Origin of the sequence: Furfurilactobacillus siliginis (assembly GCF_001437435.1) — a bacterium.
Lineage (GTDB): Bacteria > Bacillota > Bacilli > Lactobacillales > Lactobacillaceae > Furfurilactobacillus > Furfurilactobacillus siliginis.
Map to the genome: position 1 here is coordinate 1 of NZ_JQCB01000010.1, position 56,085 is coordinate 56,085.

Annotated in this window: 49 protein-coding genes and 1 tRNA gene; 14 read left to right on the plus strand and 36 right to left on the minus strand. The window is 41.5% G+C overall.

Annotated elements, in window-relative coordinates; genetic code table 11:
- Nucleotides 1-394: 394 nt before the first annotated feature.
- The 10 genes from IV55_RS07430 to IV55_RS07475 all read right to left on the minus strand — a co-directional run bounded on the left by IV55_RS07430 (nt 395) and on the right by IV55_RS07475 (nt 12,797).
- Entirely contained in the window at nt 395-2,473 is a 2,079-nt protein-coding gene (locus IV55_RS07430; RefSeq protein ID WP_057810889.1) for an LTA synthase family protein, read from the minus strand.
- A gap of 448 nt (nt 2,474-2,921) precedes the next feature.
- The gene (locus IV55_RS07435; protein WP_057810891.1) at nt 2,922-3,179 is read right to left on the minus strand and encodes a DUF1797 family protein; all 258 of its coding nucleotides are present in this window, start codon (nt 3,177-3,179) and stop codon (nt 2,922-2,924) included.
- The gene (locus tag IV55_RS07440; protein WP_057810893.1) at nt 3,176-4,237 is read right to left on the minus strand and encodes a lysylphosphatidylglycerol synthase transmembrane domain-containing protein; all 1,062 of its coding nucleotides are present in this window, start codon (nt 4,235-4,237) and stop codon (nt 3,176-3,178) included. The genes IV55_RS07435 and IV55_RS07440 overlap by 4 nt, the downstream gene beginning before the upstream one ends.
- Nucleotides 4,238-4,239: 2 nt before the next feature.
- On the minus strand, nt 4,240-5,262 hold the full coding sequence (locus IV55_RS07445) for a glycosyltransferase family 4 protein (RefSeq protein WP_057810895.1): 1,023 nt from the start codon (nt 5,260-5,262) through the stop codon (nt 4,240-4,242).
- A 74-nt stretch (nt 5,263-5,336) separates the two neighbouring features.
- Complete coding sequence (locus IV55_RS07450; RefSeq protein ID WP_057810896.1) at nt 5,337-6,515, minus strand: glycosyltransferase family 4 protein; 1,179 nt, start codon at nt 6,513-6,515, stop codon at nt 5,337-5,339.
- 272 nt (nt 6,516-6,787) lie between these two features.
- Nucleotides 6,788-8,518 carry a phosphoenolpyruvate--protein phosphotransferase gene (gene ptsP / locus IV55_RS07455; protein ID WP_057810898.1) on the minus strand — a complete coding sequence of 577 codons (1,731 nt, stop codon included), beginning with the start codon at nt 8,516-8,518 and terminating at the stop codon, nt 6,788-6,790.
- Nucleotides 8,518-8,784 (minus strand): phosphocarrier protein HPr, encoded by a 267-nt coding sequence (locus IV55_RS07460; protein WP_057810900.1) that lies wholly within the window; start codon nt 8,782-8,784, stop codon nt 8,518-8,520. Before IV55_RS07460 ends, ptsP begins: the two co-directional genes overlap by 1 nt.
- Nucleotides 8,785-9,197: 413 nt before the next feature.
- A complete protein-coding gene (locus tag IV55_RS07465; RefSeq protein WP_057810902.1) occupies nt 9,198-9,380 on the minus strand; it encodes a hypothetical protein in 183 nt (60 codons plus the stop codon).
- A 4-nt stretch (nt 9,381-9,384) separates the two neighbouring features.
- Entirely contained in the window at nt 9,385-12,273 is a 2,889-nt protein-coding gene (locus tag IV55_RS07470; RefSeq protein ID WP_057810904.1) for a YfhO family protein, read from the minus strand.
- Between the two features lie 68 nt (nt 12,274-12,341).
- Complete coding sequence (locus tag IV55_RS07475; RefSeq protein WP_057810906.1) at nt 12,342-12,797, minus strand: GtrA family protein; 456 nt, start codon at nt 12,795-12,797, stop codon at nt 12,342-12,344.
- Nucleotides 12,798-13,091: 294 nt separating this feature from the next.
- Between IV55_RS07475 and IV55_RS07480 the strand changes: the two genes are divergently transcribed.
- Entirely contained in the window at nt 13,092-15,356 is a 2,265-nt protein-coding gene (locus IV55_RS07480; RefSeq protein WP_057810908.1) for an ATP-dependent Clp protease ATP-binding subunit, read from the plus strand.
- Between the two features lie 175 nt (nt 15,357-15,531).
- Nucleotides 15,532-16,263, plus strand: a complete 732-nt coding sequence (locus tag IV55_RS07485) for a MucBP domain-containing protein (protein ID WP_057810910.1) — start codon at nt 15,532-15,534, stop codon at nt 16,261-16,263.
- Nucleotides 16,264-16,507: 244 nt separating this feature from the next.
- Here IV55_RS07485 and IV55_RS07490 read toward each other — a convergent pair whose 3' ends face one another.
- Complete coding sequence (locus IV55_RS07490) at nt 16,508-17,101, minus strand: GNAT family N-acetyltransferase (RefSeq protein ID WP_057810979.1); 594 nt, start codon at nt 17,099-17,101, stop codon at nt 16,508-16,510.
- A gap of 222 nt (nt 17,102-17,323) precedes the next feature.
- Here IV55_RS07490 and IV55_RS07495 point away from each other — a divergent pair, with 222 nt between their 5' ends.
- The 3 genes from IV55_RS07495 to htpX all read left to right on the plus strand — a co-directional run bounded on the left by IV55_RS07495 (nt 17,324) and on the right by htpX (nt 20,082).
- The gene (locus IV55_RS07495; RefSeq protein ID WP_057810912.1) at nt 17,324-18,349 is read left to right on the plus strand and encodes an acyltransferase; all 1,026 of its coding nucleotides are present in this window, start codon (nt 17,324-17,326) and stop codon (nt 18,347-18,349) included.
- Between the two features lie 252 nt (nt 18,350-18,601).
- Nucleotides 18,602-19,165 (plus strand): LemA family protein, encoded by a 564-nt coding sequence (locus IV55_RS07500; protein ID WP_057810914.1) that lies wholly within the window; start codon nt 18,602-18,604, stop codon nt 19,163-19,165.
- 17 nt (nt 19,166-19,182) lie between these two features.
- Nucleotides 19,183-20,082 (plus strand): zinc metalloprotease HtpX, encoded by a 900-nt coding sequence (gene htpX, locus IV55_RS07505; protein WP_057810916.1) that lies wholly within the window; start codon nt 19,183-19,185, stop codon nt 20,080-20,082.
- Nucleotides 20,083-20,120: 38 nt separating this feature from the next.
- Here htpX and IV55_RS07510 read toward each other — a convergent pair whose 3' ends face one another.
- The 14 genes from IV55_RS07510 to IV55_RS07575 form a co-directional block, all read right to left on the minus strand.
- The gene (locus IV55_RS07510) at nt 20,121-21,689 is read right to left on the minus strand and encodes a peptide chain release factor 3 (RefSeq protein ID WP_057810918.1); all 1,569 of its coding nucleotides are present in this window, start codon (nt 21,687-21,689) and stop codon (nt 20,121-20,123) included.
- Between the two features lie 96 nt (nt 21,690-21,785).
- On the minus strand, nt 21,786-24,443 hold the full coding sequence (locus tag IV55_RS07515; RefSeq protein WP_083483974.1) for a YfhO family protein: 2,658 nt from the start codon (nt 24,441-24,443) through the stop codon (nt 21,786-21,788).
- A 79-nt stretch (nt 24,444-24,522) separates the two neighbouring features.
- Nucleotides 24,523-25,917, minus strand: a complete 1,395-nt coding sequence (locus IV55_RS07520; protein WP_057810923.1) for a hypothetical protein — start codon at nt 25,915-25,917, stop codon at nt 24,523-24,525.
- A 17-nt stretch (nt 25,918-25,934) separates the two neighbouring features.
- Nucleotides 25,935-26,555 carry a YveK family protein gene (locus tag IV55_RS07525; RefSeq protein WP_057810925.1) on the minus strand — a complete coding sequence of 207 codons (621 nt, stop codon included), beginning with the start codon at nt 26,553-26,555 and terminating at the stop codon, nt 25,935-25,937.
- An 18-nt stretch (nt 26,556-26,573) separates the two neighbouring features.
- Nucleotides 26,574-27,368: a LicD family protein gene (locus IV55_RS07530; protein WP_057810927.1), complete on the minus strand. Its 795-nt coding sequence runs from the start codon at nt 27,366-27,368 to the stop codon at nt 26,574-26,576.
- Nucleotides 27,368-28,276: a glycosyltransferase family 2 protein gene (locus IV55_RS07535; protein ID WP_057810929.1), complete on the minus strand. Its 909-nt coding sequence runs from the start codon at nt 28,274-28,276 to the stop codon at nt 27,368-27,370. The genes IV55_RS07530 and IV55_RS07535 overlap by 1 nt, the downstream gene beginning before the upstream one ends.
- A gap of 621 nt (nt 28,277-28,897) precedes the next feature.
- Nucleotides 28,898-30,916 (minus strand): glucosaminidase domain-containing protein, encoded by a 2,019-nt coding sequence (locus IV55_RS07540; RefSeq protein ID WP_057810931.1) that lies wholly within the window; start codon nt 30,914-30,916, stop codon nt 28,898-28,900.
- A gap of 91 nt (nt 30,917-31,007) precedes the next feature.
- Complete coding sequence (locus IV55_RS07545; RefSeq protein WP_057810933.1) at nt 31,008-32,114, minus strand: AI-2E family transporter; 1,107 nt, start codon at nt 32,112-32,114, stop codon at nt 31,008-31,010.
- A 44-nt stretch (nt 32,115-32,158) separates the two neighbouring features.
- Nucleotides 32,159-32,701: a DUF402 domain-containing protein gene (locus IV55_RS07550; RefSeq protein WP_057810934.1), complete on the minus strand. Its 543-nt coding sequence runs from the start codon at nt 32,699-32,701 to the stop codon at nt 32,159-32,161.
- A gap of 156 nt (nt 32,702-32,857) precedes the next feature.
- Nucleotides 32,858-33,979, minus strand: a complete 1,122-nt coding sequence (glf, locus tag IV55_RS07555; RefSeq protein ID WP_057810936.1) for a UDP-galactopyranose mutase — start codon at nt 33,977-33,979, stop codon at nt 32,858-32,860.
- A gap of 7 nt (nt 33,980-33,986) precedes the next feature.
- Complete coding sequence (locus IV55_RS07560; protein ID WP_057810938.1) at nt 33,987-35,042, minus strand: glycosyltransferase; 1,056 nt, start codon at nt 35,040-35,042, stop codon at nt 33,987-33,989.
- A 9-nt stretch (nt 35,043-35,051) separates the two neighbouring features.
- A complete protein-coding gene (locus tag IV55_RS07565; protein WP_057810940.1) occupies nt 35,052-35,819 on the minus strand; it encodes a DUF4422 domain-containing protein in 768 nt (255 codons plus the stop codon).
- 24 nt (nt 35,820-35,843) lie between these two features.
- Entirely contained in the window at nt 35,844-36,488 is a 645-nt protein-coding gene (locus IV55_RS07570) for a sugar transferase (RefSeq protein WP_057810981.1), read from the minus strand.
- Between the two features lie 74 nt (nt 36,489-36,562).
- Nucleotides 36,563-37,987 carry an oligosaccharide flippase family protein gene (locus tag IV55_RS07575; RefSeq protein ID WP_057810941.1) on the minus strand — a complete coding sequence of 475 codons (1,425 nt, stop codon included), beginning with the start codon at nt 37,985-37,987 and terminating at the stop codon, nt 36,563-36,565.
- Between the two features lie 192 nt (nt 37,988-38,179).
- Here IV55_RS07575 and IV55_RS07580 point away from each other — a divergent pair, with 192 nt between their 5' ends.
- Genes IV55_RS07580 through IV55_RS07595 form a run of 4 tightly spaced genes read left to right on the plus strand, consistent with a single transcriptional unit; the run spans nt 38,180 to nt 42,192 of the window.
- Nucleotides 38,180-40,057, plus strand: coding sequence for an NTP transferase domain-containing protein (locus tag IV55_RS07580; protein ID WP_057810943.1), 1,878 nt, complete (start codon nt 38,180-38,182; stop codon nt 40,055-40,057).
- Nucleotides 40,050-41,021, plus strand: a complete 972-nt coding sequence (locus IV55_RS07585; protein ID WP_057810944.1) for a DMT family transporter — start codon at nt 40,050-40,052, stop codon at nt 41,019-41,021. Before IV55_RS07580 ends, IV55_RS07585 begins: the two co-directional genes overlap by 8 nt.
- A gap of 16 nt (nt 41,022-41,037) precedes the next feature.
- Nucleotides 41,038-41,739 carry an NTP transferase domain-containing protein gene (locus IV55_RS07590; protein WP_057810946.1) on the plus strand — a complete coding sequence of 234 codons (702 nt, stop codon included), beginning with the start codon at nt 41,038-41,040 and terminating at the stop codon, nt 41,737-41,739.
- Between the two features lie 3 nt (nt 41,740-41,742).
- Nucleotides 41,743-42,192, plus strand: coding sequence for a flavodoxin (locus IV55_RS07595; protein ID WP_057810949.1), 450 nt, complete (start codon nt 41,743-41,745; stop codon nt 42,190-42,192).
- A gap of 57 nt (nt 42,193-42,249) precedes the next feature.
- Here the strand turns inward: IV55_RS07595 and IV55_RS07600 are convergent, their stop codons facing one another.
- On the minus strand, nt 42,250-43,773 hold the full coding sequence (locus IV55_RS07600; RefSeq protein ID WP_057810951.1) for a CHAP domain-containing protein: 1,524 nt from the start codon (nt 43,771-43,773) through the stop codon (nt 42,250-42,252).
- 275 nt (nt 43,774-44,048) lie between these two features.
- On the opposite strand from IV55_RS07600, the gene IV55_RS07605 reads away from it, so the two are divergent.
- Nucleotides 44,049-44,456, plus strand: a complete 408-nt coding sequence (locus tag IV55_RS07605; RefSeq protein ID WP_057810953.1) for a GtrA family protein — start codon at nt 44,049-44,051, stop codon at nt 44,454-44,456.
- A gap of 31 nt (nt 44,457-44,487) precedes the next feature.
- On the opposite strand, the gene IV55_RS07610 is transcribed toward IV55_RS07605, so the two are convergent.
- Both IV55_RS07610 and IV55_RS07615 read right to left on the minus strand, forming a co-directional pair.
- Nucleotides 44,488-45,369, minus strand: coding sequence for a YihY/virulence factor BrkB family protein (locus tag IV55_RS07610; RefSeq protein WP_057810955.1), 882 nt, complete (start codon nt 45,367-45,369; stop codon nt 44,488-44,490).
- Between the two features lie 84 nt (nt 45,370-45,453).
- On the minus strand, nt 45,454-46,080 hold the full coding sequence (locus IV55_RS07615) for a DNA-3-methyladenine glycosylase (RefSeq protein WP_057810957.1): 627 nt from the start codon (nt 46,078-46,080) through the stop codon (nt 45,454-45,456).
- A 138-nt stretch (nt 46,081-46,218) separates the two neighbouring features.
- Between IV55_RS07615 and IV55_RS07620 the strand changes: the two genes are divergently transcribed.
- A complete protein-coding gene (locus tag IV55_RS07620; protein WP_057810959.1) occupies nt 46,219-46,416 on the plus strand; it encodes a hypothetical protein in 198 nt (65 codons plus the stop codon).
- A gap of 158 nt (nt 46,417-46,574) precedes the next feature.
- Nucleotides 46,575-47,381 (plus strand): bifunctional hydroxymethylpyrimidine kinase/phosphomethylpyrimidine kinase, encoded by an 807-nt coding sequence (gene thiD / locus IV55_RS07625; protein ID WP_057810961.1) that lies wholly within the window; start codon nt 46,575-46,577, stop codon nt 47,379-47,381.
- Between the two features lie 314 nt (nt 47,382-47,695).
- Here the strand turns inward: thiD and IV55_RS10165 are convergent, their stop codons facing one another.
- The 5 genes from IV55_RS10165 to IV55_RS07645 form a co-directional block, all read right to left on the minus strand.
- Complete coding sequence (locus IV55_RS10165) at nt 47,696-47,995, minus strand: hypothetical protein (RefSeq protein ID WP_146993605.1); 300 nt, start codon at nt 47,993-47,995, stop codon at nt 47,696-47,698.
- 26 nt (nt 47,996-48,021) lie between these two features.
- Nucleotides 48,022-48,094: transfer RNA gene (locus IV55_RS07630), tRNA-Arg, on the minus strand.
- Nucleotides 48,095-48,131: 37 nt separating this feature from the next.
- Nucleotides 48,132-48,515: a tautomerase family protein gene (locus IV55_RS07635; RefSeq protein WP_057810963.1), complete on the minus strand. Its 384-nt coding sequence runs from the start codon at nt 48,513-48,515 to the stop codon at nt 48,132-48,134.
- Nucleotides 48,516-48,517: 2 nt separating this feature from the next.
- Nucleotides 48,518-49,912 carry a DEAD/DEAH box helicase gene (locus IV55_RS07640; RefSeq protein ID WP_057810965.1) on the minus strand — a complete coding sequence of 465 codons (1,395 nt, stop codon included), beginning with the start codon at nt 49,910-49,912 and terminating at the stop codon, nt 48,518-48,520.
- A 17-nt stretch (nt 49,913-49,929) separates the two neighbouring features.
- Nucleotides 49,930-50,925, minus strand: a complete 996-nt coding sequence (locus IV55_RS07645) for a Gfo/Idh/MocA family protein (protein ID WP_057810967.1) — start codon at nt 50,923-50,925, stop codon at nt 49,930-49,932.
- Nucleotides 50,926-51,174: 249 nt separating this feature from the next.
- Here IV55_RS07645 and IV55_RS07650 point away from each other — a divergent pair, with 249 nt between their 5' ends.
- Nucleotides 51,175-51,576 carry a DUF4828 domain-containing protein gene (locus IV55_RS07650; protein ID WP_057810969.1) on the plus strand — a complete coding sequence of 134 codons (402 nt, stop codon included), beginning with the start codon at nt 51,175-51,177 and terminating at the stop codon, nt 51,574-51,576.
- Nucleotides 51,577-51,825: 249 nt separating this feature from the next.
- Here the strand turns inward: IV55_RS07650 and IV55_RS07655 are convergent, their stop codons facing one another.
- The 3 genes from IV55_RS07655 to IV55_RS07665 all read right to left on the minus strand — a co-directional run bounded on the left by IV55_RS07655 (nt 51,826) and on the right by IV55_RS07665 (nt 53,978).
- Nucleotides 51,826-52,248, minus strand: coding sequence for a hypothetical protein (locus IV55_RS07655; protein WP_057810971.1), 423 nt, complete (start codon nt 52,246-52,248; stop codon nt 51,826-51,828).
- An 18-nt stretch (nt 52,249-52,266) separates the two neighbouring features.
- Nucleotides 52,267-53,028 carry a GH25 family lysozyme gene (locus IV55_RS07660; protein WP_057810973.1) on the minus strand — a complete coding sequence of 254 codons (762 nt, stop codon included), beginning with the start codon at nt 53,026-53,028 and terminating at the stop codon, nt 52,267-52,269.
- A gap of 71 nt (nt 53,029-53,099) precedes the next feature.
- The gene (locus IV55_RS07665; RefSeq protein WP_338043097.1) at nt 53,100-53,978 is read right to left on the minus strand and encodes a MurR/RpiR family transcriptional regulator; all 879 of its coding nucleotides are present in this window, start codon (nt 53,976-53,978) and stop codon (nt 53,100-53,102) included.
- Nucleotides 53,979-54,150: 172 nt separating this feature from the next.
- Between IV55_RS07665 and gntK the strand changes: the two genes are divergently transcribed.
- Nucleotides 54,151-55,695, plus strand: coding sequence for a gluconokinase (gntK, locus tag IV55_RS07670; RefSeq protein WP_057810977.1), 1,545 nt, complete (start codon nt 54,151-54,153; stop codon nt 55,693-55,695).
- Nucleotides 55,696-56,085 lie beyond the last annotated feature (390 nt).

The following is a 56,085-nucleotide window of genomic DNA, read 5'->3' on the forward strand; positions in this document are numbered from 1 at the left end:
GTTTCGTCTTAACATTGTTCAGTTTTCAAAGATCTACTTCGTTGCCTCAAGACAACTTTTATACTATATCATTTGACCATTTCTTGGTCAAGGATAATTATCAGGAAATATTTACTGCAACGCTTGTTGCTCAAGCACTCCCTGACAACATAAGTTATCTTAGCAAAGCACTATAAGCCGGTCAAGCTAAAATATACCAACTATGACTTGTAACTGGTGATGCAAAACTGGGATTCTCAAATAAAACACACGGTTCGTTCACTAATAGTTCGGAAAAACACCGACACTGCTTCTTCAACGCATCGTCGTGTCGTTAAAACCCCCGACAATTCCACTACTCGATTTTAGAAATCACGAACAAAAAAAGATTCCACAAAATGTGGAATCTTTTTGATTACTTCTCTTTAGCTAGTTCTGGTGCATCTGTCTGGAAGTCTTTAACAGTAGATTTACCATTGTTTTTACTCTGAACACTCGTTGGATTTTCCTCTTGTTCACGCTTCAAACGTGCCTTCGTTGCTTTCACTGAGTAGTCATAGTCACCAACGTCGACCTTTTTAAACCCAGTTGGCGTATAGAAACGTAGTAAGTCCTTGGTCATAATCTTGTCGGAAAGACTCAAGACCTTGTTTACGTGGTCTTGATCATCCCCAACCCGTTCCTTCTGGTTAGCCGATAGATTCATTAGCTTACCTGTAGCTGTGTCATAGACTTGTCCACCGACCTTCGTGAATTGTGGTGTGACAAAGTTACCATCTCTAAACGGCACAATTTGGTTCCGTTGAGTCGATAACAGGTCTTGACCTAACATCATGTAATTACCTGTCGTCCGAATACCAAGTAGATCCATCATGGTTGGTAAGGCATCAATTTCACCACCGTAAGTATGGTTAATTCCCCCTTGTACACCAGGGGCATGAATCATAAACGGTACCTTTTGGAACATTGCTAGATCATAATTGGTCACTTTCTTCTTACCTAGTAACTTAGCAATCGCAGGACGATGGTTATTTGAAATACCATAGTGATCTCCATAGACAACAATCATTGAGTTGTCATACAGATTCGTCTTCTTAAGGTAGTTAATAAACTGACCAAAAGCTTGATCAAGGTAATGTGCGGTGACAACATAACCATCCACGGTATTGTCACCCGTGTTGGTTTGTGGGAAATCTGCATCCTTCTTACCTAGTAAGTATGGATAATGGTTAGTGACCGTGATCACTTTGGCATAAAACGGCTGTGGCAACTTCTGTAAATAGTTCACAGAATCGCGTAGGAAGATCTTATCCTTTAGCCCATACCCGACATTGTAACTTGGTTTATCGGCATTAGGATAAAACGACTTACTGAAGAAGTTCTCATAGCCCCATGACTTATACGTATTTCCACGGTTCCAAAAACTTGGTACATCCCCATGCATGGCCGCAGTGGTGTATCCGTGTTGCGCCATAATCGCCGGTGCTGCCTGGAAAGTATTCCCAGTTCCGTAACTAATCATAGCTGAACCTGTTGGTAAACCGTAAAGCGAATTTTCTAACATGGTTTCGGCATCTGAAGTCTTCCCTTGCGCAACCTGATGGAAGAAGTTATCAAAACCAATGGTATTTTGATCATGATAGAACGCATTAATGTTAGGGGTAACTTCTTGCCCCTTCCATTTATAGTCAACTAAGAATTGCTGGAAACTCTCCAAATGGAAAACAAAAACGTTCTTTCCTTGCTCCTTACCAAAATACTGGAAGTTCTCCCCAGCCGGGTTTTCCTTCAGATACTGTTGGACGGACTTTAGATCTGCCTTAGACGCATGGCTACGACCACTTGCCTGTTGATGCGTTTGGTAAGCATTAAAAGCAGCATACTCGTTTAATCCTAAGTATTTAACAATATAGTTATTATCAAACGTTCTCGTCAGTAAACCAGAACGATCTTTTACAGACATTCCATAGTCGACCATCATCAGTGCAACTGAGAAAATCGTCATCGTCGCAGCAAAACGCTTTTTAATGGGACGCTTATCAACCTTAATGACTTTGACTAACAATAAGATAATCAAAACAAGGATATCTAAAAACACTAGTAAGTCAGTCCCGTGCAAAATACCGGCTAACGACTTACCTAAATTATTATCAACTGAACCTGATCCCTTAACGATACCCACAGATAGGAAGTCAGAGAATTCCCGATAGTACAAAATATTAGCGAATAACCAAATACTCTGTAAGGCATCAATAATCAGCATCAACCAGTAAGCTAATTTCCCGCGGAAATACAACGCAATTCCGAAGAGTAAAAGTGCTGTCGGTAATGGGTTTAACGCTAGAATAAATTGTTGAATTGGTGTTTCAACGCCCAACGTAAACTTTGTTCGGTATGCAATGTAGGTTTTCAACCAAAATAACGCGGTCACCAATACAAAGAAGCCTAATGTCGTGTTTAGTTTGGCATAAAGGCCCTTGAAGAAATTCGCCATGTGTTTTTCCTCCACTCTTTAGGGCTCATCAGCACCTAAAGATGTCATCATCTATTGAATCAGCCACGCAGTCTTTAAAACTATTTTAACCGTGTGCTCAACAAGTCAATATTATAAACAAGCCATGCGCAATTTCAAACACTCATGCTGGTTCTTCATAAATTCTTAGTTGTCCTTGTAATTCATAAGTAAATAAAAATGGGTTCGAGGCAAACATAACTTTTGCCTCGAACCCTATTGTGTTTTACAGATTTATACGACAAATCATAGGTCAACCCCATACGGTCGTTTTAGGTCTTGCGCATGGCTTCCCGATTAGAATCCGCAAACGCGAAACATAAATCAAGCCACTGTACAGACTACAAACCACCTACCGGGTTACAAACCAACCCGTACGGTCGTTTTAGGTCTTGCTCGCGGCTTCCCGATTTATATTCCGCTCTCTTCTTTAAAAAACAGCGGTAAATTCACTCAGTGCATCATACACGGCCACTGCGACCATATCAATGTTGTCGTAACTAAAAGCAGGTTCTGTACGTGCATCTTGCACCGTCCAATCACCAGTTCCATGATCGAACGTCACTTTGCAAACAGCGACGCCAAATTGTTCAAAGTAACGCGTCTGAACAGTCTGGCGATCGTCTACCTGCATCGCTCGCAGCCGTCTTAAAATCGTTTCAAGCTGTGTTTCTGTTTCTTTACTCATGATTTATTCCTTAATCTGTGCAAAATTCGATGATTCTCACGAGGCTCTTCGCTTACCTTATCCGGTTTCAAAGCAATTGCCCACATACCAGCAAATAATCCTAGATAATACGTGATTACCCGCCATAAAATCATCGCCAACACTAGCTTTGATCGTGTTGTCACATAGCTAGCAAACAACGCCTCAAAACTAAACTCGGCGCCACCCGCCCCACCAGGAATGGGAAACAGTGAAATAACCATCACAATCAAGATGTGCAACGCCGTCACCATCAAAACGTTCACATGGTGATATCCAAGGGACAGCATAATGAAATATGGAATCAAATAGTAAATTGCCAACTGTCCTAGTGTCAGTAAAGTAACGTGTAGCATTAGCCGCCACTGCGATTTAATCCGCACACTTTCATGATAGAAAGAATCGATTTTTTCATCTAGCGTAATCCGCCAGTTTTCATAACGTTCCGGCTTTACAAACCACCGCGCTGGCTTTAAACATAAATTGACCAAGCGCTTAGTGAAGGAGTGCCAGAACATGATCATTAATAGACCGACAATCACAACTAAGTGAATCAAAAAACCGAAGACCACAAACAGCGCAAAGTAATGTAACTTTGCTGCTAGGAACTGGAACCCAATCGCCAAGGCAATCAAAAAGTTGATCACAATCATGGCTTGATACACCACAAACTTCATTAACAATACGGAACTGGCACGGCCCCCATCGACACCTGTTTGAATCATTGCGACAAGTTGTGCCGGTTGTCCACCACTAGAAAATGGCGTTATTCCGTTAAATAGTTGTTCTATTAGTGGAATTCGTAGCGCGTCTTTAAAAGTGAATCCAGATAACCGGTCATTCACGAACACTTGCACAATCCGTGCTTCAATCAGTAGATAGCCGACCATACAACCAATGGCAACTAATAGCCACCACACATTAATATGCACTAAATCATGTAACAGTTGGGTTAATGCAACATTTCTCAAGGAGTAGGCAAAAATCCCCATCCCAATCAGTACCATAATCACTAATACAATTCGATTTCGTCGGGACATAGCTACCCCTTTCTGGCCTGTTGATGGTAGAAATGGCGCCATATCTGAGCAAGATGCTCCGCTGAGTATTTATCAGCGGCCAATAAGGACTGATCATGCAGATACTTCATACCTGCCGGATTTTGTTGTAAAGCTAATAACTTATGCTGCATATCATCAACATCTTCGGCACCTTCGTAGTAACCGTCAATGATTGCATGATATAAATCTAAGTCACGTAACAACACTGGTGTACCACAACTGAATGCTTCCAAAACAGACATCGGAAACAACTCATTATAAGACGGCAGTAGGAATAAATCCGCCATATTATAGTAATCAACCAGCTGTTCACGAGGAACGATGCCAGGGAATGAAAGGTTTGCAGGTGGATTGTCCACGACTTTTTTCAATTCATCGTAGCCATCTGTCATCCGTCCAAAGGAAAATCCACCAGCCCAAATAAATTGGATTTCAGGATTAGCCTTGGCCAGTTTAATGAAGTCAGGCACCCCTTTACGTTCTTGAATCTGTCCAATCCCCAGAACTGTAAAGCGTTGCAGCTCATAATGGTGCTGCTTCCGCAATACATCGCGCTGATCACGCGTAACCTCATGAAATTCCTTTTCTGAAACAAAATTAGGAATGTAGCTTATCTTACCGCGAGCAATCCCATAAGCCTCGAGTTTCGCAATAAATGTCGGGTTGACCACTACTAAGTGATCCATTCGCTTGTAAAAAGCAATCAGGTACCGATTAAAGACTTGACGGGCAATTGGTGGCAAACGCAAACTTCCCTCCAACGTTTCCGGTAGAAAGTGAACATACCCCACTTTTGTACCGCGACCTGGAAAGAATGTTGATAAGAAGTAAGAAAAGTTAACCGTGTGATAATGTGAAATGTCCGCCCTTGACCATTTATTAATGCGCACATCGAACTCATCGGTCAAATGATCCTGCAATAATTTCGTTAGTTCCATGTATGCACTGCCCACCCCTTGTCCAGGTACAGAGGTCGCCGCAGAAAACATATTAATTCGTAACATAATGTCCCCTTACATTTAATGGTAAACATGAAAACACGCATCCCCGACAGCCGGACATGCGTGTTTTACGTGGTTTAATCGCTCAACTTGGCTGATTTTTCACTATCATCCTGATAAAGTAGCTGTGCATCTGCATAAAATTGAATAATCCGTTTACCAAATGCATCTGCAGAAATTTCGTAAAGAATCCGTTGGCGCGTCGTTTCATCCGTCACGTCAACATTCCCCGCTAGATAATTCGCAACTGCACTGACAAATTCGCCTTGCTTGTGGAATGTTTGACCCACGGCTGGTGAGCTTAATAACTCATCCGCGTAAGGACTACTCATAACCACAATTGGTAAATGCGCCGCGATTGCTTCAATGTACGTCAATCCTTGTGATTCAGAATCACTGGCCGACACAAACACATCTGCCATTTGATAATACTGCCCAACACGCTCGTTGACCACTTCTCCAGTGAAAGTCACGTGATCCGTTAATTTCATTGTCGTGACCTGACGCTCCAAATCGGCTCGTGCAGGTCCGTCACCAACGATAACTAATTGTGCAGTTGGTTGCTGACTCAAGATATCTGGCAATGCCATAATAACTTCATGAATGTTTTTTTCGAATGCTAACCGTGATAATGACAACATGACTGGCGTGTCATCGGCAAAGCCCAGTTCCTGGCGCAAATGCCCTGCTTGCGATTGCTCAAACTGCGGTAAATTAACACCTGTCGGGATAACTCGAATCGGTGTCTTAATGCCATACTCAGTCAATGTATCCAATACACGATCTGATGGTGCAACGACACCTTCCACACCATGTAGATATGCACGCGTCATCGACCGAACTTGCTTTGGCCGCAGCAGTTTACCGTTCGCCACATAATGTAGATAATCTTCATACATCGTGTGGTAGGTATGTACGACAGGAATTTTAAGTGAATGGGCAATAAACTTTCCCATCAAGCCCATTGAAAACTCTGTTTGTGTATGAATAATGTCTAAATGAAGATCCTTCGCAATTTGCAACGCATGAAAGACACCGCGCACTGCAATACGACGATCAGTGAATGATACAAACGGCACCGATGGGAATCGAAAAATATTCCGTTCATACACATCTTTATCAACCTTAGGATCCGTTGACGTAAAGATATAAACTGAATGCCCGTTTTGTTCTAACTGGTCCCGAAGGGTTTTGATCGAAGTGGCTACACCACTTACCTGCGGAAAATATGTATCAGTAAATATGCCAATATTCACGCTGGCGCCCCCTTCTGCCGAGTGTTCACAAATAATCAAGGTTCATTATACGGACTGCTTGCAAGTTGTGCAAATCATGTCAATGTCACAATGGTAACATTTTAACCCAGTATGCGTCTGCAAGCCAATCTCTGTAAGAACTTCTCCTGAATACAATAAAAAATTAACAATCTGCGCATAGGCCAAATAGACATCAATTTTTCCAAATAAAGAGGATCAACAGACGACATCACATCGTCTGTTGATCCTCTTAAGTCGTCATTTTACAAAAATTAGTCGTTCAGTTGATCCATGTAAGTCTTAACTAAGTCAGCAACTTCTTCGTTAGTTTCAACATCCAAAGCTTGTTCAACCAATTTTGCCGTTGACTTGGTATCCAATCGCTTCATTAATGAACGCGTCTGTAGCATCGACGTTGCACTCATTGAGTATTCGTCGAGCCCCATCCCCATCAATAATGGTACAGCAACCTGATCACCAGCCATTTCACCACACATACCAGCCCACTTACCTTCTGCATGAGCAGCATCAATAACGCGTTTGATCAAGCGTAATAATGATGGGTTATATGGTTGGTATAAGTAGGAAACATGTTCGTTACCTCGATCAGCAGCAAACGTATACTGGATTAAGTCGTTGGTACCGATACTAAAGAAGTCAGCATACTTCGCCAATTTATCAGCAATCAATACAGCGGCAGGAACTTCCATCATCATTCCGACGTCGATGTGATCGGCAACTTTAACACCATCGTTAATTAAGTTCTGCCGTTCTTCATCATAGACAGCCCGTGCGCGTTTGAATTCGTCAACAGTCCCAATCATTGGGAACATAATGGCGATATTACCAAATGCTGAAGCACGTAGTAACGCACGCAATTGGGGACGGAATAAATCAGGCTGTTTCAAACTAATCCGGATGGCCCGGTAGCCCAAGAAGGGATTCATTTCTTCAGGTAATGGCATGTAATCAAGATGCTTGTCACCACCGATATCCATGGTCCGCACAACAACCTGCTTACCATGCATATCTTCAACGGCTTTTTTGTAAGCCTTGAATTGAGTTTCTTCATCAGGCAGTACTGAGCTGTCCATGTACAAGAATTCAGAACGGAATAACCCAACCGCTTCGCCACCGTCATCATTTACAGCAGCAACGTCATCTGGGGTTCCAATATTAGCGGCAATGGTAAATGACTTGCCATCTTTAGAAACAGATGGTTCATCCCTTAACTTGTCCCATTCAGCCTTTTGCGCGGCAAAGTCCGCACCCTTTTTGGTGTAACTTGCGACGTCATCATCAGATGGGTCAACCACCCCAATACCATCAAGTCCGTCGACAATCACCTTGTCGCCTTGCTTGATACTTGTAGTAGCTGTCTCAGCGCCAACAACGGCTGGAATTTCAAGGGTCCGACTCATGATGGCAGAATGTGATGTCCGACCACCTAAATCAGTGATAAACCCTTTTACATATTTGCGATCTAATTGCGCTGTGTCACTTGGCGTTAAATCATGCGCCACGATAACCACTTCAGAATTAATCAAAGCAGGATTAGGTAAATTCTTACCTAGCAAGTGACTCATTACCCGTTTCGTAACGTCACGTACGTCAGCGGCCCGTTCTTGCATATAAACATTGTCGGTCATGCCCTCAAAGATTGCGATGAATCCATCGGTAACTTCCTTCAGTGCTTCTTCTGCATTAACTTTATCAGACTCGATCTTGCTTTCCATTTGGCCGACCATTTCTGGATCTTCCAAAATAGTGATATGTGCTTCAAAGACTTCGGCTTCATCTGCGCCTAAGTTCTTTTCAGCAACTGCTTTGATCTGTTGTAATTCTGCTACTGATGCATCAAGAGCAGCGTGTAAACGTTGCTTTTCAGCATCTGTATCAGTCACTGTCTTCTTTTCAAACGTTAAATCCGGATCAACTAACATATAGGCCGAAGCAATGGCAACCCCATTACTTGCGGCGATCCCACTTAGCTTCTGAGTCATTAGTCAGACAAACCTTCTTTTGTCATGGTGTCATTGATAGCTGCAATAGCGTCTTTTTCATCGGCACCGTCAGCAGAAATAGTTACATCTGCATCTTTACCAACACCCAATGACATAACACCCATGATGGATTTCAAGTTAACGGACTTGCCATCATAAGCCAAGTTGATTTCTGAAGAAAACTTGGATGCGGTTTGGACAAGCAACGTTGCTGGACGTGCGTGTAAACCTGTGTCTGCGATAATGTGAAAGTCTTTTGATTCCATAATGAATGATCTCCTTATTGTACAAAAATTTGTAAGGGATTTCTTTGCCGTAAAAACGGCGATTTTTGAATCACCTTCCGTATCATAGTAGCATATGTTTTTTACAAAATACAACCATCTGCAAATGAAATTAGTAAGTTTCCGAAAGCGGTACCAAGGTTAATCCACCGCAGATGTGGTCTAGACCAAGGATTGTGTTACCTTCACCAATCCAAGATTTTTTTGAAATCGTTTTCTAAAAAAAACAACAAATACAGAATACATGTAACGAACGCCTAGCGTTTGCCGTCACAGCTAGTTAACCTTTGCTTCACACGCCGCTATTCAACTACCGGAAACAAAAAGTACCTGCAGACATAATTACTTACGTCCACAGGCACCCTTCACCTTTAATAAATTAGCTCAAAATCATTCTAATCTTGTTCATAGTGATACGTGATCACACCACCGCGGTCAGCCATACCGACGATCCGTTGACGATAGGTTACTTTAATCAATGCCTGTTGAAACGCCATAAATTGATCCGGCTTCACTGTCAGTTCCGCCAGCTTACCATCATGCATATCCTGTAATTTTTGTCCGTAATCTTCATTCATTGGTTTAATCCTTTCGCCGTTTCATTATCACTGTTATACCAACAACCAGAAAACTTGCAAGCACCGTCCAAAAACTCACGAGCAGCCCTGTGTGTAATCCTGGTGTTTGGTACGTTAACTTAATTTGCTGCCGTCCAGTGTGCATTAGTTTGAGCCCGACAAACGCTTGGTTCGTTTTGATAATTGGTACTTGCTTACCGTTCACTGTCGCATGCCAACCCTGACTGTACGGCACAGAGGAAGCTAAGACCCCTGCCTGTTTTATCGTTACGTAGCCGGTGATTTCGTTATGCCCTAAGCCTAACTGACGCAAGCCATTATCTTGTATTCGCTGAACCTGCTTATCATATTGTGCCGTCATCGGTAGACCCACCAATTGTAAATCAAATGAATACTGCCCCACTTGTCCTAGCTGAAGTGTTAAACCATTTGGCATTTGATCAACCCAGCCAAGGTTCAACACACCAGCAGTCGTACGCTCATACTCACTCAAGTTAGTTTCAGGCATCTGACTCAATGAATTAGTGACAGATCCGTTAGTTAAACTAATTCGCCAAGCTTGACTGGGTGAGCCACTGCTGACGTCACGTTTAAGTGCATCCCAGACACCATGCTGTGACGTCTGATTGCTGGCCGATGACAGCTGACCGTTAATTCCTGGAGAATTCAGTTGATCAATCTGCAGCCGATCATGCAAGCTAGGTTCACCGTAATGCACATTTGTAATCAAAGCACGTACTTCCATGTTTCGATACTGCTTGGCTTGTGGAATATACAACGTGTATGTTGCCTGTTTATTCGTATTGGCAATGGCACTAGTTGTCACCTTTTGCTGATTTTCATCAAACAACTGATACGGGATAACCGTGTCGTCAGGGATTAGTGCTGTCGCCTGCAGCCCCTTCGGATTCTTAATGGCGGTCACATTTGCTAAGTTTACTTCCCGTTGCGTTGCCGTCATTTCATGATAGGTTTTATTACTAATAACTTTATTTTGGAAATAAAGTAACGGAAAGTTGTCCTTCGTTTGGAATGCTTGCACATCTCCATTAGGTCCATAGAAGCGTTGATTTAACGTTTCTGTGGGGCCAAATGCAGGTGCATAGTTATGGGGCACATTAGCCGTGGCCGGTAATGGTGCATTCCCATAGACATCACGCACACCAAGGAAGTTAAGTACCCGTGCACGATCATCGAATTGTTGAACTGGTAAATTCAACTGGCGCTGATTATTTAACAATGCCCGACTAAATTGAATGGCTGCTCCATTTTGAATCGAATAAAAGGAACTTGTATTTGGGTCATTTAATAGGAAGTTATTAGGTAATATACCACCGCCAGAAACCGTAAAATCACTGAGGTTACTGGTACGGGCAAACGTTGGCGCTGTCACTCGCAGTGGTTGTCCATTTTGTTCCGCATACGTTTTTTGGTTACGAAGCGCTTGTGGGCCACTACCGTACGGCTGCTTAATCAGTTCTTTTGCCGACGTCTGTGGTAGAAACTGGTGAATATCGTAGGCCGCATTCTCAAAGTTAAAGGCAATAAAGATGTTTAACAAAACCACGCTTAACAAGACACGCGGGCGTAACAGTTGTGGCTGCAGTGTTCCAGCCGTAAAAATGGCGGCGTATAAACAGAAAAAGCCCAACTGCGGCAATAAGGTTGCCGCATTATCTGCCATAACCAGCGCACTGATGATGACACCGACTAAAACGACTGCTGACCATTTAAAAATTGGCAACCAATCGCTAAGGGACATGTCAGCTACCTGTTGGAAAAAGGCAGCTGACATGATAGCTAGCGGTAAACTCAGTAAAAAAAGCCAGCGATTCGATGGTGACGTAAACCCATTCAAAGTCGCCGCAAATAGTGGTAATAAACTTAACAACGCGGCAAGAAGCATCGTCCGTGTTGCTAAGTTAAACTGACGATGATGTAAAACTGTCCATACAATCACTAACAATAGTACATTTACCGACAACGTATTCAGCCAAAAAGGATCGACATTAACATTGCCAAGCAAAGCACTGGGTAAACTCAAGTAATACTGTAATGAATAAACGTGTTCACCGCTGGCAAACGGGACATCAAACCGTGGTGATGCTTGTAGTGCCTTAATCTCTGGTAGCGTAATCCATAACGTACTAAGTAAGCCGAGACCACCACTCACAACGAGCCTGCCAAAATTCAACCAGCGTATTTTGCCAAATGGCTTTGGTAGTAGCGACCATCGTAATATCAAATACACGACGCCACCACAGGCTAGCATAAAGGCTAAATAGAAATTAGCGACCACTGAAAGGTAAACCACAATGCCGAAACCAATTGCTGATTTGCCTTGTAACACAGCCTCAATACTCGTAATTAACAGTGGCAACAAGATCAGTGCATTGATAAAAAATGGTTGAAACAAGCTGGCATAGATCGCAAAGCCGCTGCTCAAATACACCAATGCGCCAGCCCAAATCGTCCAACGTTTCAACGAATAGTGGCTCGCAAAGTAGGTAAAGCTCAGTCCCGCGCAAAACATGCGAAGTATGCCAATCAGTTGAAAGCCCGTAATCAAATGGGCTTTATTAAAGGCCAGACTGAGATAAGCGAATGGATCACCAATTATATAGTAAGAAAACGTTTGAAAACTATCGGCACCCAGACCAATGTGCCACGACCACTGTGTCGGTCCGGCACTTAAATGATGTAGCCAATCAATCAGCAGCTGCCGATATTCAATCATAATCGGCACATGTTGATGCAATACATCATGCGTCGAAATCAATGAGTAGCCGAATGCCAAATAAACACCATAGGTAACCAGGCAAAAGAGCACAAAAAAAAGCACGTAACCACCATAAAGTTTTCCGCGTGCTTGTCGTTTAAATGAAAACTTCATGATGATCGTGCTCCTTTAGTTCATGATTTAATTTCTTTATTATCGCTAAAAAATCATTCTGGTGCAAATTAGTCTTTGTGATCCAAACTGGTCGCTGCGTCACTCATTTGCTTTTCGTTACGAAAAACAAACCACTTACTGAAAAAGTAATTTACAACAACAACCACTAATTGATCAATAATTTTGACGATTAAGACATTTCCACGCAGTAATGAAATCCCAACATACAAAATCAATGCATCAATCGCCAACGTCAGAATGCGGAAGAAGAAGAAAGAACCCATTTCCCGAAAAAAAGCACCGACAGTCGAATACTTCGAACCAAACACCCACACTTTATTTGTCAGATACGCGACTAGAACTGATAAAAACCATGCAATCACATTACTAACCTGATAGTTAACGTGTAGCGGAATGGTTAATAGAAAGAACACACCAATATTGATAACTGTGGTTAACCCACCGAAAAACAAATATGCGATAACTGATTGATACTGTTGCCAAAGTTTCTTTAGTGCTGTCATTTAGAATATCCTCAATTTCACTCAATGAGCAATTAATGTACATTTACACTACCGCACTCCCACGCAGAACAAAACAATCACCGTTAAACTTTTCCTTTTTTATAATCCACTTGCCACATTTGTCCAGTTAGCACTCTAAAACATCTTCTGCTAAAAATCAGGGCAAATCCCTTGCACAGATAAAACGTGCGTGTATAATACTGGTTAAAGGTCAACGTTGGTCAAACAAAACAACGACCCTTTCTATCGTATGGTTCATGCCAACGACAACTACTCAACACAAGGAGCGATAACATGCTTTGTCAGAACTGTCAGAAAAACGAAGCCACAATTCACCTTGGGCTAACACTGAATGGACAACAAATGCAGGTTAACCTTTGTCAGGATTGTTATCAACTTCTACAACAAGCAAGTAATAATTTAACGAACGGAAACGGAGGCACAAACATGGCACAAGATCCATTTGGTTTTGGTAACTTAGACGACCTGTTTGCTGCAATGCAAAGCGGTAACGGAAACGCAAGTAACTTTCAACAAGCACAAGAAGGTCCACAAACACAGGCCGGTCGCGGTGGTAATAACAATGGTGGCGGCAACAATAAAAACTCCAAGCATCCCCTGCTAGATCAATATGGGTTGAACTTAACTGACCAAGCTAAGGCTGGCAAAGTTGACCCTGTTATCGGACGTGATACAGAAATTGACCGTGTGATTGAAATCTTAAATCGGCGGACGAAGAACAACCCAGTCTTAATTGGTGAAGCTGGGGTTGGTAAGACGGCGGTTGTTGAAGGACTCGCCCAAGCAATTGTTAACGGTAATGTTCCGGAGAAACTACTAAACAAGCAGATAATCCGTTTGGATGTTGTATCGCTTGTTCAAGGCACCGGGATTCGTGGTCAATTTGAACAACGCATGCAACAATTAATGAGTGAAGTTTCGAAGAATGAGGATATCATCTTATTCATCGATGAAATTCACGAAGTTGTTGGTGCCGGAAACGCCGAAGGTGGCATGGATGCCGGAAACGTTTTGAAGCCCGCATTAGCTCGCGGTGAATTCCAGCTGGTCGGTGCAACGACCCAAAAGGAATATCGTGATATCGAAAAAGACGCTGCGCTTGCACGGCGGTTCCAACCAATTCAGGTTGAAGAGCCTTCGATTGAAGACACCGTATCCATCCTAAAAGGGATTCAAAAACGTTATGAAGATTATCACCACGTTCACTACACAGATGGCGCAATCGAAGCGGCTGCGAAACTGTCAGCTCGTTACATTCAGGATCGTTTCTTACCTGATAAGGCCATCGATTTGATCGATGAATCTGGCTCAAAGAAGAACTTAACGCTACGTAACGTTGACCCTACTTCTTACCAAGACAAGATTCATACAGCCGAAGCGCACAAACAGTCTGCGTTGGATAAGGAAGATTATGAAAAAGCAGCCTACTACCGTGATCAAGTTAACCAACTTGAACGCGCCAAGAAGGATGCTGAGGACAATCCACAGCCTGACGATGCAGCAACTGTTACGCAAAAAGATATTGAGCGTATCATTGAAACCAAGACTGATATTCCAGTAAGTGATTTGCAAGCACAAGAAAAGTCACAATTGAAAGACTTAGACAAGCGTTTGGAAACACATGTTATTGGTCAAAATCAGGCAGTCGACAAAGTGGCTCGTGCCATCCGTCGTAACCGAATCGGATTAAACCAAACTGGACGGCCAATTGGCTCATTCTTGTTTGTCGGCCCTACTGGAGTCGGTAAAACTGAAACTGCTAAACAATTAGCTCAAGAATTATTTGGCTCTAAAGATGCCATGATTCGCTTTGATATGAGTGAATACATGGAACAGTACAGTGTTTCTAAATTAATCGGATCTGCACCTGGTTACGTTGGTTATGAAGAAGCTGGACAGCTAACTGAACAAGTCCGTCGTCACCCTTACTCACTCATCTTATTGGATGAAGTCGAAAAGGCGCACCCAGACGTTATGCACATGTTCTTGCAAATTCTTGATGATGGTCGTTTGACCGATTCTCAAGGACGGACTGTCTCCTTCAAGGACACAATCATTATCATGACCTCTAATGCCGGTTCTGGCGATTCAGGTGAGAACAGCGTCGGATTTGGCGCTGCCAAAGACGAACATGCTAGTCTAATGGCAAAACTGGGCAATTACTTTAAGCCTGAATTCTTAAACCGCTTCGATGACATCGTTGAATTCAACGCCTTAAGCAAGGCAAACCTTGGTCAAATCGTTGAATTGATGCTGACAGATGTAAACAGCCAATTAGCTAACCGTAACTTGCACATTCGCGTTACGAAACCTGTCGAAGATAAGTTGGTCGATTTAGGCTACAACCCAACCATGGGTGCCCGTCCCCTACGTCGTGTTATTCAAGAACAGCTGGAAGATCGCATCGCCGACTTCTTCTTGGATCACCCTGAAGTGCATAACTTAATGGCAAAAATCGAAAATGACGAAATCATCGTTCAAGCAGATGATGCCACAAAGTCAGCCTCAGTTGAATCAGCAAAAACAAATCAGAAGTAGTTCCACCTAAAGAAGCCGTCAAACGTAATTGCAAAATTACGTTTGACGGCTTCTTTTTACGTGCCTTAAAAAAATATTAATAAAGGAATCGCAAAGTCCTTTGATTCCGCCACCCAAATAGTTAATGAATGCGCTATACTTAACGTATTAACTAATTTCAATGGGGTTTTAAATTATGAGTGAACAATTAACAGAGGGTGTACCCGTTTGGGTTTATTATACAGACGTTGATTCTGGCAAGACGCTGGCAGATCCCAAAGTGCTTCGTGGCACAATTGGAAATCGCTATGAAGTCAAAGTGCCAGAATTTGAGAATTATCGTTTGTTGCATCATACAGGATCTTTAAATGGTACCTTTACCGATCAACAACAAGAAGCACGTCTATACTTCCGTGAGGCTGACTGGGCCGAAGTTGAAACTGTCCAAATGTATGCAACAATTCAAGAGGACTTGCCAACTTACGATCGTCCAGACGGCGAGCTTCAGGCTTTAGAAATGCCAATCGGTTCCGTTTGGCGGGTCTTTTCTCGAGTCGCCACTAATAACGGTGAATTTTGGTATAACATGGGCACCAATCAATGGGTTATGTATAAGCCAAACTCATTCAACCTGACATCAAAACCAGTAAAGCCTACCTCTCATCAGGATGTTGTCCCCGAGCATAACTGGGACATTCAACCAATTACCGCACGCGGTAAGATTGATTTCGTCGATGGTCAGTCGGTCTCCTACTATGCTGAACCATACGGTCGCCCTGCTGGCTCCATTCCTAACAGCAGCGTCGTTGTCATCAACGGTGAAATGAGCGACCCTTCTGGTGTTGTTTGGTTCCAACTACAAGGACTTGGGTTTATTAACTCAATGTACGTTAAGTTATCCGGTCCGATTGATATTCCAACTAACTAATTTTTATTGTGAGTGTAGTGGGACAAAAGTCGGGAAGTCGTGAGCAAGACCTAGAACGGCTGTACGGATTGGTCTTCAATCTAGGTTGTTCATCCTCTGCACAGCGACTTGACTTTTATCTCACGTTTCCGCTATTGAAACTAAAAAAACAACAAAGGGTCTAGGAGATAGCTAGTTATATCCTAGACCCTTTGTTGCTGCAAAAAACAGGCAGACAACCGATTGGCTGTCTGCCTGTTACTAATTAGGCTTCAATTTTATCTAGCACATTAATTGCACGCTGCATGTGATTATACCAATGGTCACCAATCTTTTTTAAGCCAACCGTCTTAAAGCCATGACGATCGTATAAAGCTTTGGCACCTGGGTTTTCAAAATCAACATTTAATCCAACGACGTCTTTGTCATCTTCAGCAGCTAAATCAGGAATTGCTTCTAGTAACTTACCGCCAATCCCCATTCCCTGATAATCAGGGTCCACAACAATGGAATCGAGGTACCATTCGTTTTTGAATGCCTCATAATCTGATCCAAAAGGATCTTCCGCGAACACATCACTAAAACTGGTAGCATCCTCTAACACTTGATCCACAACTTGCTCATTTTCATCGGGGTACCCGAAAGCAACCCCTACTACTTGACCGTTGGCCTCGGCCACCACCGTTGTTGCTGCACCAGAGAGATATGCTTTGCTCTGGTATGCTGCGGTGATGGCCTTCAGGACGGCAGGGTCAGGAACGTCTTCTAATTCCTCGAGTTCCATTTCCTTGAAAATGATGTTGATGAGAGGGGCTATCTGGCCGGCGTCATCTTTTTGTGCTTCTCGTATGGTTATGATAAAAATTCCTCCATTTCTGTATGTAGGTATCATACATGAAACATGTCATGAAAGCAAAAATGACGCCGCTTTAGGTTAAGCAATCTTAAGAATTAACAGTCTCCTAAGCTCGGATAAAATTCATCTATACTTTTTTAAAGCAAATTACGTGCTAAAATGTATAAGCTTGTATATTTCATACACACATATAGGTATCAACACATAACTTTACGGAGGGCCTTCATGGCACAGTCAAAAAGATTATCATTTATGGATTTCTCTGCAATAATTTCTTCTTTCGCAGTTGTGACATTACACAGTGCCGCAGGAAATTTTAGTTTTACAAACCCATCACCCTCAGCGACGCTTACAATTATTATTCAAATTATTTTTTCCTTTGGTGTACCAATGTTTTTTATGCAATCGGGCGCTAATGTTTTAAACTATCGGGAACGTTATTCAACTACTACTTTTTTTAAAAAGCGCCTAACGAAAGTAGTTATCCCATTTTTGTGCTGGAGTGTTATTGCATATGTTTTTCTTGTTTTAAAAACACCAACCATTAATTGGTCAATCATTGATTTCCTTTATCGTCTTGTAACTGATACTATCCTTGGACCCTATTGGTTTTTCTACAATATTATTGCTTTTTATTTATGCGTGCCATTTTTATCTGTTCTTCTAAACCATCTCAAACATACACAAATTCTATATCTTTTAGCGCTGTCAACTGCTGTTAATGCGGTTTACTTACCGTTTATGCGTGCTATAAATTCCCCCACTTTAGATTATGTTAATTTATTTCCTGCCATCGGTAATTACTTAGAATATTTTCTAATCGGATGGTACATCGTTCATGTAGGTGTTTCTGCAAAATGGAAAAAACGAATTTACATTCTTTCGATTCTATCACTGGTATACGAGTTGACGGCGACTATCATTAGTACCTATCACTACGGTTATATAGTGAAACCTTATTACGATATCTCTAATCTGCCAGCCGTTATTATTATGGCGGCTCTCTTTCTCCTTCTAAAAGAAAATAACAATAACTTTTCGAAATATGAATTACGTCTGAAATTCTTTTCAGGCTTAACATTTGGTATCTATTTAATCCACCCTTATGTCATTGCACTATTAGATAAACTTCTAAAGGTCAACAGCGCTACAATTCACATTCTTATTTTTCCAATCCTAGTCTACGTTATTAGCGGTTTAGTGGTTTTCTTATTACACAAGATTCCATACATTAAGCATGTATTACCATAGCAACCTGTCGAATAAACAGGTTCACAGCAGAAGGGCCCGAGACAAAAGTGATTTTTGTCTCGGGCCCTTCTGCTGTTTATAGATATAGATCATGGAAACATGTGCTAAAACCAATATCGTATATTAGCCATCTATTGAAAATTTACGAATTCTCTGTAAAGCTCTTAAATAAGCTTCAATGTTATCTGCATTGAGAAAAAGTTTGTTAAACTAGTGGTAATCACATTAACACACAGAATGGAGACGACAATTATGATTGTGACAGTTATTATTATTGCAGTACTCGTTATTTTAGTTTTAGCGTATATCGGTATCTACAACGGTTTGGTTCGTGCTCGCATGTACACGCAGGAATCCTGGAGCCAAATTGATGTTCAACTAAAACGTCGAAATGACTTAATTCCAAACTTGGTTGAAACTGTTAAAGGTTACAGTAACTATGAACAAGGCACCTTAGAAAAGGTAATTGGGTTACGAAACCAGTTAGTTAACGCCCCTGCTGGCGATCATCAACAAACTATGGAACTGTCAGACCAGTTATCTAACTCGCTAAAAAGTATCTTTGCCGTAGCTGAAGCCTACCCAGATTTAAAAGCCAACGACGAATATACCAAGTTAATGGAAGAACTAAGCAATACTGAAAACAAGATTGCCTATTCACGGCAACTGTACAACTCAAGTGCCGCTAGTTTGAACACGAAAATTCAAACTTTCCCCACTAATCTGGTCGCAGGCATTCATCATTTCCAAGCAGCCGATTTCCTACAGGTCCCGGAAGAAGAAAAAGCTGCGCCAAAGGTTTCATTCGATAAGTAGTTAAAGGAGACTTTCCGTTGCTATTCGAACAAATTCGACAAAACAAACGACGAACCGTTTATGTTCTGATTGGTTTTACCCTGTTGGTGCTCGCCATTGGTGCAGCAATCGGTTACGTATTTTTCAATAGTAGCATGATGGGCTTGCTTATGGCATTAGTCATAAGCGTGGTCTACAGCGCCATCATGATTGGTAATTCGACCAATGTTGTTATGAGTATGAATAATGGCCACGAAATCACAACTGCCGATCAAGCACCGGAATTATGGCACGTAGTTGAGGACATGGCATTAGTTGCACAGGTGCCAATGCCGCGTGTATTTATCATTGACGATGCCAGTCCTAACGCCTTTGCCACTGGTAATGACCCACAGCATGCTGCTGTCGCCGCTACCTCAGGCATTCTGCAAATGCTCAACCGTGAAGAATTAGAAGGTGTCATTGGGCATGAAATGAGCCACGTACGTAACTATGACATCCGCCTCCAAACAATTGCGTTGGCTTTATCGGCCGCCATTAGCCTCCTCGTCAATATCGGGATGAATTCATTCTGGTGGGGTGGCGGGCGCCGCAGTCGTGATGATGACGATAACGGCGGCTATGGTCAAATCATCATGTTGGTCCTTTCAATCGTTTTGGTAATTCTCGGTCCCCTCGCTGCCTCCATTGCGCAGATGGCACTATCACGTAATCGTGAATACCTCGCTGATGCTGGAAGCGTTGAACTAACTCGTAATCCTCAAGGGTTGATTTCTGCATTGCAGAAAATTTCGGGTGGTGAACCGATGAAAGCCGCGGATCCAAGTAGTGCATCACTTTATATTTCGGATCCTTTTAAAAGCAAGCGAACTTTTGCGAATCTATTTGATACGCATCCCCCGATGGATGAACGAATTGCACGACTTGAAAAAATGTAAAAATAACGGATCAGCCTTTATCAGCTGATCCGTTATTTTTATAACCTACTTGTCAATTTAACGTCTGGATATTTCTGTTGGAACCAATTCTCGGCAAATTGGTTTTCAAACAAGAATAGTGGCTGGTCTTCACGATCCTTAACCAGTAAGTTTCGACTGGAAGCCATTCTTTCATCCAACTGTTCTGGATCAATCCATCGTGCAATCTTGTTACCCATTGTTTCCATCAGGACATCAGAATTATATTCATTCTGCATCCGAAATTGGAAAACTTCAAACTGCAACTGACCAACTGCTCCCAAAATATAGTCATTTGAACTATAAGACCGGAACATTTGAATAGCACCTTCTTGGACCAGCTGCTGGATTCCTTTGTGGAAAGACTTCTGCTTCATCACATTCTTGGCTGTTACGTGAACAAACAACTCAGGTGTAAATTGCGGTAGTTTTTCAAATTGAAAATCATTTTTACCAGTATAAATGGTATCACCAATTTGAAAATTACCGGTATCATATAACCCGATAATGTCACCAGCAACCGCCGTTTCAACGTTTTCACGTTCTTCAGCCATGAATTGAGTCGAGTTACTTAAACGCATCGATTTTTGATCACGCTCAAGGGTAACATCCATTCCCCGCTTAAACTCACCCGAACAAATTCGTACAAACGCAATACGATCACGATGATTAGGATTCATGTTGGCTTGAATTTTAAAGACAAATCCCGAAAAAACATCATCCGTGGGCTTGATAACCGACTCATCACGAGTCTTATGTGGCGTCGGCGCAGGTGCAAATTGCATGTAAGATTGTAAAAATGTCTCGACACCAAAGTTCGCTAACGCTGATCCAAAGAATACTGGCGTTAAGTCTCCAGACATAATCTTATCTTCGCTCAACTCATTTCCAGCAGACTGGACTAATTCAACTTCATCCAGGGTATCCTGCCATTGTGAATCTTGATGTAATGGTTCGTCACTAGCGATATCACCGTTTTCATCCAAATCCAAATAAGCGTGATTGCCCTGTGGTTTGTATAGTGCAACTCGTTTGTTGTAGATATCATAAAGCCCTTTTAGGCCTTTTCCCATTCCAATGGGCCAGTTCATTGGATACGTTTCAATTCCTAAGACATCCTCAATTTCTGCTAGCAAATCAAGGGGTTCACGACCATCACGATCCAGTTTGTTTAGGAAAGTAAAGATCGGAATTCCCCGCATTTTACAAATTTGGAACAGCTTTTTAGTTTGTGGTTCGATTCCTTTAGCTGAATCAATTACCATGACCGCTGAATCAACGGCCATCAGCGTCCGATACGTATCTTCTGAAAAATCTTCATGCCCTGGGGTATCCAAAATATTGATTCGTTTGCCTTCGTAATCAAACTGCATGACAGAACTCGTCACTGATATACCACGTTTTTTTTCAATTTCCATCCAGTCAGAAGTCGCAAACTTACCTGTTTTACGGCCCTTAACAGTCCCTGCTTCGCGCACCACCCCACCGAACAACAGCATCTGTTCGGTAATGGTTGTCTTCCCAGCATCGGGATGTGAAATGATTGCGAAGGTTCGACGTTTATTAACCGCTGTTTCTAATTCAGTCATTAAGGCTCACTTTCTTGTTTACAACAAAATAATGTTCTTTATCTAATAAAACACAAATTCTTCGATATTTCATCTCTAACCAAATTTTTCTGATGCTCACTTTCTCTTGCTACTTTTTAATTCGTACCAAAGCGCTACAGCAATTGTAGCAACTAAAGAAGAACTGGAAATGATAATACCAGAAATCAATCCTGTTGGCGTATAACTGAGCGTAGTCTTTTTAGAAGATGCTTCTGTTTCAATTCCCAACATTGAGCCAACTGCTTTTTTAATCTTTAATGGTCTATTTGCTTGATCAACCGCGTGCCAACCTTTGTCATAGGGAATGGTTAGCATAAGATGTTTTGCTGCACTGGGGACATTAACTCGAATTCGACGACTATTAATCAGGTGTACATTAATCTTTTTCTGGGGATTAAGTCTAGCTTGTCCTTCAAGCATAACCTTTTCATTCTGCGTATATGCATTAGGACTGGTATTTAAACCAACGATCTTTGCGCCATCGACTGCTCTGACAGTTACCTTCACTGTCTGATTAGTCTTTTGATGACCTAACGCAACGATGCCATTTTCACCTTCCGTTCTGTAGTCAGATACAAAATGCCCATTAACGTACATTTGCAACGGTTGGTGAACGATGTCACCCTTCTTTTCAGGTAAGTTTAAGTATAAGCCACCAGTTTGCTTTGGCGTAATTACATAACTAATTTCCCGTCTACCGGTACTTTCACTTTGCGTTATCTCATCAGGTATATTTAAGAGCGCCTTGTTCAACCCGGTTAGTTTCATCCATAACCTATTTTGTACCTCGAAAGGATTCTTGGTCTGATGCAGTGCTTTGGTTGGTGCTAAAGCTTCATCTCGCACACTGACGGCTAACGGCATTGACTTTGTTGTTTTATAAATTGTTAGACCATCTACATCTCCCACTTTATGCCCTTTACTCTCCAATGATGGGAAATTATCATATCCTAAATCAGACGTTGCCGCATTAAAGTCCTTCCGTAACTTAGCATTATTATTTTCAATTCTGTATTTAATACCAAAGAGATTATCAATAGCCAATGTGGATCCATTATTGTAATTTACCCATCGCGTTTGATAATTCTGAAAGTAGCCTAGTGACGACCAAAAATTAACTAAATTGGTTCCCTGCGTTGATGTATAACCACCCACGCCACGATAATTGAAAAGCATTCCTTGGTTAGTTGACTGTTCGGTCGATACACCAACTCGATAAAAACTTTTGTCATCTTGCTGAACAAATTTCACGGCTTTAGCCATTGAAGTTGTATATCTAGCAAACGATTGGGAACTGAGGGTAGAACTATTAGTTTTCCAACTATTCCGAGCGCCATAGGCTACATCACCAAAAGATAACAGTATCACAGCTAATAATGCAACAGATGAACCATTTCCACTCCACTTGTGTAAGCTAAAGCATAACGCAACAACAATGGCTACGTTATATATGATTACCCAGCTTGTTATAAAAGGCTCTACCTTTGAAAGAACCAACAAGGCCGCTCCAAAAAGCATGAGCCCCTTTAACAATGATCTTCTAGATACGCTGAAGCCCTTGTGCAGAGAAGTAGCAGCTAGTAAGGTAATGAAAAATCCTATTGTATAGGACTCACGGTGAGGAAATCCATTCGGTGCCGTGAATACATGCCAAGCGAAGTATGACGCATCGATATTACTTAAGCCAAGTATGAGGAGAAGCATTGCACCCCAACTCAATTTTTCTTTAAGGTCAACGTTATCATTTAAAAAGAATGACACTATCATAATTAGCATCAGACTACCTGTAAAAATTAACGGTCCGACATGCGGTTCAGTTCCTGGAATGCCTCCAAGAACTTCACGACCTAAGTCGACCCAGTTAGTGATAAAGTTCAGATTATACTCAACTGGAGCCTTAGCAACACCCACAGTTGATTCAAAACTCGGCAGCAAAACAACAGCTGCCAGTCCTATTCCCAAAGCACCGGAAATAATTGTACTAATTGTGTGTTTGATAAGTTCCTGCAATTCAACGTGCTGTTGAACTGATAAAAGAATCAAAAACAAAAAATAAAACGCAAGGAAAAAGCAACTGATATAAGATGTGTAATAGTTTGTAATCAATCCATACGTCAATACCGCCCCAAACAAATATGGCTTATTACCATTAAATATCTTTTCAAGTCCAAGAACCATTAATGGTAAAAGAATCAAAACATCTAACCACATCACGTTCGACATATATACGACAGCAAAGGCCATAAATGAGTACGTTGTTCCAACAAGGACATCAATCATTCGCAAATGATTCTGTAAATGCGTCTTAAATAAATTCAAACGAAAATGAACCCGTAAAAAATAATACATTGATAGAGACGCTAAACTGATTTTGAGCCAAGCTAAAACCAACAAAAATAATGGCATTTTTGAAAGTGGAAAGAAAATTATCAACACATTAATAGGGTTCAGCAAATAGTATGTAAGAACACCGAAAAAGTTATTCCCAATGGCGGCCTGAAAACTGTATAAAAAGCCTGTTGGATTCGTTAGGTTTTGTTTCAAATAGCCAAAGAAACTCATATATTGATTATTAGCATCAATATATGCGATTGTCTTATCTCCAAATGGTTCAATTCCCAAACTAATCAGTAACACTAAAAATATGCACGCCGGAATAACGAGTGCTGCTATAGCTCCCATGCTTCTGCTATTTTCAAACTGAGTTACCCTTTTATTAATCCAAGTTTTCAACTACTTGACCTCCGAGAATACGTAATAAGTTTGTGTAATTTCACTGTACCGACAATTGGATACTCAAAAAAACTGCTACTTAGGCAGTTTTTACAGTTTCTATAGATTTTTTTAATATCTTCAATCCAACAACATAAAAGAAAAAAGAAATCAAAATATAGTATTCAGACCAAGAAAAAATGAAAAATGCTAAGAAAGCAAACATTGCAAGATAGATTTCAAATGCATCTGACAGTAACAAATATAGTTTGCTGCTATCAGTAGGATTATTTGTGTTCAAAAGGAGCTTTTTAAATTTTAGCGTTGTAATCAGCTGCTTATAAATATAAACAACTGGTGCAACGACTAGCAGCAAACCAAATTGGGCTAGCCACCCTCCCCAGATACTTAAAATAGGATAACCACCGGTAGCATAAACATAGATAAACTCCCAGTTGCTTTTTGACCATTCTGGCGCATTCTCAACTAAATACGGTCCGGTCCACCCATTTCCGACACCCAATAATGGATGCTGAAAAAATGTAATAAAGAGTGCAATGGTACCGCCCAAACGATTATCGGTTCCTGACTTCTTAAACAGATAATCGTTTAGCAAATGACGAACTGGTGAAACTAGCAAATATGCTATAAAAGCTAGAACCAGCGCAACACCAGCGACTTTCATCAAAAATTTACGTTCATGCTGATTGGATTTCCAAAATAAGGCCATTATGGAAAGCCCGATCACTAAAAATCCAGTTGTTGTCTTTGCAAAAAATAATACTAAAAGCGTTACTAAAAATAGGCCAATCAATAAATATCTCTGCTTTTTTTCATTATATTTTGTATTAGAAAAGAAAACAAAATGATTCCCAATCCCGGCCACTAACAGTGGAATAAATACAAGACCAATCTGGCCTGCCAAATAGCCCGCCTCTGCTTCAAATCCATTTATTCTACCCATGGTGGTTGCATAACTACCGTTCACATAGAAGTTGCGCCCATGCCATCTTTTCTCAAACATCATCGCTAGGAAATCAACCCAGCCATGCAAAAGCGGCGTCATGCTAGCAATAATCTGTGGAATTAACACAACTAACTCAAAAATTGCTAACGTAATTAACGTTGACCGCACAAACGTGAGGATTGACGCAGTTGAGTTAATTGTTAAGGATACCGCGTAATACGCTAAAACAAACGTAGCAACAAGACCAATAATATCCACGAAAGAGGTTACAATCCCAATTCCCTGAATAGAATCTGTATACTTCGCATAAGATCTTGCAATGACAATAAATTGTGCAAATAACACAAGTAATGTATACAGGACAACCCCTCTAGAAATATGTGGCGCACTCAATGAGTCCGTTCGCTGGCTCGCTTCAAATAAGACAAGGATTAATAAAGCAACGAATGGAAGCTCTGCCACAGTTCCTGGTAATCCGTACGAAAACACCCTTGTAAATAATGAAATGGGTATTAGAATACCTGACATGATTTTAAATTCCTATCTTAACGTCGTTGATTTTTAAATAAGTCAATTCCAAACACCACGATAGCACCCAAAACTAGACCAGCAGCCAAACCATAAATAGTTAATTTATGAACGTTTGGCGTCGTGACAGTATCGACTGTATGATCTTCAGCAGGTGCCAGCAGTTCCACAGAGCCACCATGTTTGATGTATTTAGGTAATGATTTCTGAACCGTTTTAGCAGTCACATTTGCTAGCTTAATTGCAATGTTACGAGAATCATTGGTAGCTGCAATCGTCAACACTGCAGAGTCCGCATTGGTAGTAGTGCTAATTTGTCCATTAAGCTGATTCTTATCCTCAGTAAATCCTTTTGTACCGCGCATACTTTTGTATACACGATTTGTCGTGATTGGGTCATCAATGATTTGTGCATACGTATTCATTTTTAAAACATCTGCACGTGTGAGTGAATCTGAATCTTTTGCATTCTTATCGTGTGCAATCACTATTGATCGATGAGCTGTATATGTTGTCTTTTGTTGATGCTTTAATATCGCAAAAGTTGCTCCGCCAGCAACAATCCCAACCAGCAAGACAATTAAAATATTCTTACAAAATATTTTCCATAATTCCCCAATTGAATAATCAGTCTTCATTAATCTTTCTCCTCATCCTTATCGAATCTTTACGTCTAAATGATGATCTTCTCGTTGATCCACCGCGGGCATCTGTAAATAATTGCCGTAGGAATATTTTAAGTACTCATCATATTTAGTTGGAACTGATAGCATATGCTCTTCAAAAGGCAATTGCGTTTTTCCAGCGAACCATGAGCTTTCCAGCTTGTATTGTGTAAACAGTGCACCGCTTGCATCTGCATATGCTGATGCATTAGAACGCCCATTATACCTTTGTGCCAACTTATCTAATTGCTCGGCAAAGCGCCGAGCCCCAATCATGTGTGTTAACTTAACAACAACCCGTTTCACTGGATTTTTATGCAAGCTATATTTTTGAATGGCCGTCATTAATAATTTTCGTGAAATACTTTCATGAATCAAAAACAATTTAGCCTTCAAAGAACCCTCTGGTAAACAGTCCAGTGGAAAGATATCAATAAACAAACCGTAATCGGCAATATCATACTTATTTGATTCTATTACTTGTGTGTGCGGATCAACCAGTTTTGCATAAGAATAATAATAGTCGTGATGCGAATATAAGCTAAACAAATCATATTCACCATCTTGCTCCAATATCTTCAGAAGCTTATTATAAGCTTCACGCTTCATGTAAATATCGACATCATCATCCCATGGAATAAAACCTTTGTGTCGAACCGCACCAATTAACGTCCCACCACATAAGAAATATTCCAAGTCGTTTTCCTGGCAAATTGCATTCAAATAAGCGAGCATTTTTAGTTCGCGATCATGAATTTCAACTAGTGATAATTGATTCTGACTCATTATGAATTTCCTTTTTGATCAGGGAATGTAATATGTGGTCTAAACACAAATCCTGCAAACATGCCCTTCAAAATTATGTTTATCCGTTTCATTCGCTTATTTGGACTATGTCTGATAACTTTATAAATCGCATATACATCACGTAAAAGTTGCGTGAACAATCCATGAAACCCACCATGATGCGATTCAGTATAAATAGAATTACGATAACTATAATAATACCTAGGGATCCGTCCTTCACTATCCGAAACTATATCTACACCATGATTAGCGGTCATCTTATGAATAACGATGCTATCGGTGACACAATAACAATCATATTTTTCTGAGATTCGAACCGTAAATTCATAGTCATCGCCCCAGACAAAGAATTCTTTAATTGGTAAACCTAATTTTTTTACCGTTTTGATTGGAACTAACAAAGAAACGAATGACGCAGCCTTCACTGCCACTAATCCTTTATCAGCCAAATTATTCCACTGCCCTACTATGTACGGAATATTCATCACAGCTGCTCCGCCATCAGTCCAACGGACATTACTACAGGTGAATCCGTCGCCAACGATTTGATCAGCAAAAGGATTAATTAATTTTTCTAAAGCATCGGCCTTAGGAATTGTGTCATCATCCATAACCCATAAAAAATCGTTAGTGCGATTCTGTATAGCGCTGTTCATTCCGAGGCTAAAGCCACCAGCCCCACCAATATTTTCTGTTGTGGATACAATCGTGATATTATTTTGACTGGCTTGTAGACTTTCTAAAAAATCAGCAGTCCCGTCTGTACTATTATTATTAACTATTATTAATTCATTAACCGGGTGCGTTTGGCTTAAAATTGCCGCAACACTTTCTTTTAATAAAGCCAATCGGTTGTATGTAACCAACACGGCTCCCACGTTCTTCATTACCGAACCTCATCTCTCAATTATCTACAGCTACCTATGAAGGATACACAAGAAATTGACGTTGAACAACATATTAAGCAAATCATTGTAAAAAAATAAAACAATACTCATATTTCAAATACTGATATCAGTTATCATAATCGGCCGCCACATAAATTACGCTATTGAACCAAGCACCAATAAATCGAATGGTCATCGGTATGCTACATGCATTTCATTTTAAAATGGCCTAATATCTATTTTTTCCGACACAATTACTATCTTCACACTTTCAACCTGGTGAATGCCAATTGCACTCGTAAGAACTATTTAAGAAGCATATGCTGTTCGAATCAATGTCAAACTTCCAAAGTTGATTGTCTATCATCCAATGAATCACTTAAAAGGTATCCATTTCATTTATGCCACGATACAAAGCAAATCACATATTTTCTTTAACCTTTTCCATTCATAATTAAAAAAGTGTCCGAGACTGTGATCAGCCCTGTCAATTTGACAAGGCCAATCGCAGTCCCAGACACTTTTTTGAGTTACGAACTTAAACAGTGAAACCGTGGACAAATTACCTTATTCGTTTATTGATGCAGACTCTAAGATCAGAATTGTACGCTAACTTAAACGCTACATTCGATCCATTACACCACTAGCCGTAAAGTGATAGTTCTTACCGTTGATGGTCACCCAACCAACTTGCATGGAACCGTTCGTATTAAAGAAATACCAGTGTCCATTCATATACTGCCACCAAGATGCCATGACCCCGGTCTTAGGATTAAGGTAGTAGCGCTTTCCATCTAAATTAAGCCAATTCGTCTGCATATACCCGTTCTTATCAGCATAATACCACGACCCATTCACAAGGTACCAACCAGTCTCCATTACCCCACTTCGGTTAAAGAAGTACCAGTGCCCGTTCATGTATTTCCACCAAGACGCCATTGCCCCAGTCTTTGGATCAAGATAGTATTTCTTCCCACCTTGATCCATCCAGTTAGTTGCCATCTGCCCATTTGAGCCAAGATAGTACCATGCCTTATTAACGAACTGCCAACCAGTTTGAACAACACCGTTATCCTTACTAAAGTACCATTTGCCACCGTCCTGGAACCACCAGCGACTCAGCGTTCCCGAATTGGTCAGATGATACCGAGCACCATTAATTGTTTGCCAGCCCGTTTGCATAGCACCACTTGCATTGGCGTAGTACCACTCATTACCAGTAAAGAACCAGTTTTTAGCCATGGTTCCATTAGCAGTATTTAAATAATACCAGTGACCACCATTTGCAAGCCAGCCTGTTTGTCTAGCACCACCGTTAGATGGATTCAAATAATACCACTGGTTGCCGGTGAACACCCAATTCTGCTGCATCACGCCGTTATTGTCTAGGTAATACCATTTATTCCCAGGATTAACCCAGCCAGTTTTTCGTGCGCCATCTGTCCCAAGAAAGTACCATTTGTTATCTTGATTAAGCCACCAACTTTGCATAGTACCAGCGTTATTAGCATAGTACCATTGCTTGGTTGTGTCTTGAAACCAGCCCTTTGAAAGGCTGCCGTTAGGAGCGACATATTGCCAGCCGTTACTAGTGTAATTCCACTTACTCGTATTGAACGCCAATTTGTCCCAAGAAGTTAAATTATATGCGTTAATGATATTAAACAGCGAGGTAGAATAGTTCATCGCTGTTGCATAACCATCTTGCCGAATCAAAGAAACGGCAGTCCATGCATCTTTTTGCCATAACAAATTATGGTATCTAGAATTAGCATTTAAAAATAATGCATGATCCAAGACACTAGCAGCTGCATCTGGATAAACTCTAAAATAGTCATTAATCAAAACTAATCCATACCCATAATCTTCGTAGGTTGGCATTAAAACGGAATTTCCATTGTAGCTTCCTTTAATACCAAAAAGATTATGATATACCGATGAAAGTGATGATTGACCCCATCCAGATTCTAAAATAGCTTGCGCAGCTGTTAAAGATGGCAACACACCGTATTTTTGCCATCCTTGGATAGCACCATCTTTGATGGCATCTAAAAAGGCATCTTGGTAAGAGTAAGCTGCAGCCGCAACTCTAACAATCTCTTGAGGCTGTCCAGTTGTTTCATAGCGTTCAGTAGCCGCACTCTTAGCCTCAGACATCTGTTGTTCATTTGCCGATTCATCTACCTCAACAATATTAGTTGAGGCGACTTCATTAGCTGTTGATTGACTAGCAGCTGCATCAGTATTTACAGAAGTAGCCGCTGACAAATCAGTGTTCACAACTGTCTTATTGGAACTAACAGACGCTGCCGTAGACTTAGGCTGATTACTTGTCGTTTGAGCATCAGCCCGACTACTATCTGAGTTAGCTATTTCAGAAGCACTTGTAGCTGCCTGACTAGTAGACGCTGTTGATTTATGAGACACAGTGGACAATGCCGCAGACCCTTGTGAGCTTGAGGCTTGAGAAGTTAAATCTAGTGAGGCTACTGATGAGGCTTCACTTCCAGAAGTTGTGTCACTAGCTACATTGGCCTCAGCATTTACTGTTCCAACAGCGATTGCCCCTAGTGTCAATCCAGCAACTAACCACTGCTTACCTTTTTTATATAATTTAAAATGTGTCTTTTTTGTTGTCAAAATCGTATAGCCTTTCTAGAAACCAGTTACAAGTTTTAAGATACCTTAAAGGTTATACTAACAGATACCTTTTTCAATTAAATTACAGTTCCTAGTCTTTTATGTTATTCATCTCTTTTTCACGATCCAATTGCAGAATATTCCACACATAAATAACCACCGTACGTAATACTGCGTAGAACGGAATACATAAAATCATGCCGGGAATCCCTGCAAGATGACCTGCTGCAAGCAGCAAGATGATAATTGTTAACGGATGGATTTTTAATGATTTGCCAATGATATTTGGATAAATGATGTTGCCGTCAATCTGTTGAACGACGATAACAACAACGATTACCCACAGCAATTTTGAAGGCGCTAAGATCAAGCCAACAATAATCGCTGGTGTAATCCCAATATATGGACCAACATAGGGAATAATATTACACAGACCAGCAATAATTCCTAAAAGCAATCCCACCGGCATGCCAATCAAAAAGTAGCCTAACGTCGTAAAAACACCGACAAACAAGCACTCGATAACTTGTCCACTGATATACTGCGAAATCGTATTGCCCATTTTTCTCAGCAAATCCGTCACTTGCTGTTCTCTTTTAGCTGGGAAAAATCGTTTAATTGCCGGCAAAAATTTATTGCTATCGCTAAGCATATAAAACAATACAACTGGAACAGTAATGGCCGTTATTGTGACATTCGTGATAGTCCCCACAACGGTTCCCAAGCTAGTTGTCACTGACTTAATAAATCCTTGAGCCCATCCTGCAAACGAAGACTCCAAAGTCTTAACGTAAGCCTGAACATCTGCATTATGCATGAAATGACTATGATCTATAAAACCCGAGATTTGTTTTTGTGATTGTGCAGCGATATGTGGTGCATTTTGGATCAACTGACCAATCTGATTAGTTAGCAAGGGAACCAACGAGAAAATTCCTAAAACAACTAATGCTATTAACGTAACAATGACAATCAGAGCCGCAATACTACGACTCACTCGCCATTTTTTTATTCGAATTTTCATCAATAACTCGACGACTGGATTCAACATATAAAACATAAACCCAGCAATTATCAGCGGCACAAAAACCGCTGAAACAAACATTCCCAAAGGCTTAAATAAAAAGTCTAATTTTGTACAAATCCAAATAAAAGATACAGTCGCCAATGCTACCAGTACCCAATATAAAGCATTCATATCTTTCAGCTTTGTAAAAATAAGCTCACCTCATTCTAGTCCAATCAATGTTGTGACACCTGCGACAGTTGCTGATATCGACGATACCAAAGGTCAATGTACGCTTCGGAAAAAGGACCCTTTCCGTTTTCAATCCAATCGATCAATACCTTGACATTAGTCTTCAGTATTTGATCAAGTTCTGCTGAATAGTGCCAATTTTTTCCATGTGCATCATACTCATCAACATCTAAAAGTTTTCGTTCTCCGTTTGGAAAAACTTTTACATCTAGATCGTAATCAATATACTTTAGTGCTTCATTGTCTAATGTGTACGGCGATGCCAAATTACAGTAATAAGAAACCCCATTATCACGAATCATGGCGATGATATTAAACCAATAGTGTTTATGAAAATAGACGATTGCAGGCTCCCGGGTCACCCAGCGACGCCCGTCATCCTCCGTAACCAACGTGTGATCATTAACACCGATAAACTCATTTTCAGTATTTTTAAGTAACATCGTATCCCGCCAAGTACGATGTAATGACCCATCATGTTTATAACTCTTGATAGCAACATACTCGCCTTCACGTAAATTGCTCATTAGTTAGCCTCCCCTCTCCTTTGTAATTTCTAGTAAACTCCGTCTAAGTATACCAAAATTTGTGTACTACCGTTTTTGGTTTATCAAACTTAGCAAAACAAAAGCCGCACTCCATTTTACGTGGAAGTACGGCCTTTGCTTAATCCTAATTGATGTTTATTTAAATTCTGTATCCACCGCCGTTAAAGCTGCGTGAATCACTTGATGCATATCATAATAACGGTACATTCCTAATCGACCACCAAATAAAACTGTGGGCTCGCTTTCGGCTAACTTGCGATACTGCGTATATAAATCATTGTTCTGTTTGTTATTAATTGGATAGTACGGTTCGTCACCGCGCTTCCATGTTGCAGGATACTCACGTGTCACGATTGTTTTATCTTTCTGACCTTTACCAAATTCAAAATGCTTATGTTCGATCACACGTGTATATGGTGTTTCCGCATCAGTATAGTTAATAACCGCATTACCTTGATAGTTATCAACATCTACCTCACTTGTTTCAAAACGTAATGATCGATATTGAAGTTCGCCAAGTTGGTAATCAAAGAACTGATCGATCATACCAGTAAAGATAATTCGAGGATAGTCTTTAATGTATTGCGCTTTGTTATCAAAGAAATCCACACCTGTTTCCACATCAATCAAATCATTATCCAACATTTTCTCGACAATCTGCGTGTACCCGCCGATTGGAATACCTTGATAGGTGTCGTTGAAGTAATTGTTGTCAAATGTGTATCGAACAGGCAAGCGGCGAATGATAAAAGCCGGCAAGTCAGTCGCTTTTTGTCCCCACTGCTTCTCTGTGTAGCCTTTGATGAGTTTAGTATAAATATCAGTTCCAATTAATGAAATGGCTTGTTCTTCAAGGTTTTTAGGTGTGTGATCACCAATGTTTGCTGCCTTCTTTTGCGCATCAATTGTCGCCTTAGCTTCCGCCGGTGTTGTAACACCCCATAGTTTATTGAAGGTATTCATATTAAACGGTAAGTTATAAAGTTCACCTTTATAGTTAGCAACCGGTGAATTGGTGTATCGATTAAATTCAGCGAACTGTTGAATGTAATCCCAGATATCCTTATCAGAAGTATGAAAAATGTGGGCTCCATATTGATGAACCTGAATGCCATCTTGTTCCTTTGTATAAATATTGCCGGCAATGTGATCCCGTTTTTCGATTACTTTAACACGTTTGCCTCGCTTAGCAGCTTCATAAGCAAACGTAGCACCAAATAAACCTGTTCCAACAATCAAATAATCATATTTTGTCATTTTAATTTTACCCTTTCAATAACGCTAAAACATTAGTCATGTAATTGTTCAAATAATACTTTTCAACCGACTCAACCAAAGCCTGTTGTCGTGGCATATTATCATCACGCAATACGCGTTCTATTGCTTGTTGTAATTGTTCGATTTTACCAAGATCATATAACTGACCGTTGCCAGAATCGATAATATCTTGAGGACCAGTCTGCACGTCTGAAGAAATAACATAGACGCCATACGATAACGCCTCAACAAGAACCATCGGAAAGCCTTCATATGTCGAAGTCAAAATCAAAGCATCTGCTTCGGTAATCTGCTGCCAAGAATCTGGAACAAATCCATGCCACTTGACGCGTTCTGCAATCCCTAACTGTTGCGCCAATTCTGGCGCCTTGTCCCGATCTTCACCGTCACCATAAACATCTAGCTGCCAGTCATATTTCACATTAGCCAAGGCGAGTAATAATTCGCGCAGATTTTTTTGTCCATCTAAAATCGTCCGTCCCATGTAAACCAAACGATTATGATTTTTTGAACGACTAATCATCTCAGATTGCGGTACTACGGGATTAAAAACCAACTGAATTTTAGCTTTTTCAATACCTGCAGCAATCAACTCATCACGAATACCACTACTAATTGCCCAATAAAAGTCCGCCGCCCTTAACATTTGGCTACGAACTGGCTTTCTCGAAAGCGAGTAATGGTACCACGCAATAACCTTAGTCTGTAGACTCGTTTTCTCACAGATTCGTTTTGCAAAACTCCACATCAGAGGATTCGTACTAATTAGAAAATCAGGCGTTTCTTGCCTCAAGATTTTGCTGATTCTTGAATAAAGGGTCAACGCGTATTGAATATTTCTGGTGAATCGATGTTTTCCTAAGCCAACGACCGTTATGGGCCGATTTAATGTCCAAGCGGTATCTGTTGTTCCACCTAAATCAATCACCTTTAAAGTGACATCTGTTGGCGAAACGAGTTTAAATGCATCACAAAAATTGGCGACCACTTTTTCTGTGCCGCCAAAACCATTCATATATGGAGTTAAGATTACTAGTTTCATTGTTTGTACCTAATTTCGAATTTGCGGATGTAATTTACGTTCAAGGAAAGTTGACCCTTTTTTCAGCCAATGTTCACTTTCCATATGCACATAGTTCACCTCGACAAATGAAGGTTTTAATGTTTCCAACCAAACATCTAACAACCGTTCACTAATAAAGCCATACACTCTCGCTTCATATGTGTCGTACTCAGACACATCTATACGGGTCTCTAATTTCCCTAAGATATCAAACAACCACGTGCAGTACAGGTCCAACCACTTTGACTTCATCACAAACATGTTGAACATATGTGCACTGCGTCGTTTCATAACATCGTCAAAAGATGCTAAATACTTTGGATAATCTTCGGCAATGATCTCTCTAGTTGTATCAATTGGTGCTCTGTGATGTGCGTGAATGTAATGTGAATAATTCGATTCGATATAATAATTACGCTTTTTAGGCAAGATAATGTCCGCCTGACTCAACAAGGAGTCCGTTTGCTCCTTATTCAAGAAAGTTGCTATATCCGCTTTATGACCAACACTCAAATACCGACGATAGTGCACAAGCCCGACTGCATCAGCCGAAATATTCTTCCACGCCCAATACAGTGCAGTCAACTCATTGTAACTACTGTTTTTGACTGAAATATTATCGCCTGTATTATCACCTTGAAATGTATCGTTCACATCTGGATGCAACGCTTTACCTACAAATACAGGAAGATAAAGGTCACTGTCTGCTGGCATTACATAATTCTTATGTGTGGCCACAACAATCTTTGTATTCATCTAACTACTCCATTTATCAAATAATTAATAGGCGCCATCTGACGTTGCAATGTGAAAAATATTCCGGAAGAATATTTTGACATCAAACCAAAAAGACGCGTGATCCACGTAATACAATTCCATTTCGCAGCGCTCTGGGTAGCCAATATTGCTACGCCCGCTAGCCTGCCACAATCCCATAGCTCCAGGTGTAACAGATAGCAATTTATTTACTCGATTGCCGTACTCGGATAGTTCATCACGAACAACAGGACGCGGTCCAATCAGAGACATGTCCCCGCGCAAGATGTTAACGAACTGTGGCAATTCATCAACAGATGATCTCCGCAACCATTTTCCAAACTGCGTAATTCTTGGATCAAGATCAGGCGGTAGTTTGTAATTATTATCAAGATATTGTTGATAAAGTTTTGGATCGGCTTTTAATTTTTCATCGGCTCCGACAACCATCGATCTAAATTTCAAAATATAAAAATCATGATTATTTTTACCAACACGCTGTTGGCGGTAGATTACAGGTCCTCGATTAGATGAGCTAACCTTATATGTTAACCATACAACCAAAAACACTGGACTTAATAGTACCAAGGCTACTAACGATAGAATCACGTCAATACTCCGTTTACTGATTCGGTAAACGATACCTTGAACAGGTATTTCATTTTCGATTAGAAACAATCCCCTTTAATCATGCTCTGCTGAAATACAACAGAACTTTTCTTAGCTTTCTTAAGTACAACAGGTTAATGCAAACGACTGCGAATTAGGCCTCGAACTTCTTCAATAATATACGCCCGTGTTAATAACAGTCCAACTGTATACACAATAATACCAATAATCACTTCGAAACCCAAACTTAGAAAGGACATCTTAACTTTTGTGTTAATAAAGAAGACGACGACAAACATTGCACCACCGCACAATAAATACTTCCAGGCGCCAGCAAACATGCGTCGCCATTGCAGTTGTCCACGTACGGCATACACTTGATAGGCGGTTACTAAACCCTCTGAAACAACCGTCGCAATTGCGGCTCCGCGTGCACCTATCGACATAATCAGTGGTACGTTGATTATGATGTTTGCGATTGCGCCTAACGTAACCGAAATTGTATAACTTCTAATCTGCTTAGTTGGCATCAAGAATTGACGTCCAATGACAGTACTCCAGGCAATAAATAAAATAATAGGCGCTTCAAAGAACATTAGCTCCCCAACCTCACTGTACTGTGAGCCAAAAAACCAAGGTGCAAATTTATCGCTTAAGGCTGCCAAACCAAACATCAGTGGAACTGATAAGGCAGTTACAAAATTCATATTTCGATACAGACTATTGTTCACACCACGGATGTCACCCTGCGCAAACTTGTTTGCAATATGAGGCAACATAACCGTTCCGGTCGCCGTAACAATTGACAAGATCGTTTTAACTAATGAATCAGAAAAGTTAAAGTACCCAGCCGAGATAGTTGAATCGAACTGTTTCAACATTGTTCGATTAACAACCGCGTACACTTGAATCGCAATGCTTGGAATAAACAATACGAACGATGGATATAAATGCGTTAGAATCCCCTTAAGCGTCAATGATACCTTAACGATACTACCTCTTAGATATGGCCATAAGGATAATCCACCAATCAATTGTGCACCGCCCTGAATACAAATATACTTGCCCAAATCGTCAGGTGTTTTAACCAGCACAAATATTAATGCAACAGAAATCATTTTCACTAAGGTGTTTCTTAAAACTGTTTTTTTAAAGTCCTCTAACCCCATAAAGTACCATGAGATATCAAGTCCTTGTGCGATTAACCAAATAATTTGCAGCAACTGAAAAACATAATATTGCCGGTCAAAGTGCAAAAACACCAAAAATCCAACAACCGCGATACTGGTCGTACATAACTGAAGAATTTCTATTTCCCAAAATATCCGTGAACGTTGCTCTTTATCATCGCGATGATAAGCAATTTCACGATTTCCATACACGGTAATCCCAAGATCGCCAATCAGCACAAAGTATTGAATGATTGACCAGGTGTATGTATAGATCCCGTTACCCGTTGGTAATAAAACACGAGATATATAAGGTTGGGTCAATAACGGAATCAACGTAATCAGCAATTGATATGCCGCATTGTAAAACAAATTACGAATCGTTTTCATCTTGGCCTCTTTACCACAGGTTTCATAAAACCTGATTTATATCTATTAGAGCATACCAGAAAAGTGAATTCTTTGGGCATCATTTTATGTTTTAGTCTATTAAGTAAATAGGAATCTTTTAACATTTATTTACAGCGTGTGATAGTATTAGGTGTTCTGAAATCAGAACACCTAACTGGAGGCAATCATAATATGCAAAAGAAAACAGATATCTTAAAAGTCCTATTACATATACAGGCAGTGGAAGCCACCGCCACATTTTCTCAACGTCAATTGGCCAAAAGCACAAAATTTTCATTAACTAAAGTGCAAGCCATTCTCGCTGAGTTAGAGAAAAAACATTTCGTGATTCGTAGTGGGAATAGCCAAGCACCACACTATCAGGTCAGTGCCCAAGGTCAGCAGTTCACCTTGTCGTTAATCAATAGTACTTTACCTACTTGGTCTGATCTATCAGAAAAGCAACCCACGACGGCCGTTATTTTAGCTGCCGGTACTACTCAAGATTTCAATCATCCTGTTGCATTGGAAGAATTTGATCATCAACCATTGCTTCAACGAACCATTGACCAACTCGCCAGCCACGGCATTACGAAAACAATCATCGTTGCTGGGTTTAAACAAAATTCAATTAAAAAACTAGTGGAAAATAACCCAGATGTACAACTCGTTATCAACGATAACTATGACTCAACTGGGACCATGGCCTCTCTGGCGGCAGCTTCAAAATATATCTCTGACTCATTTTTATTAATTGAAGGTGATCTACTATACGATGACGCAATGCTTAGCTTACTGTTGCAGGAACGGCAACCAAATGTCATTTTAGCTGCACCATTAAGTGGTTCTGGAGACGAAGCTTTCGTTGATTTCGATGAAAATAATCAGCTACTCCGCATCTCAAAAGACATTCGTCAGATGAATGAACTTTCTGCCGAAATGATTGGTCTCAGTAAACTTTCCTACGGTTTTTTTAAGTTAATGCTTGCGGCTTTCCTAAACAATCAGAATCAGTGGCTGAATTATGAATACTTGATAACACGATTGGCCCATTCAATTTCTGTAAAGTGTCTGCTAAGTGACAATCTTAGTTGGAAAGACATTGATAATTTGCAGGACTTAACCGAAGCACGTGACACAACGTTTCCTAAAATTAAGGTCAATGAGCAAAATGAACAGATTAAACTCGCTCAGCAAACCATCGTAGACGTTCTAAAGCTGCCAATAACGGCGGTCAAAAATGTTGCTTACGCTGGTGGTATGACCAATACAAACTATTCGGCACAAGTCCAGTTAGAAAGTGACGGAACGTGGGAGGAATGCTTCATTCGCATCCCCGGTAAGGGAACTGGCAAACTTATCAACCGGAAAACAGAACAGCCAAACGCAAAGCAAGCAAGTGAGTTAAACTTCAATGTACCAACTGTGTACATGGACGATTCAGGTATAAAAATCACTAAGACAATTTCCGGAGCACTGACCCTATCGCCACGTTCAATGCGTCTATCCACAAATTATCGTCAAGCCGCGCAGCTTTTAAAACGAGTTCATACCTCATCAATGACCTTTTCAAATACCTTTTCATTCACAGACGAATGGCACCGCTACGAGCAAGCCGTGATCGATTTAAAACAGCCTTTCTTTAAACACTATGACATAGTGAGACTACAGGTTCTTAAGGCATTAACCAGACTTGATCAACTCGGTATCGAGCAACGACCTTGCCATAACGACTTAGTCCCAGAAAACTTCATCAAAGGTAATAATAATCAGCTTTATTTGATTGACTGGGAGTACTCAGGACTTAATGATCCAGCCTGGGACTTAGCTGCTTTACTGAATGAAAGCGACTTTAACTCAGAAGAAGAACTTGACTTCCTTCACCAATATGATGGCTCTGATACGATCAAACTACAGCAAAAGGTCCAAATCTATAAAGCATTGCAGGACATCCTCTGGAGTACTTGGGCAATTGTCAAAACTGCTAGTGGTGTCGATTTCAGTGACTACGGTCAAAAACGCTTCGATCGTGCCGCAAAAGAACTGGAGAGGATTCTCGGACATGATTAGTCGTAAGCAGTACTTAGAGCAACGTCTAGGCGGTCTCACTGGCGGTATTTTATGGGGCCTAGATACAGTCCTCATCGGATTCATTTTACTGCAATCACCACTTAAGGGTTTTACAGGAACAGCACCACTGCTAGCTACCTTTTTGCATGATACATTTTCAGCACTCGTGCTTCTTTTAATAGGTGCCAAACAAGCTGGTCAATCTTATCTAAAGTCGCTTTGGAATTCACTAGTTCATCAGTCTAGTGGCCGTTGGGTTGCTTTTGCAGCGATATTTGGTGGTCCCATTGGCATGACCAGTTATACGTTATCGATTCATTTTATTGGACCAGGATACACAGCTATTATTTCGGCCATGTATCCGGCCTTTGGTGCCTTATTAAACTTCATTATATTTCGACAACGACCAACGTTTTCTACGATTCTTGGGCTAACATTAGCAATTAGCGGCACAATGCTAGCCGGTATTTCAGCAAGCACGCAAAGCAGCGTCAACCCCATCGGATTTCTCTTTGCCGCAATGTGTGTAATTGGCTGGGGATCCGAATCAGTCATTTCTGCGTATGGTATGAAAAATGACTTATCATCCGATACGGCGTTACAAATCCGGCAACTTATCTCCGCAGTTGTTTTCGCCATTATCATCGTTCCACTCATACCAAGTGGATTTTCAATGACATTCTCGATTCTCACAGCACCGGTCTGCTTCATCTTATTTCTCACAGCACTGGCAGGTACCCTGTCCTATCGTTTCTACTACCGCTCCATTAATACACTGGGTGCCGTGGAGGCCATGGGTTTAAACATTAGCTACTCTGCGTGGGCAATCTTTATCGGACTTTTTTTCGGTAACGCCCTGTCCTTTACCGCATTACTTTTTGCCTTTATAATCATTGCAGGATCCGTTTTAACTGCAGACTCACAACAACTAATTTTGAAAAAAATAATTCATTTACGATCTTAATACTAGGAGCGAATCTATGAACGCCATCATCATGGCTGCCGGACTTGGTAGTCGTTTTAAAGAATTAACAAAACATCACCACAAAGCGTTGCTACCAATTAACGGAGTTCCTAATTTGGAGCGAACGATCACAATGTTACAAGCAGCTAACATAACTGAAGTTCACATCGTAACCGGTTACTTAGCAAATCAGTTTAACTATCTCCAAGAGCGTTTTTCTGACATGCACATTGTGCTCCACTACAACGATCATTATGCAGACTACAATAATCGCTACTCATTTCAACTGGCATTACCTTTTTTCGGTGATAGTTTTGTTATCGACGCTGACACGGTCATGCGCGACAATGTGTTTACCGATGTTCCGACAGAAAGTACCTATTTGACTGTCCTGAGAACCATCCACGGAACTGAATGGTGTCCTCAAACAAATCAAGACGGTCGCGTCACCAAAATGCTGGTCACTGACCAAGAAATACCCTCCATGTCAGGTATTTCTTTCTGGAATAAATCTACCGCCACCATCATTAAAAACGCCTTTCCGCAATATGCTACGCTGCAGCAACTGCAAGAAAAACGTTTTTACTGGGATGATATTCCAGTTGCAATGCTAGATGAGCTCTCCATTGGCACGCGAGAGGTAAAAAGCAGTGCCATGTATGAAATGGACACACAAGATAACTATCAAAAAATTCAAGAACTTTTACAGGAGGACTAACAGATGCTCGCAACCGTTGTTTTTGCAACCATTACCGGTAACAATGAAGATGTGGCTGACATTATCACAGAAGCTTTAGAGGATGCCGATCTAACCGTTCAGGAAGTTGAAATTTCTCAAGCAGACCCAGCTGACCTTTTGAAAAGTGACATCACTATCATCGTTCCTTATACATACGATGAAGGTGCCCTCCCAGAAGAAGGTTTAGACTATTTTGATGACCTCAGTGAACTGGACTTAACTGGCAAAGTATTCGGTGTTGCCGGTTCTGGTGATGTTTTTTATGGGGATGACTATGGTGTCGCCGTAGATCGTTTTGATGAACGTTTAGCAAGTACTGGTGCAATTCGTGGTGCTGACAAAATCAAAATCAACCTAGCTCCGGATAAAGACGATATCAAGCATCTCGATCAGTTTGCAAATGACATAATTGCAAAAGCGACTGCCCTTTAAAGTGCTAAAAAAGATGACCTCAGCGATTTTGCGTCGCTGAGGTCATCTTTTTTATATTTAAAATGTTAAGTAAGCTCTAAAACTACCATCGTTAATTCGAACCCAACGTGAACTGTAAGCCTGTCCATTAAAGTTAGCTTCGGAAACATGTACCCAAGAACCAGAGACATTATCTACGTATGCAACGTGACCATAGCCACCTGCATTCGTCCATGCAATCATACCGATTTTAGGATCATTGTATGTCACTTGTGAAGCATGGTCGATCCATTGTGCCGCATTTCCAAATCCATAAGGGGAAACGCCCTCTGCTGCTAACATTTTAGCAGCGTATGCAGTACATTGGCCAGCATAGTAACCATAGTTGTTGTTCCAATCAACTGGATGATTTTGCCACTGACCGGCACCGTTGAAGTAATACAACTTATTACCAACTGTTACGCGGTTTGTATACATCCAGCCAGCGTCACTTAAAAGGTACCAGTTATGGCCATCATTATACCAGCCAGTGTTCATGCCACCCCAGCCAGCAAAGTTGTACCATGCGCCATTAACCCAGTTCCAGCCGGTTTTCATACCGTTGTTGGTTAAATAGTACCAATTGTTGTTGATCACTTGCCAACCGGTTTGTAGATTACCGCCGGTTGCCATGTGATACCACTGGCCATTCATCTGTTCCCAACCAGTTTGCATCCGACCACTATGATCCATCAAGTACCACTGACCATTAACAGATTGCCAGTTATACAACGTTTCACCATTGGTACGTTCATTAATGTACCAGTTATGACCATCCCACAACCAGCCACGATGCATGTCGCCACCGTTGTTTAGATAATACCAGTTGTTGTTTGACCATGACCATCCAGTCGTCATCGTTCCTGAATTTTGGAAATAGTACCAATTATTGTTAACCCACTGCCATTTTTGGGCCATGCCACCCCAATTTTGGAGGTAGTACCAGGTATTAGCTTGCTTTGACCAACCAGTTGTCATTTTACCTTGATTGTCAAAATAGTACCAAGTCTTGTTAATGTTTTGCCAGCCCTTGGAAGTTGCACCCTTAGTAAAATACTGCCAAGTGTTGCCTTGCTTTTGCCAACCATTAACTTCTACTGGTTTTGCAACGGGCTTAACAGCGGCGGTTGCTGCAACTTTTGGTGCTGCACTTTGGGCTACTGACTTCGTAGCTTGTACAGGTGCTGCAGATTTAACTGGTGCTTTTGCCTGACTAGCAACGGAACTGACTGCTTGGCTTGCTTGTGGCTTCGCAACTGGTGTCTGACTAGCAGGTTTGCTACTGGCCACAGAGCTGGCTTTAGATACACTGCTAACAGCACTTGAAGCAGTACTATGCACATTGCTTGACATCGCATGGCTAGTTGCACTGACTAAACTCTGTTGATTACTCGTTTGTTTAGTTTGATTATTTTGATTAGTTGCAACATCCGCATGTACATTTACTGGATGCCCACTGAGAAACGTTAATGATAACACCGTTGATAACGTTAATAAGCCAACAGTACTGAGGCTCTTAAAGGTATTTTTAGTATTAACAATTTTTTTCGCGTTTTCGATCACAAGTTGCTCCTATCCATATTAAAATTCGTGTAATTTCATGTTTTGTACATTACAGCAAATCATTTAATAACACCAGGGTCCCAAAAACGTCCATAACTCTTTAAAACGCTGGTATAACACTAATACAAGCACATTATGACTAAGCTTAACGATTCCTTTACAACTACGTAACATCCTTACTCTCCCATGTTACAGAGCCCCTTTACATGTAAAATCAGTTAACGCAGATTCGAAAACATGCTATATTTATATCCATTATGAAAGGACGATATGACATGGTTCAGTGGATCAAAACCCACCAATCCCTAATTGAATACGCCGTCTGGGGTACGTGTGCCTTCCTCATCAACTTGTCGGTCTTCACGGTTCTAGACGTATGGACACCAATGAACTATCAAATCGCCAACGCAATTGGGTGGACACTGGCAACGACTTTTGCCTTCTTCACCAACAAGCTATGGGTATTTGCAACGCACGCGGAAACATTTCGCAGCCTCGCCAGAGAAATGTGGTCCTTTTACTTCTTTCGGGCGCTAACATTGGTCATGGACATTGTGATTTTGTTCATTGGGATTACTTTATTCAAGGGTAACGACATTATCGTGAAGTTAATCGATCAATGTATTACGAATATCGCTAACTATTTCTTTTCACGATGGTATATTTTCAAAGCAGTTAAATAAGCGTACCGGCAAAAATGCCAGTACGCTTATTTTAGTGCTGCGGTTTCTGTTTTCGTTTCCAAACACTTGTTAGCCAGTGAAAAGACTGCCGGGTTTCTGTGATTGCACCACCAAAGTATTCTTGAACGGATGCATTTAAAACAGCACCAGTCAAAATCACAATACCGGAAAAGTCTAACCACATCATGATGACAATCACTGATCCAACCGTCTTGTAGGTTGTCACTGAGCGCGCAAAGTAATCGACGTACAACGAAAATAATTGTGATAACAATAACCAAGCGACTGTTGCACTCAACGCACCTACCCATACATACCGCCACTTGAGTCGCGCATTAGGCAAGAAATAATAAAGTAGTAATAATAGCAAAAATAACATGACAAATGTCACCGGCCATTTCAGCGAACTCACCACATCAAACACGTTTTGCCCAAGGTGCAAAATGGGCGTCAATTGCTTAACAACGACTTGTCCCAACGTAAAGAACACAATAATCGCAGCCATGATCATGATGACCAGAATCATCCACAAAAACGAAAACAGGCGGTTGGTAATCGCGCTTTGATTTTTGCCGACACCATACGATTGATTGACAGTTCGTTGAAACGCAGCTGCTACCTGACTGGTCGACCAGAGTGCCACCACCGCCCCAATGGATAGCAAACCACCATTTCCGCGCTGTAAGAACGATAAAATTGCTGGCGCAAGCGTCTTGTAGATATCCTCTGGTACAGCCGTTTGTAAATATGTCAAAATCGTGCGCGCATCAATGCCTAACAGTGGTAATAAATTACCAACAACAATCACCGCTGGAAAAATCGACAGCAACGAATACCAGGCTAAGATCACGGCAGAATTACCGACTTCTGCATCATTAAAATGATGGAAAAAGATTTTAAAAAAACGTTTCATACTGCTGCCCTCGCTCCATGCCTTCAGTAATAATTAATTATTACCGAAAGACAGCAATTATGCAATTTCAATGGTCACCAAATACTATGCTTGTAACCACCCTTGTGTTGCCCAGTTCATATATCGTTTGCGCATCCCAGAGACATATGCATTTCCTGCAACATAGAAGCGTAGCTCACGATCCTGCCACGCACCCGCGCTGACACCAACGCGTGGTGCTGTTCCGATTTCCTGTGGAATCAGTCGCCGTTGATCAGTTATGGAAAATGGTGACTCAGCTAAACTAACATTATTCCACTGCAAGTTAGTCACACCCAACGCCTGTGTCAGTTTGGCCGGTCCGTTTGTCACTTCTTCCCCTGGCTGAGGACGTAATTCCCGCATTTTAGCCTCGCCTTGTGTCGGTTGAATGGCACGCAGCAAGACACCTTGTGGTGTTCCGGCTGGCTGACAAATTAAATTCATTAGGATCAATCCGCGCATCGTATAAAAGTACAGGGTGCCTGGTTCACTAAACAACGCTGCGTTAGCCGAACTTTTGCGATGTCCAAAGGCATGGGCTGCCGTGTCTAAGTCGCCTAAATACGCTTCGGTTTCAACGATAAGACCGCCAACCGTGCCGTTTTCGCCTTGATATAATAACTCATGACCCAATAGATCTGCAGCAATCCTTTCCGTTGGGCGATTCGTGAAAAAGTCTTGGTCTAACATATTATCCAACTCCTCCCTTGATGTGATTCTAAGAAATGAAACCGTTTTCTCTTAGAATCACATGCTTTCGTTGCCAATATGATACAACATAGATAGTAAGAATAGTCACCCATATTAATTCCTTAAGGAGGCTACATCATGCAACGCGACGATTCACTTATTGTTTGGATTTCAGGCAGCGTATTACCCATCATCATTCTTGTGGGCTTGCTATACGGCTTGATCGCAGGCCAAGTGGTTACTGGATTGGTCGTTGGTATTATTGCCGGACTGACTTTAGCAGGTGTGTCATTTATTTCATTTACCATGCTAGAAAACGTCTTTGCAGCTCACTAACTGCCTTTAGCAATCATTCAAAAGTACTGAGGTTAAGTTTGATACTAGCCTCAGTACTTTTTATTTGGGACTATTACACCGTTTATAAAACGAAAAATCCCGTTCTAAAGCGACTTTGTGATACGCTTACAGCAATAATTAGGAACGAGGTGTTGTTTATGGCAAACGAATTTCCCCAAGTCGTCACCATCGCCGGATCAGACTCAGATGGCAGCGCTGGCTTGCAAGCTGACCTGAGCACTTTTTTCACCCGTCACGTTCATGGCATGTCCATCGTAACCGCCTGTGTAGCTGGTAATTCATACGGTATCCAAGCAGCTACCGCCATGCCAACAGACTTCATTGACCAACAGTTCACTTCACTGGCCGATGACTTTGACATTCGTGCGTCCAAAACCGGTATGTTAGCTGACGCATCGCTAATCAATAACGTGGTTGCAAATTATCAGCGCGTCAACTTTGGACCATTAGTCGTAGATCCTGTCATTGTGACCAAGCATGGTGCACTATTATTAGAAGCCGAGGCTTTTGAAACTCTCAGGGAACGGTTACTCCCCTTAGCAACAGTGATTACGCCTAACTTTTATGAAGCTGAAAAGCTAACAGACCGTACGTTAAAAACTGATGCTGACGTCATCTCTGCTGCTCACCAGTTGCAGAAGATGGGCGCCAAAAACGTCATTGTTAAGGGAAAACACGCAGATACAACCCAGAGCGTCGTTCGTGACTTTGTTTTGCTTGAAAACGGTGACCACTTCTGGTTAAGTGCACCTTACATCCAAACTGATCACGTTAATGGAACTGGTGATTCTTTGTCAGCCTGCATTACTGCAGAACTTGGCAAAGGCGCCAGTGTCAAAGACGCCATCACGCTGGCAAAAGCCTACGTTAATGCGGCCATTGCAAATGAAATCGCCGTTGGGCATAAGTTGGGGCCAATCAATCATTGGGCCTTTCAAGATTAAGTACGAGAGTGGGACAAAAGTCGGAAAGTAGCGAGCAAGACCTAGAACGGCCGTACGAATTGGTTTAAAACCCGGTAGGTGGTTCGTCCTCTGCACAACGACTTGACTTTTGTACTATGTTTTCACTATTTAAGTTCATAAATAAAAAAATATGGCGTTTGGGACAAGATGAATTATGTCCCAAACACCATATTTTTGATTACTGAATTTAAATAGTTGAAAAGTCCAGTTGCGGGGTCGGATTATGAACTACCAAGTTAAAATCAACCCCGCATGACAGCCCGCATTATTGCTTGCTACTGACCCCTCTTGTCTCACTGGCCCATTATTAGCTCAGCCATCTTTTGTTTCACCTTATCTGACTTAACTAATAACACAGGAAAATCTGTCTCATTCCATTCAATTCGTGGTTCTGAACGGACAAACTCGATTAGCCCAGCTTGCATCATCTTCAGCATAATACTGATCAGACGCCGCTTAGCAAAGGTTGGTTCGCCCATATTAGCAATGTAGCTAATACTACGTGCTTTATCATTCTTACGAACCTTTTTTGCTTTTCCATTGCGCTCAATTGCATCAACCAAGTAATCAATTAATTCAGTATTGTTATCCACAATAAGCCGTCCCATCACATTTTGTATGACCCCACCCAGACTCGAACTGGGAGCAGCCGCTTAGGAGGCGGCAGTTTTATCCAGTTAAACTATAGGGTCAAAAACAGCAGTCGTCACCGCCGTTAATTAGTATACACTAGTTCAAAAATTGTGCCGCTCCATTACCGAAGCTCCAATCTGGGCTACCGTTCTCGCTAATAACAACCATCACATCATTCTTTTGAATTTTAGTAGTTGCTTCAAGTTCGGCAACTAGATCCTGGTAGAAAGTTCGCTTTTGTTCTTCAGTACGCCCTGCACGCATCGTCACTTGAATCATAACAAACTGATCAGTCCGCTCGATACCAAAGCCAGTATCTTCAATGATCATTTCGTCAGCAGTGTGTTGCGTCACGATTTGGTACCGGTCACGTAACGGAACTCCGAAATCCTGTACTAATATTTTATGTTCAGCATCTAATAAAGCTCGTAATTCGGATTTTGAACGACCTTCGATAACATCAAATTTAACAAGTGGCATAATTATGAATCCTTTCCATTTCGCAGTGTATTCTTATGACGCATCCCCTTATTTTTGGAATGCTTCTTATGAGAATGTGATTTTTTAGCTGGCTCGTTTAACTGAGCCTTGCCTGCCGAACGTTGTGGCTTAACTGGCCGCGTTGATTTCGTTGAGACGCGTGCTACTGGTGCAACTTCTGTATCTAAATCCGTCTTACTAGTGGCGACTCGACTTGTCCTAGACTTATCCGTCTTTTGATCACGCGTGGACTTGGCTACAGGCATTTTATCAGTTACCCGTGGTGCCCGCGCTGGCCGTTCATCAACAAAGGCGTTATGTGCAAAGTACAGTGGCTTCAACACATAGTCACTACCACGCAACGTTTGTTTTATATTACGCAGGTCATGATCATTCCCAAAGTTAATCACCAATCCACTGGCACCCATCCGACCAGTACGACCAACCCGATGTGTGTATGTGATTTGTGAACTTGGCAAATCAAAGTTAATGACTGCCGGTAGGTTGGGAATATCTAATCCACGGGCTGCAACATCAGTCGTCAATAGGTAAGTCACCTTGCCATTACGAAAGTCGCGCATTGCATCGGCACGTTGGACCTGCCGCTGTTTACCAGCGAGGGAAACAGCTTGTACATGTTCATGACGCATCGCAGCTGCCGCCCGTTCCAGTTCACCAAGTTGGTTAAAGAACACCAAGGCTTGAAAACCTGGAATCCGTGAAAAGCGACGCAACATAGCAGGACGCTGATTAGCAGGCAATTCCATCAGTCCATGGCGCACCGGCCCTTGTGTGTTATCTTCGGCACGAACGTCAATTGTTTTAACGTCGATGCCAAATTCTTCAGTCACTTCAGTTAGCGCGTTCGACTTCGTAGCTGAGAAGAAACTAAGCTGCGTATCGCGTGGTGCCTCACGAATAATATCTTCCACATCTGTCCGCGTTTCACCGGCAAGCAATTCATCTGCTTCATCAATCACAACACTAGTGACTAAATGTAGTTTCAACCGTTTATCACTAACCAAGTTTAAAACACGACCTGGCGTACCAACGACGATTTCAGGATTCTGTTTTAACTTTTCAATCTGCCGTTTGACGTTAGCACCACCGGTCAATGCAGCGACCTTCATGTCTAGTAAAGCCGCCCAGTCACGCATGACAGCAGTCGTCTGTTGCGCTAATTCCTGACTTGGTGCTAACACCAACAATTGGGTACCATCGCCTGGTAAAAGTTGTTCCAGTAAAGGCAGCGTAAAAGCAACTGTCTTACCTGATCCAGTTGGTGCTAAGCCAATCACGTTTTCACCATCAATTAAAGGTTGTTCGACCCCTGTCTGAATGGCTGTCGCTTGATCATACCCAAGTTCTTTAAAATGCTGTTCAAATCGTTTGTCCATTAGTTACTCATTTCTACTTATTTATCAGCGGGGAAGACCAAACTCGCCTTGCGCCGTAGGTCATATAATACACCATTCACGATTTCACTTAAATGCAGCCAGGTTTGATAGTGACGCATATTATCAGGATTTTTCGGATCATTTAAAACTGTTGCAAAGTCATCTACCTCAGCAAGCATTGGATTAGCTGCTGGTTCAGTGGACAGACGCTTTGTCGAACCATCACTGGCATGATAGATAACGGACTTTAGTTCCGCCGCATTATCCATGACAATCGTATCCTTCAAGCCATAGATTTCAGAGGGTAGATACGAATTCGTGTTCTTACCAATGTTCAAAGTGACGTCGAAGTCATCGTAGCCGAGAACCGCAATACCTTTACCATCCGCACCGGTGCGCAATGGTGTGGTGTAATAGTGAACTCGGTTAGGCTTCCCAAACCAAGCCACTGCATCATAGACAACGTATACACCAAGATCCTGTAATGCCCCACCGCTAAACGTAGTGGTAAAGACATTAGGATTTTCACCAGCCAAATAATTATCAAAACGTGATGAATATTTCATGTAGGTCAATGTCGCACCATTAATAACTGACATTTCTGATAGTTGTTTCCGGATTGCTCGGAAATTAGGCTCATGAATGTGCCGCGCAGCTTCAAATACATGCAGTTCCGGGTGAGCTGCCAACGCGTCTTTAACCTGCGCATATTCAGTTGGGTTTGAAACCAACGGCTTCTCCACAATCACTTCTTTACCAGCATCCAACGCTTGGATTGTTTGCGCCGCATGCAAGCTATTCGGTGAAGCAATGTAGACAACGTCAAAGTCCCCTGCTTTAAAGAAAGTTTCTAGGCTCGTATACACTTGCCCACCGTTCTTTTCAGCGAATGTCTTCCCTGTATCTTCGTGACGTGAATAGACACTCGTCAGTTCGTACTTCTGTGATGCAGCTGCCGCTTCAACAAATTGTTGCGTTATCCAGTTCGTTCCAATGATTCCTAGTTTTAACATCCTATGAAACCTCCGTCGAAAAAGAATTTTTGCCGCTTGATCATCACCAACGTAATTAAAAAACATTACGTTGTTAATACCTATAGTTTACCAATTTTATGAACAAGATGCAGTATTCGCGTCATCCCCGTTGCAAGAATGTGTTAATTGCATTACGGCAATGGTTTCAATAAGGAAAACACTTTTAATCGTGCTATATTTATATTTATAAAACGTAGCGGCATACGAGAAGAAAGCGAGGATTTTCCAGTGTCTTTTAAGCGGAATGTAATTTTATTTGGCGTTTCTTTAGCGGCAGGACTCACCAGTGCGTTTACCAGGTCTGCCAAAAAGCAACCTGATACACAGTCATCGTTACCAATGTTATATTCTGGCACCTGGAAATATTCCGATCATAATGATCATCGTATCCACCGCATCCAAATCAATCCTGATTTGACCTTGCACGTTGATGGTCGTGCTGAACAAGCCACTGTCGAAAGTATCTCTGCCGAAGAACTCGTCTATCTCGATAATTTCGGCTATCATTTACGCATTCAAGCCAATGAACAGCAACCAGTGTCACTATATGACGAAGCTGACAATGCAACGTACACATTGGTGAGCGTTCATACGACCAAACCATCCGGTCCACAATCCGTTGCTGAATAATCAGTTATTGCTAATTACAATCTATTAAATTGCCATCACCAAAAAGACGTTTGGGACATAAGTCATCTTGTCCCAAACGCCTTATTTTGATTTACAAACTTAAATGGTGCAAACGAGTGGGACAAAAGTCAAGTCGTTACGCAGACTAAGAACAACCTGTCGGATTGAAGACCAATCCGTACGACCCGTTCTAGGTCTTGCTCACGACTTCCCGACTTTTGTCCCACTCGCTTTTTACACTTAGTCGCTTTAGTTCTCAAACTTAGCACGTTGTTCTGGTGTCAACCGCCAGCTCAAATACTGTTCTAATAATGACATGTCGGCAGCCAAATTAGCTTCTGTACATGTCCACTGATACTTATCGCGCACATCCGTCGCCAATAAATCTGTTAAGGCAACGAAGCGTGGTCCGATCGCGACTAACACTTTCAAACGGTTAATATCCCGATCATCTTCTGGCGTCATCCCCACACGTACCTGTACGTCAAAACTGCGAAAGGCAATGAAATCCGCGGTTGCCCAACCTGACACAACTGAAAAATCTGGTAACACTGCCCGCGAGTCACCAAATTGTTGCGTGACTGCATCTAAAATCATCATTTGTACCTGATCGATGCTCATATGTTGTGCGACCTTTGGTTGATCGTCTTCCTTACTTTTAAAAAATGCCATTTCGCTCACCTGCGTTCACTAGTTATCGTATTCTGAGAATTTTTGCTTGGACCCATTATATACCATTAAACTCATCGATTGCTTCGTTCCAGCAACTTCAATATTACCGTCTGCATCATACATAATAAACTGCACATCATTTTGATGACGCGGTTTCAGCGATGCATCTTCCAGAGTTAACCCAGCGTTAGGCAATTGCTTTTGCAAGGTGTGATACCCTTTTGTTGATACCCACACACCAACTGGCTGCGCATAGTCTTGTCGCAACGTTTGTAGCATGACCGATAATCGATTAACTGTTCGTTTGACTGCCTGTGGAGAGTCAAAGTTAGCGCCTGCATCCGTGACGGCAATCATAATCGGCAGTGTACCAGTATCTTGACCAATCTGATGTTCAAAGTACCGCAGCTGACTATTAACGCTACTTTGCGGGCTATAAGTTAGATAAACTCCAACCTTTAGTGGACTTCCTGAACTTCGGGAATAGTTGCCGCTAAAGTCATCATCGACAAATCGATTTCCCACCGTGGTCTTTAAATAAACAAATTTCAAACCGGTTTTCGATAACGCTTGAAAATCAATAAAACCAGCACTTTGATCGATTGCGGCACCAGTCACAGGATAGCGTGCCATCATCGTTTGATGACGCAAATGCCACCAGTGATAAATACCGTAGCCACCACCGGCCAGTGCGAACACAAGTAGAACAGCCACCAGCCATTGCCACACCGGTATGTGTTGCTTTTTAGCGCGTTGTCGAAATTCTTGTCTGGTCGTCACTATCTCACCATCCCCGTCGCAACACTAAATTTACCCATTATTGTAGCACGTTGGCTGCGGGGAACAACGCGTTATTCGCGACTCGTTTCCATAGCGTGTCGAACGTCTTGTAAAAGCCCTTCACCAGTCTTGGTCTTCGCACCTTGAGCACCGACCAACGTAAACAAACTATCAATAATCGTTAACTGTGCAATGAGTGAACTCATTGACTCACTACGGTAGTTAACTTCTTCAGCGACAGATTGGAAAACCAACGTACTCTTTTTAGCCAATGGTGAGGCTGGATAACTTGTAATTGCGATCATTGGCACATGGTTGGCACGTAATTGATCAGCAATCATTAATGTATCGTGGTTTCGACCGGAGTGGGAAACTAAGATGGCAACATCCTGCTCATCCATTTTAACAGCCTGCATCAACTGGATGTCCACGTCTGGATGAAATTGTGGATGCGTCGTTGTCCGCAGAAATTTATGATAACCGTCTAATGCTGCCACAGACGAACCACCAAAGCCAAAGAAACTTAGTGTACGTGCTTTGGTCAATAATGTAATGGCAGCTGACAAATCTTTTTCCTTCAATAAAGCCCGCGTTGCATCTAGTGCATTATCGGCGCCTTGGAAAACTTTATCAACGACTACTGCAGGGGCGTCGCCTTCTTCGATTTCACTAAAGAAATCGTCTGTTTGATTGGCAATGCCACCAAATCCTAAACTAAATTCACGAAAAGAATGCCAGCCAATTCGTTTAACAAATCGACTCACCGTGGCAGTCGAAACTTTGACATTTTCGGCTAAATCTTGAATCGTCATTTCACTAGCCGGTGCCGGATTAGCTAAAATAAAGTCGGCAATTTTTTTATCCGCGCCGGTTAAATGCTGGTAGTTTGCTTTGATCGTACTAACGCTTGTGCGTGCGATGGTAATCCCATCCTTCCCGTAAATGAAAATTAATTTATTATTTTATGTAAATTTTTTTCTAATCACATTATGACGCAACCGTTTTCAGAATGCATTAACTTTAATAAATTTCGTAAGTCTTACGGTTGTGAAGCCCGCCGTTTTCGCCTATACTTGCATGCGTAGATTTAACTAAAATCGTTTACAAAGGAGTTTACCTACTATGGACTATATGGTCGGAATGGATATCGGGACGACCAGTACAAAAGCCGTTTTGTATGACTTAGACGGTAACGTATTGGCTTACACGAACAAGCTGTACTCGTTATATCGCGATGCCACTGGGATGGCTGAAGAGGACCCAGATGAAATTTTGGAAGCCGTTGTGAACGGTCTGCAAGAAATTTTACGCAAAGCTGATTTAAAGAACGGCAAGTTACATGGTGTTTCCTTCTCCAGTGCCAACCAGAGCTTGATTGCGCTGGATAAAAACCACAAGCCACTTACTCGGGTGATTACCTGGGCGGACACGCGGGCTACAAAGTATGCTGATCAGTTAAAAGCTGATGGCACCGGTAAAACTTTGTACGAGCACACAGGAACCCCAATTCACCCAATGTCCTTACTCTGTAAGTTACTATGGTTGAAAAATGAACAAGCAGACGTTTATAACAACGCTGCCTACTACTGTGGTATCAAGGAATACATCTTCTACCGTCTGATGGACGTGTGGCAGATGGATATCTCTGTTGCCAGTGGGACAGGAATCTTTAACATCTTTGACCTTGATTGGGACCAAGACGCGTTAGCATTGACTGGCGTTACCAAAGACCAATTGCCTAAGATCGTTGATGGTTACGCCCAATCAACTGGCATGCGTGATGAATATGCCAAGGTTATCGGTTACCCAACTGATGTACCATTTATCCAAGGTGCATTTGATGGTGCCCTGTCAAACTTAGGGGTTAACGCCATCGAAAAAGGTGTTGTTGCTGTGACCATCGGTACTTCTGGTGCCGTACGTGTCGTAACGGATCACCCTGTCATCGATCCTAAGGGTCGTGTCTTCTGTTACGCCTTGACCAAAGACCTATGGGTTGTTGGTGGACCGGTGAACAACGGTGGTGTCGTCTTCCGTTGGGCACGTGACAATCTGTTTGATGCCGAAAAGAGTACTGCTGCTTTATTGCATGAAGACTCTTACGACTTGCTGACTGACATTGCAAAACGCATTCCAGCCGGTTCAGATGGTTTGCTTTTCCATCCATTCTTAGGTGGCGAACGTGCACCAATCTGGGATGCTGATGCGCGTGGATCATTCTTCGGTCTGACGCAAATGCACACCCGTGCGCACATGATTCGTGCCGTGCTTGAAGGAATCGTTTACAACTTGTACACCGTGCTTTTGGCGTTGGAAGAAGTTGTTGGCGAACCTAAGTCAATCATGGCTACTGGTGGCTTTGCCCGCTCAGAACTATGGCGCCAAATGCTTTCAGATGTCTTCGAACAACCTGTTACGATTCCAGAATCATTTGAATCCTCATGTCTTGGGGCAGCAGTGATTGGGATGAAGTCACTTGGCTTGATCGATGACTTAAGCGAAGTTAAACGTTTCGTTGGTGAAACGAACACTTACCAACCAAACCCAGAAAACTTCGATGCTTACCGGGAATTGGTACCAATCTACATCCGTTTGAGCCGTCAGCTCCAAACAGAATACGCAAACATTGCTGACTTCCAAAAGAAGCACGCAATTAAAGAAGACTAGCGCATTCAACCTAATTTTCATTAAGATTAACAAATCCTCGTCCGGACATTACCAGTCTGGACGAGGTTTTTTATTATCAATGTGCTTCGATAACTAACCTTGTATTATGTTCACAGACCCTTTGTTGTTTTCTAAGTTTTATTGGCGAAACCGTGCGGCAAAAATCAAGTCCCTATTCTAGGTCTTACTCGCTGCTTCCTGACCTTTGTTTCACTCTCTTTTTCATTCTGCGACCTTTCTTTTATGAATCCGTTACCAATTCACTCGTACCGGTCTGAAAAAAATTTACGTAAATCAAATGTAAGTGCTTTCCTAATTAACTTTTTTCTGGTATTGGTAGATTGTAAAATTAATCCGAACGCTGTTCGGACAAAAAAGATCAGCTTCCTT

Bases quoted from the DNA above. Each gene is read 5' to 3' on its own strand.
- IV55_RS07430 (WP_057810889.1), bottom strand. From the start codon at position 2,473: ATGGCGAATTTCTTCAAGGGCCTTTATGCCAAACTAAACACGACATTA.
- IV55_RS07435 (WP_057810891.1), bottom strand. From the start codon at position 3,179: ATGAGTAAAGAAACAGAAACACAGCTTGAAACGATTTTAAGACGGCTG.
- IV55_RS07605 (WP_057810953.1), top strand. From the start codon at position 44,049: ATGGTTCAGTGGATCAAAACCCACCAATCCCTAATTGAATACGCCGTC.
- IV55_RS07475 (WP_057810906.1), bottom strand. From the start codon at position 12,797: ATGACAGCACTAAAGAAACTTTGGCAACAGTATCAATCAGTTATCGCA.
- IV55_RS07645 (WP_057810967.1), bottom strand. From the start codon at position 50,925: ATGTTAAAACTAGGAATCATTGGAACGAACTGGATAACGCAACAATTT.
- IV55_RS07575 (WP_057810941.1), bottom strand. From the start codon at position 37,987: ATGAAAACGATTCGTAATTTGTTTTACAATGCGGCATATCAATTGCTG.
- ptsP (WP_057810898.1), bottom strand. From the start codon at position 8,518: ATGACTCAGAAGCTAAGTGGGATCGCCGCAAGTAATGGGGTTGCCATT.
- IV55_RS07590 (WP_057810946.1), top strand. From the start codon at position 41,038: ATGAACGCCATCATCATGGCTGCCGGACTTGGTAGTCGTTTTAAAGAA.
- IV55_RS07445 (WP_057810895.1), bottom strand. From the start codon at position 5,262: ATGTTACGAATTAATATGTTTTCTGCGGCGACCTCTGTACCTGGACAA.
- IV55_RS07470 (WP_057810904.1), bottom strand. From the start codon at position 12,273: ATGAAGTTTTCATTTAAACGACAAGCACGCGGAAAACTTTATGGTGGT.
- IV55_RS07565 (WP_057810940.1), bottom strand. From the start codon at position 35,819: ATGAATACAAAGATTGTTGTGGCCACACATAAGAATTATGTAATGCCA.
- glf (WP_057810936.1), bottom strand. From the start codon at position 33,979: ATGACAAAATATGATTATTTGATTGTTGGAACAGGTTTATTTGGTGCT.
- thiD (WP_057810961.1), top strand. From the start codon at position 46,575: ATGGCAAACGAATTTCCCCAAGTCGTCACCATCGCCGGATCAGACTCA.
- IV55_RS07500 (WP_057810914.1), top strand. From the start codon at position 18,602: ATGATTGTGACAGTTATTATTATTGCAGTACTCGTTATTTTAGTTTTA.
- IV55_RS07480 (WP_057810908.1), top strand. From the start codon at position 13,092: ATGCTTTGTCAGAACTGTCAGAAAAACGAAGCCACAATTCACCTTGGG.
- IV55_RS07560 (WP_057810938.1), bottom strand. From the start codon at position 35,042: ATGAAACTAGTAATCTTAACTCCATATATGAATGGTTTTGGCGGCACA.
- IV55_RS07580 (WP_057810943.1), top strand. From the start codon at position 38,180: ATGCAAAAGAAAACAGATATCTTAAAAGTCCTATTACATATACAGGCA.
- IV55_RS07585 (WP_057810944.1), top strand. From the start codon at position 40,050: ATGATTAGTCGTAAGCAGTACTTAGAGCAACGTCTAGGCGGTCTCACT.
- IV55_RS07525 (WP_057810925.1), bottom strand. From the start codon at position 26,555: ATGAAGACTGATTATTCAATTGGGGAATTATGGAAAATATTTTGTAAG.
- IV55_RS07595 (WP_057810949.1), top strand. From the start codon at position 41,743: ATGCTCGCAACCGTTGTTTTTGCAACCATTACCGGTAACAATGAAGAT.
- IV55_RS07615 (WP_057810957.1), bottom strand. From the start codon at position 46,080: ATGTTAGACCAAGACTTTTTCACGAATCGCCCAACGGAAAGGATTGCT.
- IV55_RS07535 (WP_057810929.1), bottom strand. From the start codon at position 28,276: ATGAAGAACGTGGGAGCCGTGTTGGTTACATACAACCGATTGGCTTTA.
- IV55_RS07465 (WP_057810902.1), bottom strand. From the start codon at position 9,380: ATGAATGAAGATTACGGACAAAAATTACAGGATATGCATGATGGTAAG.
- IV55_RS07550 (WP_057810934.1), bottom strand. From the start codon at position 32,701: ATGAGCAATTTACGTGAAGGCGAGTATGTTGCTATCAAGAGTTATAAA.
- IV55_RS07655 (WP_057810971.1), bottom strand. From the start codon at position 52,248: ATGGCATTTTTTAAAAGTAAGGAAGACGATCAACCAAAGGTCGCACAA.
- IV55_RS07460 (WP_057810900.1), bottom strand. From the start codon at position 8,784: ATGGAATCAAAAGACTTTCACATTATCGCAGACACAGGTTTACACGCA.
- IV55_RS07495 (WP_057810912.1), top strand. From the start codon at position 17,324: ATGGCACAGTCAAAAAGATTATCATTTATGGATTTCTCTGCAATAATT.
- IV55_RS07510 (WP_057810918.1), bottom strand. From the start codon at position 21,689: ATGACTGAATTAGAAACAGCGGTTAATAAACGTCGAACCTTCGCAATC.
- IV55_RS07640 (WP_057810965.1), bottom strand. From the start codon at position 49,912: ATGGACAAACGATTTGAACAGCATTTTAAAGAACTTGGGTATGATCAA.
- IV55_RS07610 (WP_057810955.1), bottom strand. From the start codon at position 45,369: ATGAAACGTTTTTTTAAAATCTTTTTCCATCATTTTAATGATGCAGAA.
- IV55_RS07545 (WP_057810933.1), bottom strand. From the start codon at position 32,114: ATGAATGCTTTATATTGGGTACTGGTAGCATTGGCGACTGTATCTTTT.
- IV55_RS07520 (WP_057810923.1), bottom strand. From the start codon at position 25,917: ATGTCAGGTATTCTAATACCCATTTCATTATTTACAAGGGTGTTTTCG.
- gntK (WP_057810977.1), top strand. From the start codon at position 54,151: ATGGACTATATGGTCGGAATGGATATCGGGACGACCAGTACAAAAGCC.
- IV55_RS07485 (WP_057810910.1), top strand. From the start codon at position 15,532: ATGAGTGAACAATTAACAGAGGGTGTACCCGTTTGGGTTTATTATACA.
- IV55_RS07440 (WP_057810893.1), bottom strand. From the start codon at position 4,237: ATGTCCCGACGAAATCGAATTGTATTAGTGATTATGGTACTGATTGGG.
- IV55_RS07620 (WP_057810959.1), top strand. From the start codon at position 46,219: ATGCAACGCGACGATTCACTTATTGTTTGGATTTCAGGCAGCGTATTA.
- IV55_RS07635 (WP_057810963.1), bottom strand. From the start codon at position 48,515: ATGCCACTTGTTAAATTTGATGTTATCGAAGGTCGTTCAAAATCCGAA.
- IV55_RS07530 (WP_057810927.1), bottom strand. From the start codon at position 27,368: ATGAGTCAGAATCAATTATCACTAGTTGAAATTCATGATCGCGAACTA.